At 53.7% G+C, this 57,671-nt stretch carries 43 protein-coding genes and 2 pseudogenes (1 of these 45 cut by a window edge); 5 read left to right on the top strand and 40 right to left on the bottom strand.

The window, feature by feature from the left end; translation table 11 throughout:
* Positions 1 to 527: 527 nt before the first annotated feature.
* The 5 genes and pseudogenes from Q3H59_RS07685 to Q3H59_RS24690 form a co-directional block, all read right to left on the bottom strand.
* Complete coding sequence (locus Q3H59_RS07685) at positions 528 to 1,472, bottom strand: ArdC family protein (RefSeq protein WP_048762570.1); 945 nt, start codon at positions 1,470 to 1,472, stop codon at positions 528 to 530.
* Between the two features lie 464 nt (positions 1,473 to 1,936).
* Positions 1,937 to 2,251 (bottom strand): annotated as a pseudogene (locus Q3H59_RS07680) (transposase); the annotation flags it as partial.
* A gap of 64 nt (positions 2,252 to 2,315) precedes the next feature.
* Complete coding sequence (locus Q3H59_RS07675) at positions 2,316 to 6,656, bottom strand: NACHT domain-containing NTPase (RefSeq protein WP_048762569.1); 4,341 nt, start codon at positions 6,654 to 6,656, stop codon at positions 2,316 to 2,318.
* Between the two features lie 1,186 nt (positions 6,657 to 7,842).
* Positions 7,843 to 12,171 carry a hypothetical protein gene (locus Q3H59_RS07670; protein WP_309834139.1) on the bottom strand — a complete coding sequence of 1,443 codons (4,329 nt, stop codon included), beginning with the start codon at positions 12,169 to 12,171 and terminating at the stop codon, positions 7,843 to 7,845.
* A 186-nt stretch (positions 12,172 to 12,357) separates the two neighbouring features.
* Positions 12,358 to 12,513: pseudogene (locus Q3H59_RS24690) on the bottom strand (IS30 family transposase); the annotation flags it as partial.
* Between the two features lie 715 nt (positions 12,514 to 13,228).
* Between Q3H59_RS24690 and Q3H59_RS07660 the strand changes: the two are divergent.
* Positions 13,229 to 16,855 (top strand): hypothetical protein, encoded by a 3,627-nt coding sequence (locus tag Q3H59_RS07660; protein WP_153263169.1) that lies wholly within the window; start codon positions 13,229 to 13,231, stop codon positions 16,853 to 16,855.
* A gap of 220 nt (positions 16,856 to 17,075) precedes the next feature.
* Here Q3H59_RS07660 and Q3H59_RS07655 read toward each other — a convergent pair whose 3' ends face one another.
* Positions 17,076 to 18,362, bottom strand: coding sequence for a hypothetical protein (locus tag Q3H59_RS07655; RefSeq protein ID WP_048762565.1), 1,287 nt, complete (start codon positions 18,360 to 18,362; stop codon positions 17,076 to 17,078).
* 274 nt (positions 18,363 to 18,636) lie between these two features.
* Between Q3H59_RS07655 and Q3H59_RS07650 the strand changes: the two genes are divergently transcribed.
* Positions 18,637 to 19,677, top strand: coding sequence for a hypothetical protein (locus tag Q3H59_RS07650; protein WP_048762564.1), 1,041 nt, complete (start codon positions 18,637 to 18,639; stop codon positions 19,675 to 19,677).
* A gap of 218 nt (positions 19,678 to 19,895) precedes the next feature.
* On the opposite strand, the gene Q3H59_RS07645 is transcribed toward Q3H59_RS07650, so the two are convergent.
* The 12 genes from Q3H59_RS07645 to Q3H59_RS07590 form a co-directional block, all read right to left on the bottom strand.
* Positions 19,896 to 20,399, bottom strand: a complete 504-nt coding sequence (locus Q3H59_RS07645; RefSeq protein ID WP_048762563.1) for a hypothetical protein — start codon at positions 20,397 to 20,399, stop codon at positions 19,896 to 19,898.
* 420 nt (positions 20,400 to 20,819) lie between these two features.
* Positions 20,820 to 21,407, bottom strand: coding sequence for a hypothetical protein (locus Q3H59_RS07640; RefSeq protein ID WP_048762562.1), 588 nt, complete (start codon positions 21,405 to 21,407; stop codon positions 20,820 to 20,822).
* Entirely contained in the window at positions 21,397 to 22,113 is a 717-nt protein-coding gene (locus Q3H59_RS07635; protein ID WP_048284353.1) for a hypothetical protein, read from the bottom strand. Before Q3H59_RS07635 ends, Q3H59_RS07640 begins: the two co-directional genes overlap by 11 nt.
* Before the next feature lie 668 nt (positions 22,114 to 22,781).
* On the bottom strand, positions 22,782 to 23,459 hold the full coding sequence (gene ybiX, locus Q3H59_RS07630; protein WP_222182793.1) for a PKHD-type hydroxylase YbiX: 678 nt from the start codon (positions 23,457 to 23,459) through the stop codon (positions 22,782 to 22,784).
* 50 nt (positions 23,460 to 23,509) lie between these two features.
* Positions 23,510 to 25,795, bottom strand: coding sequence for a catecholate siderophore receptor Fiu (locus Q3H59_RS07625; RefSeq protein ID WP_137386052.1), 2,286 nt, complete (start codon positions 25,793 to 25,795; stop codon positions 23,510 to 23,512).
* A 352-nt stretch (positions 25,796 to 26,147) separates the two neighbouring features.
* Entirely contained in the window at positions 26,148 to 26,315 is a 168-nt protein-coding gene (locus Q3H59_RS07620) for a hypothetical protein (RefSeq protein WP_167391193.1), read from the bottom strand.
* A gap of 132 nt (positions 26,316 to 26,447) precedes the next feature.
* Positions 26,448 to 27,860, bottom strand: a complete 1,413-nt coding sequence (locus Q3H59_RS07615; RefSeq protein ID WP_110868362.1) for an EmmdR/YeeO family multidrug/toxin efflux MATE transporter — start codon at positions 27,858 to 27,860, stop codon at positions 26,448 to 26,450.
* Positions 27,861 to 27,980: 120 nt separating this feature from the next.
* On the bottom strand, positions 27,981 to 28,730 hold the full coding sequence (locus tag Q3H59_RS07610) for an ABC transporter ATP-binding protein (RefSeq protein ID WP_277973756.1): 750 nt from the start codon (positions 28,728 to 28,730) through the stop codon (positions 27,981 to 27,983).
* Positions 28,723 to 29,598 carry an ABC transporter ATP-binding protein gene (locus tag Q3H59_RS07605; protein ID WP_137386054.1) on the bottom strand — a complete coding sequence of 292 codons (876 nt, stop codon included), beginning with the start codon at positions 29,596 to 29,598 and terminating at the stop codon, positions 28,723 to 28,725. The genes Q3H59_RS07610 and Q3H59_RS07605 overlap by 8 nt, the downstream gene beginning before the upstream one ends.
* Positions 29,591 to 30,871: a high-affinity branched-chain amino acid ABC transporter permease LivM gene (gene livM, locus Q3H59_RS07600; RefSeq protein ID WP_101762800.1), complete on the bottom strand. Its 1,281-nt coding sequence runs from the start codon at positions 30,869 to 30,871 to the stop codon at positions 29,591 to 29,593. The genes Q3H59_RS07605 and livM overlap by 8 nt, the downstream gene beginning before the upstream one ends.
* 10 nt (positions 30,872 to 30,881) lie before the next feature.
* On the bottom strand, positions 30,882 to 31,796 hold the full coding sequence (locus Q3H59_RS07595) for an ABC transporter permease subunit (RefSeq protein ID WP_008105462.1): 915 nt from the start codon (positions 31,794 to 31,796) through the stop codon (positions 30,882 to 30,884).
* 82 nt (positions 31,797 to 31,878) lie between these two features.
* On the bottom strand, positions 31,879 to 32,994 hold the full coding sequence (locus Q3H59_RS07590) for a branched-chain amino acid ABC transporter substrate-binding protein (protein WP_309834126.1): 1,116 nt from the start codon (positions 32,992 to 32,994) through the stop codon (positions 31,879 to 31,881).
* A gap of 400 nt (positions 32,995 to 33,394) precedes the next feature.
* Here Q3H59_RS07590 and Q3H59_RS07585 point away from each other — a divergent pair, with 400 nt between their 5' ends.
* The gene (locus Q3H59_RS07585; protein ID WP_110868358.1) at positions 33,395 to 34,843 is read left to right on the top strand and encodes an AMP nucleosidase; all 1,449 of its coding nucleotides are present in this window, start codon (positions 33,395 to 33,397) and stop codon (positions 34,841 to 34,843) included.
* 50 nt (positions 34,844 to 34,893) lie between these two features.
* Here the strand turns inward: Q3H59_RS07585 and Q3H59_RS07580 are convergent, their stop codons facing one another.
* The 3 genes from Q3H59_RS07580 to Q3H59_RS07570 all read right to left on the bottom strand — a co-directional run bounded on the left by Q3H59_RS07580 (position 34,894) and on the right by Q3H59_RS07570 (position 37,321).
* Positions 34,894 to 35,430, bottom strand: coding sequence for a DUF4164 family protein (locus Q3H59_RS07580; protein ID WP_255610241.1), 537 nt, complete (start codon positions 35,428 to 35,430; stop codon positions 34,894 to 34,896).
* Between the two features lie 261 nt (positions 35,431 to 35,691).
* Positions 35,692 to 36,990, bottom strand: coding sequence for an NCS2 family permease (locus Q3H59_RS07575; RefSeq protein WP_008105472.1), 1,299 nt, complete (start codon positions 36,988 to 36,990; stop codon positions 35,692 to 35,694).
* A 61-nt stretch (positions 36,991 to 37,051) separates the two neighbouring features.
* A complete protein-coding gene (locus Q3H59_RS07570; protein WP_309834124.1) occupies positions 37,052 to 37,321 on the bottom strand; it encodes a hypothetical protein in 270 nt (89 codons plus the stop codon).
* A gap of 80 nt (positions 37,322 to 37,401) precedes the next feature.
* Between Q3H59_RS07570 and Q3H59_RS07565 the strand changes: the two genes are divergently transcribed.
* Positions 37,402 to 38,148, top strand: coding sequence for a response regulator (locus tag Q3H59_RS07565; RefSeq protein WP_176972902.1), 747 nt, complete (start codon positions 37,402 to 37,404; stop codon positions 38,146 to 38,148).
* On the opposite strand, the gene Q3H59_RS07560 is transcribed toward Q3H59_RS07565, so the two are convergent.
* The 6 genes from Q3H59_RS07560 to Q3H59_RS07535 all read right to left on the bottom strand — a co-directional run bounded on the left by Q3H59_RS07560 (position 38,085) and on the right by Q3H59_RS07535 (position 44,435).
* Positions 38,085 to 39,134: a carbohydrate kinase family protein gene (locus Q3H59_RS07560; protein ID WP_309834121.1), complete on the bottom strand. Its 1,050-nt coding sequence runs from the start codon at positions 39,132 to 39,134 to the stop codon at positions 38,085 to 38,087. The genes Q3H59_RS07565 and Q3H59_RS07560 overlap by 64 nt on opposite strands.
* Before the next feature lie 4 nt (positions 39,135 to 39,138).
* On the bottom strand, positions 39,139 to 39,999 hold the full coding sequence (locus Q3H59_RS07555; RefSeq protein WP_101762806.1) for a ketose 1,6-bisphosphate aldolase: 861 nt from the start codon (positions 39,997 to 39,999) through the stop codon (positions 39,139 to 39,141).
* A gap of 11 nt (positions 40,000 to 40,010) precedes the next feature.
* On the bottom strand, positions 40,011 to 40,694 hold the full coding sequence (locus Q3H59_RS07550) for a D-lyxose/D-mannose family sugar isomerase (protein WP_309834120.1): 684 nt from the start codon (positions 40,692 to 40,694) through the stop codon (positions 40,011 to 40,013).
* Between the two features lie 116 nt (positions 40,695 to 40,810).
* Positions 40,811 to 41,749 (bottom strand): ABC transporter substrate-binding protein, encoded by a 939-nt coding sequence (locus Q3H59_RS07545; protein ID WP_101762808.1) that lies wholly within the window; start codon positions 41,747 to 41,749, stop codon positions 40,811 to 40,813.
* Between the two features lie 186 nt (positions 41,750 to 41,935).
* Entirely contained in the window at positions 41,936 to 42,919 is a 984-nt protein-coding gene (locus Q3H59_RS07540) for an ABC transporter permease subunit (protein WP_309834117.1), read from the bottom strand.
* A 10-nt stretch (positions 42,920 to 42,929) separates the two neighbouring features.
* Complete coding sequence (locus tag Q3H59_RS07535) at positions 42,930 to 44,435, bottom strand: sugar ABC transporter ATP-binding protein (RefSeq protein ID WP_101762810.1); 1,506 nt, start codon at positions 44,433 to 44,435, stop codon at positions 42,930 to 42,932.
* Between the two features lie 144 nt (positions 44,436 to 44,579).
* On the opposite strand from Q3H59_RS07535, the gene Q3H59_RS07530 reads away from it, so the two are divergent.
* Positions 44,580 to 47,168: an ATP-binding protein gene (locus Q3H59_RS07530; protein ID WP_101762811.1), complete on the top strand. Its 2,589-nt coding sequence runs from the start codon at positions 44,580 to 44,582 to the stop codon at positions 47,166 to 47,168.
* Here the strand turns inward: Q3H59_RS07530 and phnE (Q3H59_RS07525) are convergent.
* The 13 genes from phnE (Q3H59_RS07525) to phnF all read right to left on the bottom strand — a co-directional run.
* Positions 47,122 to 48,006, bottom strand: a complete 885-nt coding sequence (gene phnE, locus Q3H59_RS07525) for a phosphonate ABC transporter, permease protein PhnE (protein WP_309834114.1) — start codon at positions 48,004 to 48,006, stop codon at positions 47,122 to 47,124. The genes Q3H59_RS07530 and phnE (Q3H59_RS07525) overlap by 47 nt on opposite strands.
* The gene (gene phnE, locus Q3H59_RS07520; protein WP_309834112.1) at positions 48,003 to 48,866 is read right to left on the bottom strand and encodes a phosphonate ABC transporter, permease protein PhnE; all 864 of its coding nucleotides are present in this window, start codon (positions 48,864 to 48,866) and stop codon (positions 48,003 to 48,005) included. Before phnE (Q3H59_RS07520) ends, phnE (Q3H59_RS07525) begins: the two co-directional genes overlap by 4 nt.
* Before the next feature lie 225 nt (positions 48,867 to 49,091).
* On the bottom strand, positions 49,092 to 50,018 hold the full coding sequence (phnD, locus tag Q3H59_RS07515; RefSeq protein ID WP_309834110.1) for a phosphonate ABC transporter substrate-binding protein: 927 nt from the start codon (positions 50,016 to 50,018) through the stop codon (positions 49,092 to 49,094).
* A gap of 26 nt (positions 50,019 to 50,044) precedes the next feature.
* Positions 50,045 to 50,875 (bottom strand): phosphonate ABC transporter ATP-binding protein, encoded by an 831-nt coding sequence (phnC, locus tag Q3H59_RS07510; protein ID WP_309834108.1) that lies wholly within the window; start codon positions 50,873 to 50,875, stop codon positions 50,045 to 50,047.
* Positions 50,876 to 50,955: 80 nt separating this feature from the next.
* The gene (gene phnN, locus Q3H59_RS07505; RefSeq protein ID WP_101762816.1) at positions 50,956 to 51,504 is read right to left on the bottom strand and encodes a ribose 1,5-bisphosphokinase; all 549 of its coding nucleotides are present in this window, start codon (positions 51,502 to 51,504) and stop codon (positions 50,956 to 50,958) included.
* Positions 51,504 to 52,640: an alpha-D-ribose 1-methylphosphonate 5-triphosphate diphosphatase gene (gene phnM, locus Q3H59_RS07500; RefSeq protein WP_309834105.1), complete on the bottom strand. Its 1,137-nt coding sequence runs from the start codon at positions 52,638 to 52,640 to the stop codon at positions 51,504 to 51,506. The genes phnN and phnM overlap by 1 nt, the downstream gene beginning before the upstream one ends.
* The gene (gene phnL / locus Q3H59_RS07495; protein WP_405041646.1) at positions 52,637 to 53,341 is read right to left on the bottom strand and encodes a phosphonate C-P lyase system protein PhnL; all 705 of its coding nucleotides are present in this window, start codon (positions 53,339 to 53,341) and stop codon (positions 52,637 to 52,639) included. Before phnL ends, phnM begins: the two co-directional genes overlap by 4 nt.
* Before the next feature lie 14 nt (positions 53,342 to 53,355).
* On the bottom strand, positions 53,356 to 54,117 hold the full coding sequence (gene phnK / locus Q3H59_RS07490) for a phosphonate C-P lyase system protein PhnK (RefSeq protein ID WP_101762819.1): 762 nt from the start codon (positions 54,115 to 54,117) through the stop codon (positions 53,356 to 53,358).
* Positions 54,107 to 54,955, bottom strand: coding sequence for an alpha-D-ribose 1-methylphosphonate 5-phosphate C-P-lyase PhnJ (locus Q3H59_RS07485; RefSeq protein ID WP_154157365.1), 849 nt, complete (start codon positions 54,953 to 54,955; stop codon positions 54,107 to 54,109). Before Q3H59_RS07485 ends, phnK begins: the two co-directional genes overlap by 11 nt.
* Complete coding sequence (locus Q3H59_RS07480) at positions 54,948 to 56,024, bottom strand: carbon-phosphorus lyase complex subunit PhnI (protein ID WP_309834099.1); 1,077 nt, start codon at positions 56,022 to 56,024, stop codon at positions 54,948 to 54,950. The genes Q3H59_RS07485 and Q3H59_RS07480 overlap by 8 nt, the downstream gene beginning before the upstream one ends.
* Positions 56,024 to 56,599, bottom strand: a complete 576-nt coding sequence (gene phnH, locus Q3H59_RS07475) for a phosphonate C-P lyase system protein PhnH (protein WP_309834098.1) — start codon at positions 56,597 to 56,599, stop codon at positions 56,024 to 56,026. The genes Q3H59_RS07480 and phnH overlap by 1 nt, the downstream gene beginning before the upstream one ends.
* Complete coding sequence (gene phnG, locus Q3H59_RS07470; RefSeq protein ID WP_101762822.1) at positions 56,599 to 57,045, bottom strand: phosphonate C-P lyase system protein PhnG; 447 nt, start codon at positions 57,043 to 57,045, stop codon at positions 56,599 to 56,601. Before phnG ends, phnH begins: the two co-directional genes overlap by 1 nt.
* Positions 57,042 to 57,671, bottom strand: the 3' portion of a protein-coding gene (gene phnF / locus Q3H59_RS07465; protein ID WP_192233472.1) for a phosphonate metabolism transcriptional regulator PhnF. 87 nt of this gene lie beyond the right edge of the window; the window shows 630 of its 717 coding nt (coding positions 88-717); its start codon lies beyond the right edge, outside the window; the stop codon is at positions 57,042 to 57,044. Before phnF ends, phnG begins: the two co-directional genes overlap by 4 nt.

Genomic DNA, 57,671 nt, shown 5'->3' with positions numbered 1-57,671 from the left:
AAATCATTAAAGATCACTAATATAGTTCTCTAGGTGACAAAAGGAGAGCAATCGATATATGATTATCTATTGCTCTTCTGAAAACTCACATTTTTCTATAAATGCCATATGCATTACTTAGGTTTTATCGAATATCACAGCCTATTGGGGTAAGTATCCTGCGGAATCTAACCACTACTTCTGATGATATTATTCCTTGTCCATCATCAATGCTGTCTTACGTCCGCTCTTCGCTCATTGTAGACCTTCCTTGTTCTTAAACCTAGCCGCTCCGTGCCATTAGCGGATGTTACCAAGTCCGCACTGCATTAATTAGGGGGGAGCACGTCACCAGATCAAGTCTGAGGCAATACATATAAAGGGCTGAGCGGGCTCTTTGCCGCCCGCCCTGCAGCCTGAGAATTTTCCTGGCATCAAGTACCAGGAAAATTCTCAGGGGGAATTATACCCCCTGAAACAAGCTTTACTCTTCCCACTTACCTACAAGATTAAAGCCACATTCTTTTGTTGCTTCTTTCCCCCTTCCCTCAGGCTTTATCCATCAAATAACGATGCGCTTTGGATGCCGCGCTGGCGGCCTTGAAAATATAGCGTTTGTCGTTCTTCAGTGCTTTCAGCCAGGAAGCGATATAGCTTTCATGCTGAACCTCTCCGACAATCCCCAAGTCTGCCATCAGGAACGTGCTTCCCAGTTCGGCGATCAACTCCTCAAAAGCATAATCTTCACTGCCAAACTTCCCTTTCATTTCTCGGTTCAGCCGACTTTTCGCCCCGCTCCAGTGAACCAGCTCATGCAGGCCCGTAGCGTAGAAATTGGCCGCGTCTGCAAAAAGATACCGTTCCGGTAAGCGGATTTCGTCAGTTGATGGTGCAAAAAAGGCATTCTGTCCCTTCTCGATGATTGTTGCACCACTGGTACGGAAAAGCGCTTCCGCACGCGGTAAGGGCTCAAAGGTCTCTGCCGGGAAAACTACTTCGTTACTCAGAGGCAAACCATCAATTTGCTCAACATTAAACACGGTGAACGTCTTCAGCATCGGGATATAGTCAGTTTCTCCGTCGTCATTTTCCTTTTCCAGCGTGGTATAGAAAAAGGCGGTAGTGCCGTGATCCCCTTTACGCACCTGCCCGCCTTCCGCTTGCGCCTGTTTGTAGGTCATCCAACGTGAATCACTGAATCCCTGCTCGGACGCACTGCTCCACAACAACATGATATTCATCCCACTGTAAGCAGCACCAGTAGCGTAATTTGAGGGTAATCCTGACATGCCCGTTACACGCTGCCACGGGCAGGACCACGGTTTAACGCCTGCTTCTAGCGCAGAAATAATGCTGTCAGTGACGGTCTGATAAATATCAGTTTTGGTTTTGGAAAATTTCGTTTTTGAGGAGCCTGACGGGTCCAGCGGGGATACGCTGGTCGCCGCTGCGGTGTTAGGGGCGCTAACCTGGGTATGCAGGTAAATAGTCATGATTTTTTCTCCGTCTGTGGTGTGATTTTCGTCTTCGTATCGCCTGACGGTTCGCTTTCCCGGCGTCGTTCCAGCCTGCAAGGACGCAGAATGCGTGCTATTTATCCTTGCGGGATGGGTTGTGTTGGGAAACGATTAGCCGGAAGCTGACGCGGGAACGGAAACCACACGAGAGAAAAAACTTATCCTGCATAGACGGGGTATAGCGCCCCTTGCTTCGCAGTGGTGAAATGGGTTTGAGTTTTGTAGTGATGTGATAGATGCCCTTCCCAACATAGCCAGTGCCATACTTTCACTGACTGCGTTAACTCCAGAGTGACATCACATGAACAAGATCAGAGTTGTAGGTATCGATATTGCCAAAGCTATTTTTTCAGGTATGTGTCTAGATGATTGATGGTTCGGTTGTCTGGAACAGAAAATATCGCGTCAGAAATTGCTGGATTCGCTTCGCCAGCTTGAGCCGGGTAACGCGTCATAAGTGTCCAGATTAATGAGAACTTTTCAGGAGTCTGACATCAAGAGCTCGATAGCTTTTTTCATTTATTATTTCAAAAACTTGTAACTTTTTCTTCAGCTGGCGTATTCCAGTTTATTCCGAGGTCATAGGAGGTTTTTTTGCGTTTTGCCCTGTAGATCCTTCCGAAACTGTTTTACCCATCGCGCCATTATGAAAAGGCCCCCCATAGCTCTGCTGCATCTGCAACGGTAGAGTTTGGGTCAAGAACCAGTTGAGCAAATTCGCGTTTGAACTCTGCGCTGAAATTTCTGCTTTCCAATGGGTACCTGTAATGTACTGAGGTGAGCATATCACTTCTATTCAGGTGGCCAAACAGTGTGCCACTACACATCTAACAGCGCTAGGGAGACAGGCCACGGCCTACCGGATGCGATGTCCGGATGGCGCGGCTCATCTTCTGGAGTTCCGTATTCATCCCTGCTGCAGTCTATCTTACGCATCCAGTAGGCAGCTACGTCATCGGGGCCTCCGTCCGTCATCAATTCAAACAATTTCATCCGTAAACTGCCTGCCGGAACGGGTACAATTTCAAACGTACCTTGCCACGTTTCTGACGGAATATCTTGGGTGATCATTTTATTTATTGTTCGCCAATCCATAAATCTACGATTCAAGCTCCTCTCAAAATTGAGCAGTAATAGTACTCCCTCTTCGTCTGGGCTCTGCGCAATAATACGGGTGAGCGCCTCAAGGCCCGGTGAGATTGGTCCATCTATCAACAAACCGTATATGTACGCACGCAAACCAGAATGAATCTCAAGCAGGTTCCCAAGTATTTTCTCAAAATGCCAGTTATCACTGGATCGGCTTTCAAATACACCCTGAGCAGTTAAGTCGATGATACGGCGCACCGAAGATAGTGTTTCAAGACGTAAAGCGGTGGTTCTCCAGTGGTAGTTCGCATAGAGGCTTGTGTTTTCTTCGGCTAACTTGAAAAGGGCATCTTCTGCATATGGAGAAGGTGAATGGCAAAATCCTCTGACCATCTCTTCCAAAAAATAGGGATCCCGATATGAGGCAGGCAGACTACGAATGACGCTCAAGGCTTCTTCAGGCTCCTTCATAAACGGTAAAAGCCGTAACCACGCTTTTAATTGATACCCTTGCCCCTCGCTTAATATCCACGGTTCAGCGATTGCTGCCTCTATAAGCTCAACGGTACTTTCAACAACGACCTTTGTATCTATACCATCTCCCGATAGCACGATGCTGGTAAGCAAATCTGCTCGTATTTGCCTCGGTGCAACTGCAATGAGAGTTTTGATAACATCATCACGCCGCCCATGGGGCAACTGCGATGCAATAATACCCAGTTCGACAGCAAGCTGTTTTTGTTCGCTCGTCGCGTCTTGCGTAATCAGTTGGTCAATTGCGTTAAATATAGCTTCTGCTTCAAGAGATGTTTCATCAGGGGAGTGGGTTAGAGCCATATGTTTCGCCTTCACATTTGAGAAATCAACACCACTTAAAAATCGTTTTCCACTTGATGGAGCGTTTAACGTTCGCCATTGTTCGGCAAGGACTCGTGCCGCTAGCGCACCAAAATATTTGTCACACAGATACGTCTGCATAATTGCAGTTGTTTCTGGAGATTGAATTGCCTGAAAGGCGCTCTGATATTCGTTGAGCATCGGGGTTCTAGCCTCATTAACCGCTTCGCATGGTCTCCACCCGGCTGTCTCCGCTTCTTTTCGAAACTCTCTGTAACGCTGGAGGTTATCGTCCAGCAGTTGTTTCAAAAGAGGTAACTGTTTCACTGATGGGGCAAGACTCGCAAGCATTGCAACTCTTGCTTTTACCCTACGCTTTGCTTTTTTCGAAGCAAGCATACGATTAGCCCACTCTTCAAATAACCGTTGTATCACCAGAATAGTGTCTGCATCGAAAGATCTGCTATAAGATTCCTCACCGTTGGGATGGGATAAAAGCAGGTCAGTAAACAATTCAATTAGCCTGTCTTCGGCCGGTACAGCTCGCTTGAGAATAGCGTCAACAAGGCTTGAACCTTGGGCAGAGCCAATACGAGTTCTCAGCCCTTGATAGCGTTTCCATTTGGCCTCTTCGTATTTACCTTCCGCCTGATTACATAACTCAAGATCGGCCAATACATCAATAAGATGACCAACAGCCCCTGGCCCAAGTACTGAGGCCGCGGCGTTAGCACGAGCGTCATAGTCTTCAGGGTTAACCAGCACCAGATTCACCAGCATTTCATCTTCTAAAGTAAATCTGGCTGATGCCAGAATAGCGCCCACACTAGTACAAAGTGATCGTCCAGCCCTTACACGCTCTAATAATCCCTCTGCAACAGTTTGAGGATAACTGCGGTGTAGCTTATCGATCAGCTGTTCTTCATTTGATTCAATCTCCATTGTGCTGATGATGCCAACTAATTCAGCGTAATCGTCCTCAGTATTCTCTGTAGCGATCAGCGCGCGAAGCCGATTAGAGGGTGATACGGCCTGCATTTCTTGCCGCTTATGTGCTGTCGCGAGTATTTCTCTAACGTTTTCATCCTGTATCTCATCGGCAACGCCTTTGCTCACAATCAGATCTAAGATTGTGCTATTCACCTCTCGCAACATTTCAGCCACATGGAGATCTGCTCGCCGAAATACCAAAGCATCAATGACAGAGACTTGGACCTGCGAATCAGGGTCATTCTTCGCAATGGAGACAGCAAGATCGAGGCCATCGATACCACTGCGAGATGCTATCTCGGATAAAAGTAATGAACGCATTCTGGGAGACAGGGTATTGATTATTTCTCCTGCCACCTCCCCGAAAATCGAAGTCCTGAATATTCTGCAATTGCGTAAAGCATGAAGGCTGATCTGCTCATCTTCATCAGAGATCAACGGCCAGACATAATCAAGGAATTCAGGACGGCCAGATGTAATCATGAAACGGACAGCGCGATCCACTGTTCCTGGCACATGCCAATGAGCCACGAGATTCTGAATAACAGTCGATATTTGCGACCATACATCGTCTGTTGATCGAAAAATCATCTCTGCAGCGAGAATTGGGTCGACCTCAAATGCAGCAATTATCGCCTTGCTACAAATAACCTGCTGTTTCGCATCACTGTATGCCATACGCTCTATGGCAAAAAGTATGGCTTCTTCCCATCTGGGATAGTTAAATACCTCTGCTTTAAGTGCTTCTCGTGTTTCCCGGGCATTGATGTCCGCAATCAACCGGCGTTCAACCAAGTGAGAGGCATACCATTCCTGAAATTGCTGATGCTGAAACGAATAACCAGGAGTATTCCCTGTACGCATCAGTACATGATTGCTGACGAGCACATCTAGTACAATTTCTGGTTGGGGTTTGATTGCTATCTGCCCGCTGTCCACCAGCAAAGTTGCCGTGTCGGATATCGATTTCCGTGCACTAAAGTCAACAATAGTTGAGTTAACTAACCGCGTGGCGACTTCAGCTAGCCCTTTCATGTAGTCTTGCTGAAATCCATAAGTACCGGAATACAACGCTTCGGCATGACTTGCTTCCTTTTCATGCGCCTCAACAAAATGCCGAAGTATTTGTTCTTTTGTTGTCGGAACCGGGGCGTTTTCTGGAAGTGAGGTCAACGCCATCAGATAGAGAGGTATTGTTACAAGTTCACGTAGGCCAGCGGTACGCCAGGCTTGATCCAAGATCCTTTTGCCATAATTCCCGCGTAAGGCAACTGCGATCTGGATTTGCTGATCCTGATTAAGCGGTAAAAGTGTTACATGTGTTCCTTCAAAAGGAATGTCCCGAGATTGCTTACGCGTCGAGATGATAAAGCTAAGTTCAGGCAGCTCTGCTTTGAGTCTGGTGATTTGAGTTCGAGCACGGGTACGTGCGCTAGCATCCAATTCGTTCCAACCATCGAGTAGTAACACAACACCAGGGTGATTAGCGACCTTACGCAAGTCATCCTCTGAAACATCTCGGAAAGCGGGTCGTTTAAGAATAGAGTCGAGGATCGTCGTATTTTCGGTAGCCCAATCCCCCAGCGACACGACAAGAGGCGTACCAAGGTTTGTAGCCAACATACTTTCCGCTATCTGGAAAAGCGTTGTGGTTTTACCCATTCCTGGCCCGGCGACAAGAATTAAATCATCCAGCCTTATAGCCATCCCTGCGATCGCACTGGTTATTACTGGCTCATCTAAACCTTGAATATCTAACATGAGAGCCACAGACGAACCAGGCCATTTATGGGTTCGACGGAATACCTCGAGATCATTTACGGCAGCAACCCGAGCCCGCATCACTACCTCTGTATCTGCACACCCTCCAGTACCACGAACCACATCGCTATGCAGTACCCTCTTCCAAGCTTCTATTTCTGCCTCTCGTTTCCACTTGAGCAGTTTCTCTACGGTAAACTCTGGATCGCTTGAATCTATTGCTTTACCGTGATCGCGGCACATCCACATACCGTTCTTGGCAGAAGATCGCTCCTCCGGTGACATATTCCCGTCATAGCGAGGCCCACCCGGAGCAGCAGCACATATATGTGCTGCTGTACCGATGTTGATTTCACTTTCCCCATCTGACGTTGCGCCTACTGTCCACTTACGGCACATAGGGAATGAGCATAACCATCCAACACGCTTCGCGATCTGGAGTTTGGTTCTCTCAGAGAAATCATCTCGATTATTCTTGGCCATGCACCCTCAGCAAACACTATGAATATTTACCAAGAAATATATCTGAATCCAAAGCTCATTGGGAAATTATTCAGTGCATTGATGTGATAAATAACCAATTAATTTTAATTAATTTCAATTATATAGCTGACGAGAGGTATGATTTCCAAGGAAGCAATCAGAAGCTGGTAGCGATTCGTTCAAGGAGTTAATGTCAGACATTGGCAATACACACATTCATCTCCTCATATCATTGATAATTTTGGGTTGAACGGTATGTTCGACATCAATAACCACATCTAATCAATGGCTATATAATTAGCATCATCTATAGCGGAGATACTCAATGAACGTAATCAGGTTTCTGGAACAGCGTACTAAATTTATCCACTAACTGTACCCTGTTTCAGTAGTTCCCTTCATTGAGCGTATAGGGCTGATCGAGGCTGAAGAGACACCGTTTGAACCTCCCTATAGCGAAAATAGCGAGCCTGCGTTCCTGGAGGATTGGCAGGAGGCATAAAAATTTCCTTCTGTTTCTCGGTCAAACGTGTGTGTCAAGGTTAGCTGGTGCTTCGCACCTCTATAGTTACGTGGAAGCAGAAGGTTTAGATCAAACGCGAGCCAAGTGAAAAGAAAAAGATGTTTAAAAATCGGGGGTGGCTCCTGGGTTATCAGACAGTGTTTGCGGAAAACTTGGGGTACGTTTTGTAGACAGTGGTGTGAACATCGCTATGCTGAACAACTCGTTTTGGCGCAAAATCAGATGCAGCACTCTAAGACTTTATTGCGTATCACACCAATATACGCACCGAGTGCTCTGGTTAAACATCTAAATCCTTTTTTCCTTAGCGACCATGAACGCGTACTACTCATTGATATTGAGATCAAAGGCAGTAATGTAGATAACATGTGGTTGCTGAGAAACACGCTGTATGTTAATAGCCAGAAGCTCGAAACAGTATTTTCAAAGGTCAGAAAATTCTCCACCTGGTTCGATAGAGCGTACCCTTTGCGGTTGTCCCCCCGCAAAGGGCAAAAATAACAACCTGCTATAAATGCTTAAGATTAACAAAATCCCCCTGTCAATTATCACCAATGGTGAGAATTTGATCCGTAAGCAAAACATTTTCAATGTGTCGATCCCGATAAATCACATAAAAATCCATGCATTAGGCATGGATAGGCTGCACTGCTTTGCTACATATCAGAGCCACGGCCATTGAGTTTGCTTCATGGTTTTAGTCCAAAAAAGTGAATCTTTTAGCTTTGTTCGTCGCTTCTTGCTCGCTGAGTTAAGCAGATCCATATTCAGATCCCAGTATTTGCGTAAAGATAATTTAAGTACTTTCAAGCGGCATCGCTTTAGCCACAATCTCGCTCTTTTATCCATAGTTGCCCCCAATAGCAAGTGTGCAGCGATTGCCTCACTATCGATAGTCGCCTGGATATAACAGTTGAACCAGTGTCGGGCCCAGCGATTTCGCTCGAAATTTTGGCGGCTGGTTATGTATACGTCTTCCAGCCAACCACCACATGGTATTCGCTTTTCGACCTCCCCCCAAGCAAGCTCCACTCTTTGACTTTCGTTGGCAAAACCCAGTAGTGTAGCGGACATTGCCAGTGACTCTGTATCTCCAGAACTCACAAGCTCAAGTACCTTGTCTACCAACCATGCCGTTTGCCCATGATCTTCAATCTGATTCAAAAGATCGGCAATATCCTGATCGTTAACAACATCCATAAGGGCTTTATTGCGAGCCACATCAGCTATATCGTTCAAAGCTATAAACGGCAGGCAAGCCATGCCCGTTATTTTGAAAGAGTCATCTTTCATTGCCTTTTTGAAGTTGTCCCAAAGTATCAATCCCAATTCGGGGCGTCGGCTCATCAATGCTTCCGCCATCACAAGCAATGGAAACGCAGCCATTAAGTCGACGCTGGATACTCTAATCTCATTCTTAATCTTCTGCTCCAACCAACACCAGAAGTCCTCATCTACACGGTCAAGCAACGTGGCAACTGCAGGCTTATGATTAATCAGAGGGTCAATATTTATACTTCTTCCGGGTGAGTGAAGCCCGTCAATTGCACCTCGGATATAATTCTCATAGCTTCGAATAGCATCTGGATTATCTGGCTCACGTTGCAACCAAAACGCCATAATTTCCTTATCGGCCCGCTCCAACAGCTCAGGGCGCTTAAGAGCCATGCTTGCATTCAACAAGGAAACAGATCGATTGTAGCGTTGCTTTCTGTCGGTAACGTTGTTAGCCGTCCAATTGCTGTTTGCAATAATATTGTAGACAACGGGATTAGTGGAGTAAGCGGAAAGCCCAATAGCCAACTCTGCAATTTCCTCATCTACATGACAAAGCAATGCAGGGAGCTCCGACCACCCATCGATCGAGCTACTATCGGCAAACTCTTCGAACAACATGAGCCAACTCAGTACCGTCTCGCGGTTACTTTCAATCTCAAATCGCCCAAGGATCGACCTAATGTCATCTTGAGTAAAATTTAACAGATCAATATTGATGCTACCCATTAGCCTCCGATCGCACGCTTCCTTTAGTAAAAACTCCAGTTGCGCCAATCCATTACGGCTAGCAAGTTGCAGATCCAGACGTCTGGCGTGCCACCAGTTGAGCTCCTTATGTATTTCAGGAGAATTTTCCTTTAGGACAAAATCGATCCCTGCTTCAAGTACATTGCGTTCATCATCGTTCAATATTGTCAGGAAACCGCGCATTTGCCTCAAAAGCTGTCGAAGAGGTACAGCTGTCATTCTTTCAGCGCCAGTAACCCTCTCACCAACAACCTCGCGTAGCCGGTTCGGATTGGTTCTCGCCAGAATCAGCAATTTGCGACTTGAGGTAACATCAACATCAAAATCAGCAGGACGAATGTGCTCGGTGTCTTTGATCTTATCGGGATCAACATCAACCCTAGGGTTAAGAATGTCATCTTCTGGCATTATAGGGCGTCGACCCGACGTATTGCTAATGGGCCCTACTGATGTATTTAGTTGCCGGCGCTTGTTTTCAGATTGTGGATCGGCGAGAGCTTCAAGAAGCCAGCGCGCAGCGTCAAGCGCTAGCTGATGCCCGGTCTCGTGCAGTCTGTCGACAAGGTCTAACATCTTATTACGTGTTTCCACCGAATCCATACGATTAAGCCGCAACATCCAGGCCAGCTCATCAAAATGACTGTTACTGCCCATCACCGCCCGCGAAATACCCCAGGCAGCGATTGCTTCGATGAAGCGAGCCCGCGGCAATAATGAGATGATGCCGAAGACACGATGACTGAGCCAACTCGGGTTACCGGGACCGCAAAGTTCTATCGCCGGAAAAGCTTCGCGCCCCTCAAATTGCTGCCACGCATCTAGGTTTGCGGCTGTCTTTTCTTGCCGTCGCAGCGAATTTGGCGACGTCTGATCAATACGTCCCAAGACGGTACCTTGTAGCGGGTCACTCCAGAGCAAACCAAGCCAATATGTGATTTTAGCCTCGATCAACGGTGCGACAGCCTCGAACTGATAAGCGTTAGCCAGTCCCTTGATCATAATTTCATCTTTTACGATTGAACCAGAGCTCTCCCCGAGCCAAATCTCCTCTACGATTTGCAGGACTAGTTCAACATCAAGCCCGATGATTCGCCAAAAAGCTTCAAAATCGAGACTCGAGAAATTCTGCTCGGATATCCATCGGCTAAGCAGTGCCCGTCGAACCTGACGTGAGACAGTATTGTCGAGCAAGGCTGTAGTGACAGCTGCTCTGAGTATTTTCACGCCAAGGCTCTGCCCACTAAAGGGGTCGATATGTTCAGCGATAATATCGTTGGCTGTGGCATTCCCATCAGTTGGTTTCAGATGGTGGACCAAAGCCATCCCCAACGCGAATGGTATCAGTGTGGGATTGACTTGGAACCGGTTGGCTTGTCCAGTGGGAACAAGCCATTGTCCAGAAATCAGTTCAGCAACCGTTGATAGCAGATCTGCTCGATCTTTACCGCTGTCTCGCCCCAACTGTTCAATAACACTATGCCGGGTAAGGCTTGTATTATCGATTGAGCTACGCAACTGCATGCCGAGTTCCGTAATAAACATTTGAAACTCGGCATCGCTTATCGCCAACTGTGCGCCACGCAACTCAATACGATGTTTCCAGTCTTCGAATGCAAGCCGTTCCGGCGTGATGTCACCACTCGCAATCAATTCCTGCTGTAGCTCAATCGCCAAAGCTGACAAGCGCGGAACCTTCATCAACGAAAGCATGGCGGTGCTAAAGTTCTCTCTGCTTAAATCATGTTCCTTGAGCAACGCATCAAGTTCACTGTCGTCAAAACGGTCTACCCGAATTTCGCTTGGTCTTGGGATCAAGGACCCGAGTTTTTGCAAATCATTCCAGTGGTCGGGCCAACAACTCATCAGAATAGAGATGCGATGGTTCCACTTGTCATCGAAAGCAGGCTGAATGAGGTCTGCCCAATCTTTTTTTTGCCAGTACTGATTTAATCCATCAATCATCAGCAAGATCTGTGGCCCGTCCGTTCTAAGCTTTACCCATTGCGCTATTCGACGTTGCCAGAACTGAACGCTGCCATGGCTAAGACGCTTTTCAAGAAACTGTGCAATTAATTCACTGAGCGAACCCTGCCCAACCTCCTTTGCAGGTACAAAAAGAGTCAAGGGAAGATCAGCCGCGGCGTTGATCCGTGCGTGCCACCATGACAAAAATAGCCAAGTCTTGCCCAGCCCTTCATCCCCAAGCAGCACTGAGGGCCTACCTGATGTAACCCATTGATCAAGTTGCATTTCATATCTAGGACGAGGAATTCTAGCGCGACCTGGATCGAGTACATCATTGAACTTCCCCCCGAGTCTGCTGGCGGCATTACGGTCATTGCTCAGACCAGTAAGCATCCATTGCTTCATTGCCTCAGTCGCAGCTGCATAGCCGATATCAGGAGCAGTTAGCCGGCACTGGAGGCGATCTGCTGCAGCAAGAAATTCTGGGTGGGATCGGATAGCCGCGGTTATTTCATTGATGTTATCAATACCGTTAAGGTGTCGGTTGAGCGCAGTTTTGGCCTGGATACACAGGACAGCAAGGTCGGGAAGTTGCCCCGGTTCGGCGGGCCAGTCGAGTATCAGTACGGTGATACCAAGCCCCTTCCCTACTAGCGTTAGCTCTTCGTTATCGGTAGCACTGATTGCTCTTGTTGCTGCAAGTATCCAAAGATCCGTTCCATTCTCGCTACGACTTGTTTCAAAAAGCTTGGCCTTTAGAGCATCCACTTTTAGGGTTGTGTTTTCTCCGTAACGTTTTGCTTCAAGAGCAACTTCGAAGAGGTTTAAACCAAGCGAGCGAACATCCGATCCGCCTTGCGGCCCAGACTTAGCAAGTCCAAAATTAAGTTTAGTCACTTCGACCAATATGTCGCGAAGCAATCCTTCAAAACCAAGCGAACCAGCAGGGTCTAATGAACGCAAGGCCTTAGCCAATTGTGACTTGGCATCATTAAATTCCATTCTTTGCCTCATGAAACGTTTTGAGTATCGCAGAACAATCAAGAATACAGCTATAGAGATGAACGCCCGGCGTTGATAGCATCGATTTCCCATCATGAATGATGTTGCAGCACCAATCAGGATCCGTTCTCGATGTTCGCTTTAGCTTTGAGTTCAAATGATCAATGCAACACACTGGTTAAATCGCTATACGGGTGATTCATATTCTAGCGTTTTTCTCGGTCTCTCGGTGAGCTATGGGTCAACACTATAGAATCTTTGTTGGCAATGAATTGATAAGTCAGTTCCTTTTGGAAAATACTGTCTTAGTAACCTGTTCGTGTTTTCATTTGATCCACGTTGCTAAGGAGATTGAGATCACAAAAATGGACCTGAATGTCTGTGGTTACAGTAAATAGGGTGTAGTTGGTCATTTAAGAGCCCCGGTCCTAGGTTAATATTTTATACGATTCAGCAGGTAATTCTTGGAATTGTTTGATGAGCGCAGATAGACGGTCGCAGTCTTGTAATCAATGATTTTGGCCAGCATAAAAAAGAGACAATGGCATTCTATTAGATTGATAAGTATTAGTTTTTATAACCCTATATCAGGTCGACTTCCAGTGACCGGGTATGGCTATGCTTGCAACATAGAGTGGTCTTTCGCAGATGGATATCGGATCCGGGATTGGCTCTAATCCTTTCCCTTTAAGCGATGTTGCTCAGGGAGCAAATCTGATGCACTTTTCTGCAATGATTTTCACAATGCGGGCGTTCCAACACTTGCAGGGCTAAAACCTAAGGGTATTATCCCATAGTGAGTTGTCAGAATTTGCTACACGATATAACTTTCAACCTCCGTGCCAGTGAGTCTCGCGGCTGATTGTCGAAGGGCTCTTGAGAATTTATTAGCGATCTACCTAATGCTGAGTTTTGCCACCAGCCCTCCGGATATATCTTCTCTTTCGTCAAGGTTAAGAGATAACTGGTGCAGTTTTCGAGTGGGAGGACGATACCCACCATTTTGCTGGATAACTTGACGCGTGAGAATGTGAGCCTTGTACTCAAGGAAAAAATTGTGGAAGGATTTGAAGAAGTCCCCCCGTTAGACGGAATGTTTGCACCGTTAGATGTTCGCAGCGAGCTTAAACAGGCGTTCGTACGATGGCTGCCCAGACCCTACTACACCCGCGTCGCTCTTGGATCAGGAGAAAAGGTGAATGAGCTGGATCTGCTTAGCCTGTGCGAACATTGGCGCCTGGAGTATCCCGGAGAAGCGAAAGACCTGGCAAAAAGCTGGGACGAATCAGAAGAACGGAAGGCTGATGATGGTCCGTTTTTCAACGAACTCGTCCGCTTGGGCTGGGTTTTCTTTGATGGTGGCCGCTGGATCATGCAGGGAACCCCGCTGGGAACACTTTCTCTCATCAACTATCCGAGCCCGAGTACAAAAATCTTTCTTGAGGGTCTCAGCAAGCCCCGACTTATTGCAAAGACTGACCAGCAACCGACGGCAGTTCTTGCTCTCGCAAAGAAAATTCTGGCTGAGTTTTGGCTTGAGCAGTACGTTCCGATTGAAAATCCGGAGTGGTTCCTGAGTCGATTATGGGAGCGACTTTGCCCTGCCGAGCCTATTAATACTGAAAATAATGTGACTTCATTGCAGGCGCCCGTGTCTGAAAATAGGGCTTCATTTAAAGCTGCCAATACTGACGCTGTAGACTGTGCTTTCCTCGAGTGGGCAGCTTGGTGCCATGTCATTAGAGGTTATGGTAAATGGGAACGTCAATGGTCGCTCTCACAGCAGCGATTCTGTCGTGAGGCGGCGCACCGCGCCCTGGCTCGTCAAACGCTGTGGAACGGGTGGGACTGTGATCTTGCTCGTTATGTAAAGGTACTGCAGGAAACATATGCGATCCCTCTGAACCAACTGCGATTCGCAAGCAGTGCGGGAAAGGCGCTACCGCGTACCATAGTTGCAAGGGCCGGCTGGCTTGCAAGTCGCGAAGTCGAACACCTCATGATGGAGCGGCTCATGATGCAACGGCACGGTCCGAATACGGTCAACTTTGCGTTTGGTCTGCTATGTTCCGAACTTGAAAAGACCGATATTGGGCCAGGCATCATGGCTGCAGCTGAGGCAATTCTGTCTTACGCGGTGAATCATCCTATGGCTTTGTTGCAGCTCCGATTCCGTGTCGATTCCAATCCTGGGCTGCTGGTCGATATGCTTTTATACCGGCCAACTGCATGCCTAGCGGCCAAATGGACTATTGAGTGGCAGCCAAAATCGGGTCGCAACAATGATCTTAACAGAGGCCGTGAAGCTCAAACCAAAACATTTGCGGTGCAGGATTCCCTGTCGGTCATTGCTTACCATTTAAACGCAAGTTCGATAAGTCTTGAGGAGTGCGCGTCTTTGATTACCTGGTGCTATACCAGTAGCACTGGCATGGGACGGGCCATTGCAGATCCCCGTCGGCCCGTTGGGCGCCAGCTTCTGGGGATATTCGCCAAGCAAAATGAACAAGTTCAATCTGAAGTGTTACGACACCTCGTGGACCAAGCTGCCTATGAGAACAATATACCCCGCGCGTGTTTTTCCGGTGTACTGGATGGGATGAATAGCCTCCCACTGGTGACGGAGGCTGCAATAAGGCCAGTTATTGCACTCTACTCAGTGTTTGCGCGCAAGCAGCGCCTAGATTGGACAGACGTTGCAGGGTTATCGTCAGACATGGCCGGGCGCCTCGTTGCAGCCGCGTTTGCGCAAGCCACTTCTGACCGTGATACATTTCTGATTCCATTTGACGGCATGGAGCTTATTCATGAGGCTTCGCGCGATGAGGAACCCACTGTCCGCTCCTCTGTTGCCCGGACGATGAGAATACACATACGACTGCTCGCACGTGCTGTATCGGGCTGGCCTTACGAAACCTTACCTTCGGTGCTCTGCGAAGTCCTTAAAAAGCTTATTTCACGCAGTGTTATTGAGCATGATGAAAAAGGGAGAATTGGCGCCCTTACGGACAGGTATAGCCCCACACACTCTCAGAGTCGGGAAACGGGGTCACCTGCACAGGATCTTGCATCCGCGTGGAGTAAACTGGACAAAAGCAATCAGGGAGACTTGTTGCAGGTATTCGGACAATCTGACGATCCCGTTTTTCTCGCCGAGCTTTGTCAGTTCCTGCCCACTACAGCAAAGCCCGGTATCAAAGCAAGATTGCGGCAACTCAAACCAGCTGAAGCATCGGTATTCTGGACCTGGCCCGAGCTACACCATCGTATTGAAACCTTATTGATTGCTGGGGAATATGAGCTTGCCCGGGAACATCTGGAGGATGTCAGGCAGGACGTAGGTAAGGCACCCCAGCAGTACTGGCTTGCACTTTTTGCTCTGGAGTTACAACTGTTTTTAAAAGAGGAGAAATGGACTGCACTGGATAGCACGACGATCCCCTCGAAGCTGGATGCGGCGACAGCACGGCAAGCCAATGATCAGCTTGACTTCTACAGAGCGACCTCGCAGCTTTTGCGCCCTGGTGGCGATCTTGCAAGTGCCCGGACTGAGCTGCAGCGTCTTTCATCACAACCGGGTGCAAGTTCGACATATAGAGATAACTATTTTGCTGTCGCTATTCAACAGATTATTGGACCCACTTCTCACCCGCTGAGTGGGGCGGACAAGTTGACCGGAGAACGTCTGCTTGGAGAAATTAACAACGCTGTTGCTGCTGATAACAAGCTTGCAAGTAATTCATTACTTGCCAATCGTGCATATCTCTTATTCGCCCTACAAAGGCCTGCAGCAGCCCTAGAAAGCGTAGCTAAACGTCGCAGTGAAGTGCGAAGCTCAGAGTTAGAAATGGTCGTCGTACTTGCAAAATACGAGATGGGGCATCAGGACGAGGCGATGGCAATTCTTGATACGGCCATTAAAGAATTCGAGACGGACAAGCGTCTTGTCTTGTTGAAGGAGGACCTACAGGCGGGTACTCCTGCATCCAGTGTCACTTCTGCAACGGTTGCTGTCGACTCTGTTTCATCTATACGTGCCGCCTTGCAGCAGTTGTCTCAGCTCCCAATTTCCCTGGTCGGAGACGTTCTCGGTCCACCTGGGCTTGGTTTCCGTGGATATCTTATACGAGAAGTCTCCAAAGCCGTGGCATCACTTCAACGTATAGCAGGGATGCTCCGCGACAGGAAAAACTCAGCGGATGAAGCAAGGATCGAGAATGACCTTAACAGTGCAGTGCGAGAGATTCTAAGTGCCTCCCTCGCATTAGCTAAATGGGATGTTGCTGACCAGTCTCTCGGTGGAATAACGGCAAACGGAAATCCCGGCGAGAGAGACGCGGTCATTCGGGTGTCGGGACAAGAAATATCTGTTTATGAAGCACTCGTTTGTAAAGGGTTAGACAGGACAAACATCAAGAAGCATTTCGACAAGCTGCTGGCATACGGAACTTGCGATATCTATTTTCACGTTATTTACTCGTATGCACAGGATGTAAAACCCCTCCTTGATTATGTCAGGAGAATGCTTGAGCATGAAATTTTACCATCGCTCTCATACCGTGGTTGCGAGGCATTGACGCCTCCTGATTTTGAGACAAGCGGCTATTTAGCGACCTATAACGTCGACCATCGGGAAATAGCTGTAGTGTTCCTGATTGCTGACCTTAAAACCCGAACCGCCTGAGCTGGTGCTGAGGATTCAGACGGTCACTTAAACGCCCTATTGATATGCGACTGATGGAGGAGTGGAATGGTAAGTGTGGTGAAATTATTGATCATAGATATACCTCTAAAGGCGGTAGCATTAAAATACTCACTGCTTCAACCTAACCGTCAGCCAAGTAATATTTCGCGCAGAATAACACCCCTCATTTTTGTGCTGGGTAAACCGCTGAATAATAGGTTCATTCTTTGTTTAAGCGCTCTTGCGGCGTTTTCCACTTCAGCAACCTTTCAATCGCCGAATCCTCTGACAAGAACTGGCGAGCCAGTTGCAGCCGTTCCATAACCTGCAACTTCTGCTGTACATCAAGCGTTGCCGTATCTGATTCTGCTTCGTGAAAAAACTGCTCCAGCCGTTTGTCTTCAGCCCACTGAACCATAATAGATTTCAGCTCGGTACGGCTGGCACGGTAAGCTTCCTCTTCCCGACCTATCCGCTCCTTTTCAAGATATATGGCGAATTCCCGATCACGCTGGACACACCACTCCTCAGCCTTGATTCTGGCCTCTTCTAGCAGCTTTGAAATTAGCGGAACAGCCTTCTGCATCGCAGAAATCATATTAGGGATCTGGCTAATCAACCCACACTGTTTTGTCTGCCGGAACTGAACCAGCCATTTTGCGGAAGAATAAGGCGAATAAAGTTGCAACAAAAATCGCCCGGTAGGTAGGGTATGTTTCGATACGTGTATCAAATACTCAATATTTTTCCCCCGTATCCACCGTCCCATCTGTTCGTCACGAACATAGCGATTTTTGACTTTTTTCGCCGGAACATACTCCGTCATTTCAGCAAGATTAAACCCAAAGTACATATCACCGACACAAATAATACTTGGCGTATAAGGCCGCCATAAATTGTCCCAGCGATATCCTCCCACTTTTAGATCTTCCTTAATATCAATATCCGTACGATGTAGCCTTTCTCCCGGAGCACCCAGCGTTACCCGATAACCCTTTTTTCCCAGAGCTTCAATGAACCGACTCAGGAACTCAATTGCTTTATCAAATCCCGAATCAGAGACGTTGAGATCCAGTAATTTCTTTTTCGCAGGTTTATAATAGCCATCTTCAGTAACCGAGGAGACTGGCAGATACATTTTAAGATCATTTATCAATCCATAGCCATTACTCGTAACAGAAGCTTGGTTTTGGACTACTGAAGATGCTGCTTTTGATGCCGTAATGGCAGAAGATTGCATTGATGGATTGTCATTCTCACCTACCTTTACCACCTTACCCTTTTTCAGAGCGGGAATTGCAGGCGCAGTCCCTTTCGCCAGCGCTTTCCAATAACCAGCAAGCGGCCTGGGTATGCGCATTTCGCTGCATCGTTTTGCCAGTAACTCAGCACTGATGCCATACAGCACAGTTATACGTTCCGCGGGCTCGCTCCAGACCAAGTGGTACAGCGTTTCCCGATCCTGGGGTAAAGTCGGTGCGGCATCGTGTGGATTAATCTCTGACATTGCGTCTCCCCTCCTTTGGCCTACATTATCAGAAATCTTTGCCTGTGTTGGTGATTGAAAGAAATCTGACCTGCTTTCCCTTGATTGGCGCACCATGGTGTTAGAAATGTCCATTTCATGCTGACAGTAGGAAATCCCTTTGAAGCAGCTTTGAGCGATCAGCGGACGTTTACGCTTAGTTCTGTGCTGATAAAAACATCATTAAATAGTATAATTAATCAAAGGGTCATGTGATATCTTTCATAAAGATTAATTCTTAACTTGTAGGATTATTATGTCAGATTTAGAAAAATTCCTGCCAACCTTGAAACGTTTATCTAAATTAGATAAGCTCTCTGAGAATGAAATTTCAAATCAATTCATGAGGAATCATGGCGTAGAACCAGTGATTTCAAAAAGTGAACTTTGTTATGCTTCTTTCGCAGTTAAAATTGATGATTTAAACTTCTTGCTTACCGAAAGGCCAATATCGTACTTAAATAGACATTGGGGACGATGTTCGAATATTCAGTCGCATGCAAATTCACTTGGTATAGCATTACCCCTATATATTGGAGAAGGTACTCTTTCTTCTGCAATCCATGAAATTAAAAGATGTGAAAATCCACTTGATAATTCAAATAAATGGTTGTTCGAAAACTTCTCATTAGAAATTGCAATTGCTTATTTCAACAAATATTTTATAAAGAGCGAATCACTAAAAAACTATAAAACAATTATTTTTGAAGCTATAGAGGCTTTTTATTTGGGATATGATCATATATCTATAATGTCGCTCTTCCCTGTCTTTGAAGGTGGGTTGAGGAACTTACTTGTAAAATTTTGTGATGGTGATAACACAAATACAAGTGCAGACAGATTTGAAAAGGAAATAAGAAAACTCATTATTACATGGGGAAGACGGCAGCTCCCAAATTTTGACTGGCATCCCGGCAAAGGTTATGACATTGAAACTGAGGTGGATTTTTTCACACATTTAAACCCCCAGTGTGATGTGATTAATTCAACCAGATCTTTTTTTAAAAACGTCATATATAAACCAACTGGAGGTGTTAATGAAGGTAGTTTCAATAGACATTTGACACTACATTTGCTGAATCAGGATTTCAATGAGCCATCTAATTTCGTTAGGATTTTCTTGGCGTTAACACATTTAACCTTTGCAGAAAGTCTGATGAACAATAATGTCCCTTTCTTCTGGGAAGGTGTAGATGACAATGACCGACGCATTGCTTCATTCATTTCTAGAAGTGGTGATGTTATTTTTGGAATGCGTAGAAAAGAAATTAGTAAGCTTGGGTTAAATTTATACTGATGTAAGCGTAATCTAAAATACAAATCAAGTATAGGTCGTATCCCTCTTTTTTCGATTGCCCTAAAGGAAATTTATAACATCCGCTTTTGGCACGACGCGGATGCATTAACTGAGCGAAGGGGCCACTGTGAGTTAGAAGCGGATGTTAGGAATGGGTATCTGTCCTATAAGCGTAAGAAGTGGTGGGAGACTGTATTGAAATCCTCCCTCTTATGCATTCAAAAAAATGGATCTAGTATTATAAAATCGTTACCCCGCTTCATTACATTTTTGGGGCAAACCAAATCAATATGTAGATTGTTATTCCTGGCATATACAAACAGTATGTCTATGTCATTAACCAAACCAAAAGGATCAGTTGCAGGTTTTTTCCCTTGTCTTATTTCATTTAAAGCTGTTAAAGCCCATGTTTGATAATTTTCACTTTCTTGCTGAGACATTGCAGTTAGTAGTTCGGTTTCTGTGATTGAATACTCTCCGTTAAAGTTTAAATCATTAACAATTCCTAATGGCTCACTATGAAGAAATATTTTAACTACATTTTTTAGGCCAGAGCTAGCAGATAGAATAAGCCTGGCGAAGTGCGGATAACCAGGATCATCTCCAATACGAACAACGGTCGAACCTTTAACTAAAACATCTGTGTATATTCCCGATAAATTATTAGAAATTGCTGTATAACCTTTAGCTTTGTAAGAGTTAATAGATTGTTGTTTTGTCATTTACTTTACCTTACGCCAGAAAGATATCTGCTCAGCACTCTATATTATCCGATATTTGGCTGAGTGGCTTTGACTTTATCAGTAGGTTATCCTGTAAGTATCCCTGCAAAACGAACCATCAATTTTTAGAGAGTCTTTGGCCCCCCAGCTTCCGCTCCTGGCACGAAACGGACAGGCAGGAAAGCCGTCAGGTCTGAATCGGACGATATGCCTAAAGCCAAGTGGACTGACACCCCTAAAGCTAGATTGTTCCTGATATGTAAATGAGATTTATGCATATACACTTCTGGTACAAAGTCGCCACCAAGAAAGAATCTAGGTTTGCTGCGTACCCGCTGTTGGTCCTGCTCCGGGTATGGTTTTTCTGAGGAGAGCAGTGAACCTAACTATAGGCTGTTTCGAAAAGTATTTTGAGTGCGGTTACTCTTTCCAGGGAACCCGCCAGGTACTGCCATCTTTCTTGCCTCTGTACGGCTCACCGCCATTCTCACGTTCATCTGTCCGGAAACATTTTTTACCTTCCTCGCAGAAGACCCATTTTAGACGGGAATTATGGATCTGCTCATTCAGAGATGACAGTTCCGCCCGACGTTGCTGAACCTCGTCCAGTGAAGGGATCAGATATAAAATGGATGCGATAAAAACCAGCATCAATATAAACTGTGTGCCGAGAATATAACACCAGCTCCTAAAATTGAGGTTTTTTGCCGCTTTCTGATACTGCTCTGTTGCTGTTTTGGCTGCATCATTTGCCTGTTGAAATTTGACACTCAGCAGCTCCGCCGCCCTGTTGGCGGTTGTTTCCGCTGAACTATTTATGTTGTGGCGAACACCATCTTCCAGCTTCTGTAGATTGACATTCATCTTGTTAACAAAAGAAGCCAAAGCCACTGTTGCTTCTCTAGCTTTCTCACCATCATGCTCTGCTGCCTCGCGCAGTTTTTCGGCTGCGTCAAAGAACAACTGAACATCACGGTCAGTTAGGCTTTTGTCCACGTTATCTCCCATAGTTCCATCCTCGCTCCATTCGCAGCTCCTTTTTCTCAAGCTCCAGCTCCAGTGCTCTTTCCATTTTCAATTCCCTTTCTTGTCTGTACGTCATCCATTTTTGATGGGACATGTTCAGCGCCATCAGATCCTCCAGCGCAACAAATTCCATGCCGCCCCCAGAATCCACAACCACGATCAGTGCGCCAGAACCTGTTTCTCCCGTACCCTGGCACCAGCGCACAAGCTTCAGATAATCCTTCTCCTGTGTATCCCGTTCATCGTTTCTCGACGAAATAACGTCATCCGCCACGGATTCAATGAACCTCTCCAAAGCAAATGGCTTTTTCGCAGGTTTTTGTGTGTCGAATGCATCAAGATAAGGAGAAAAGAATGCTTCAACCCCTTTCAAAGGAAATGGCGCCGTTTCCACGTACCAGTGGACTCTGCGAGAAATACTCAGCATTTCCTGCTGCTCTTGTATAGTCGGTAATAGTTTTCTGTACCGAGTGAGTTCCTTTTTAGAACGGTTCGCCTGTGCCTTGAACTCGATAAGACGCAATGTACCTGGAAAATCGAGCAGGACATCACCTAGCGCCTTATCTTCCGGAGTCTGCTGCAACAAACTGACAGCCCCCGGAAGATATCCGGATTTGAGCCGTCCTCCTATGGAAACGCCCAATCCATAAAGGAAATTACCAATCACCACGTTTTCATACAGTTTCACGATCGTCCTTCCGCTGCTCAATAACTACGTGATATTTTTTCTTTCACACATCTTTTCTGAGAACACCTTCAAGTATGAAGTTCTCTGCCTCATGGTGCCATACATTATTTATTCTTATAAAAACATTATCGTATAGCTACATACTGGTCTGGTACCACCGGGCCAAGCCGGCACTGATGCCTGCGCTGAGTCATCTAATCTGTCGCTAGCGTTCTCGGCGTACTGCTGCCTAATCCAGTGTTGCGGGGTATGACAGTGAATCCGACTGTGGGGAGTTCTAAAAAAATATTTGTAAGCTATGCTGAATCCATACTTAATCTGACACATTCATTATGACCTGTTCCTCATCTTTGAACGTATTGTTAAGTCTGAAACTTCCGCTTCGGAATAAACAGACTGTCAGCTGTTGCACTACAGGGAAAGCCCCTCGTTACTCGCTCCGACTGCGCTTCCTACAAGGAACCCCATTATAATGATCACCCCATGCAGTGGAACTTCTCATACCAGATTTATGTAACCCAAAACTATTGGTGGTCATTCTGGTGGTCTTGACAACAAGTGAATTCAGGTTTAGCTTACTTATTAGCCACTTGCTGGCAAAGGCGATCCCAGTCAGAGGAGCCATATTTAGAGAAGCCCGCTTAGGAAACTAAGCGGGCTTTTTGCTTTTACACTTCCGTCCAGCCGCGCAGCAGGTTGTGATACATGTTCAGCAGCGACAACAGCTCTGGGCTATCACCGTGACGCGCTTTGAGGCTTTGAATATTGCGATCCAGCTCGAACAGCATGGCGCGCTGTTTATCGTCGCGCACCATCGACTGAATCCACAGGAATGAAGCGACGCGCGCACCCTGGGTAACCGGCGTGACGCAATGCAGGCTGCTCGACGGATACAGCACCAGATGGCCCGCTGGCAGTTTCACCTTGTGCTGACCATACGTGTCTTCAATCACCAACTCGCCACCTTGGTAGCTTTCAGGTTCGCTGAGGAACAGCGTGGCGGAGAGATCGGTTCGCATCCAGCCCGCCGCGCCGTTATGGCGTACCGCGCCATCGACATGAAAACCGTAGGTTTCGCCCTGCTCATAACGGTTAAACAGCGGTGTGGAAATCGATCGTGGTAATGCAGCGGAAAAGAACAGCGGGTTGTTGTTCAGCGCCTGCATCACCGCGGTTTGCAGCTGATCGTACAGTGGCGTGCGGGTATCGATCTGCTGATTGTTTTTCACCGTCGCGCCCTGGCTGCCGACCGTCGCCCTTCCGTCGATCCATTCGGCCTGTTGCAGCAGCGTGCTAAAACTCGCTACCTCTTCCGGCGTCAGTACAGCAGGAATGTGATACATCATCGCGTTGTTCTCTCAAAAATTGTGGGGCGCGCACGCCCCACGACGTTAACTTAGAAATGCACGTTTGCCGTCAGCAGGAAAGTCCGTGGCTCGCCTGGATGGTAGCGATAACCGCTCTTATTGATTGACGCAACATAGTTGGTATCAAACAGGTTGTACACGTTGAGCTGCAGATCGAGGTTGTTGTTCACCTTGTAGCCCAATTTGGCATCGGCGACCCAATAACCTTCGGTGTGATCCGGCGTACCGACTGCACCATCGCTGCCGCGACGCAGGCTGCCCACATAACGCGCACCGGCACCGACTGAAATCGCATCGGTTGCCTGATAGTTGGTCCACAGCGTAAAGGCGTGCTTCGGCGTGTAAGCCAGCGCAGAAGATCCATCCTGCGATACGCTATCCCCTTCGGTCACGGACGCATGTTGCAGGGTATAGCCGGCGATCACTTCCCAATCTGGCGTGATGTTGCCGGTGGCTGAGAGCTCATAACCTTCCACACGTTTTTTACCGGCTTGCGAATAGGTGCCGTCGTCATTAGCGGTGACTTCATTTTCAATATCGGTACGGAACAGCGCTGCATTCAGCAACAGACGTTTATCCAGCACCTGCCATTTGGTGCCCACTTCGCTGGACTTGGCTTTCTGCGGTTTAAAGTCGGTGCGGTTGGCACTGTTGCCGGTGCCGCCCGCGGCCAGTGCAAAGCTGCTGCCACCTGGCGGTTGCTGAGAAATGGCATAGTTAACATAGACGTTGCCCTGCTCGGTCAGACGATAAAGCGCACCGGCTTTCCAGTTCACCAGATTGCCCGATTTTGCGGTATCCACGGTGGTAACCGGCGTATTGCGCGGCACGCCAGCTGGGCACGTCAACGCACCGCGTCCGGTGCCGCCACAGGCGGTCGCGCTGTCATACTCGGTGTGATAGTTATCGAGACGAATGCCGCCGTTCAGCTCAAAACTTTTGGTTATCGCGAGCGTATCAAAGGCGTAAATGCCTGCGGTATCGGTTTGCCCGTTAGCATTGGCACCATTCCTGTCCAATCCACCCACCGAAATGCTGCTGATAGGATGGTAGATATTGACCGAAGGCGGCGTGATCGCATTGACGCCGTAGTTGGTTTGATTTTCACGCGTAAACTCCACGCCCGCGCTGACATCGTGCCCAACCGAACCGGTGTAAAACTTCGAGGTGATGTTGGTTTGGTTGGAGAGAATGCGGTTGCTGATGTCTTTGGTGTTCGCCAGGCGCGACCAGCTCCAGCTATTCACATCGTTCCGGTTTGGCGCAGTGATATTGGTGGCGCCGCCCATCACCGCCGTCAGCAGATATTCCTGCTTCACGCGTGACCAACGCGTGGTGTTGCGGATGGTGGTGCTGTCGTTAATATCGTGCTCGAAGCGTATGGTGGCGCTGTCGGTGGTCGATTTATCAAAGTCAGAATCGGTGCCGTAATAGTTACTGGTCGCGACTTTGCCAGAATTGTTCAGTGCCGATGTCGCCGCATTCGGCGCCGAATAGCCCGGCAGGCCAATGGTTGGAATGCCGCCATCGGGCGTATTGTTTTGATGCACATGCAGATAGTTGAGGTACAAGCGCGTTGCAGTATCCAGACCCAACGCCAGCGATGGCGCCACGCCATAACGCTCGTTCTGCACGTTATCACGCGCCGCATCGTGAGTTTTCTCACCCATCAGATTGAGGCGGAACGCGGCGTTGTCATTGATCGCCTGGTTGTAATCCAGCGTGCCGCGACGCATCCACGCGCTGCCAACGCTGACTGAGGCGTCGAGCCCGGTATCGAGGCGCGGCTGTTTGCTGATCATATTAATCGAACCTGACGGCGCGCTGCGTCCGTAATCGGTGCCCGATGGCCCTTTAATCACTTCAACCTGCTGAGTGTTGAAGGTATCGCGCGTCACGCTACCAATATCGCGAATACCATCAACGTAAATGCTGTTGGAGGTATCAATGCCGCGCATATACACCGCATCACCGGTAGTAGAACTGCCGTTTTCCCCCGCATAGAACGCGCCCACGCCCGGCACGTTTTTCAGCGCGTCGGTAAGATTGGTTACGCCCTGATCTTTAATCACCTGATCCGGAATCACCGTCATGGTGCGGGTGGTATCCACCAGCGGACGATTGAATTTCGGATCGGCAGATGCGTTGGGGGCATACAGCGATGGCGTATGCGCTTCAACCACTAAGGTATCGTCAGATTTTTTGTTGGCATTTTCTGCCGCTAATGCGGCAGCAGGAGAAATACCAATGCAAAGCCCGGTGAACAAGGTCAGGGAATTGAAGCTGCCAAACGGCAGGTTGCGATTTTTATCCATTTTTAAGGGAGTGAGTTTCTTGTAATGATTGACGCGCACATCACATCAGCGGAGGGCCTGGCGCAGAAGCATTCCGGCGGCAAGGCGTTGAGCTGGCGTGACACCTAAATGATAACGCCAATGGTTATCATTTACTTTTCTATCTTACACGCAAGCCGCGAGTTAGGAATACATTTCTTTACGAAAAAATTACGGTATCAAGACAATTGATAGAGAGTGTAAAAATCTGATGAATTTTTTTGAACGAAGGGTCAAATTTCAGGCATAAAAAACCCGCTGGCTAGAGCGGGTTCTTTATTCAACAGCGCACAGCTCATTCCAGTAGCTGTAGCGGATGACATGGTGCAGGCGCTCATCTCTCATAGTAACGATACACCGAAGGATGGAACTCAACACCGTACAGCTGGCTGATGGGAATCAGCAGGTCGATATGATTACTGAGATCGAATTCGCGCTCTTCTGCGGGTCCAGTCTCGCCATTGATCAGTTGGTTAAACCACTGCTGCAAGAGGTGTTTCATTGTCAGCTTCTCCACAAATGTTTGACGCTGACAGTAAACCGTATTCTCTCCTATAACCAAACCGATTAGTTGTGCGCTTCATTGCCAATTAATGCATATACGTAGAGCCCACAATGGGCACCAGCCAATGCCCTATCCCCTGCTCTTCGCCATCATCTTGCGGTAATTGTTCAGCCATTTGCCGCTGTTGAGTCGCCACCAGAAAAATACGCCGCGCACCGTCCAGTCGAGGAACATGCCGAGCCACACGCCTATCACGCCCATTCCCAATACAATCCCAAGGAAATAACCTGCTACGACGCGGGCGCCCCACATGCTAAACATTGACACATACATGGTGTAACGCGCATCGCGCGCGCCTTTCAGGCTGGCGGGCAGCACCCATGAAGCGGTCCAGATCGGCATAAAGGCGGCATTCAGCCAAATCAAATGCTTGGTAACTGAAATGACTTCCGGATCGCGGCTGTAAAACTGCGCGAGTGTTCCGGCAAGCGGCACGGTGATCAACGCCAGCGAACACAATCCAATCATCGCCAGCCAGAACACGTGTTTGATTTGGCGTTCAGCCTGCATCACCTGATTCAGTCCCAACCTGCGGCCGGTAATAATGGTCGACGCCGATCCCAGCGCGTTACCTGGCAGGTTAATCAGCGAAGCAATCGAGAAGGCGATAAAGTTACCGGCGATCTCATTGGTACCCATGCCAGCGACAAAAATCTGCGTGAGCAGCTTACCGCCGTTAAACAGTACCGATTCAATACTGGCGGGCACGCCAATGCCCAACACTTCCATCAGAATATTGCGATCCCAGCGCCGGAAATAGCTGGCGATGGAGATTTTCAGGGCTGGCGTAATGCCGCGATACAGCACGTAAATCGCCGCCGCCGCACCAATATAGCGCGAAATGGTTAAGCCCAATCCGGCACCAACAAAACCCATACCTTCCCAACCGAGGCAGCCGTAAATCAGCACGCTACTGATCACGATGTTGAGAATGTTCATGCCGCCGTTGATCAGCATCGGGATTTTAGTATTGCCCGCGCCACGCAGCGCGCCGCTGCCAATCAGCGCAATTGCCGCTGCAGGATAGCTCCACGCCGAGGTTTGCAGATAGCTCAGCGCCAGCTCTTTCACTTTGGGATCGGCGCTGCCGGCAATCACATCAATGATCAGATGCCCCCAAAACTCGATGGCGATCACCAGCACAAACGCCAGCGCGGTCATCAATCCCAGCGACTGTCTGGTGGCGGCTCGCGCACGTTTGCCGTTGCGTTTCGCCAGGCTGAACGCCACCACCACCGTGGTGCCGAGATCGATGGCGGCAAAGAAGGAGATGATCACCATGTTGAAGCTGTCGGCCAAACCGACGCCCGCCATCGCTTCTTTACCCAGCCAGCTCACCAAAAAGGTACTGAGGACGCCCATCAGCATCACGCAGAGGTTTTCGATAAAGATGGGCACGGCTAATGGGGTGATTTCTCGCCAGAACAACGTACGGTAAGCGCGGCGCTTGGGATACCACGCCGTGTTTCTGACCGCCCGCATCACTGCTACGCCAGGATTTTGCAAGGGATTACCAAATCACTTTGGAGAGGAAGAAGAGTAATAATGATGATAGGCCACTGAGAATTATGCAAAGTGTTTCCCCTCACCATTTAATCATTATTACAAACTTTTTGTCGCCACCACCGCAGGATCGGCTGCGCCGCCCAAATAGGCGCTGCGCACGTCGTCATTATTGAGCAGCTCTGCGCCGCTGCCGCTCAGGCGAATCTCACCGTTCACCATCACATAGCCGCGATCGGCTAGCTGCAATGCATGGCGGGCATTCTGCTCCACCAGAAACAGCGTCATGCCTTGCTGGGTCAATTCGCGCAGAATGCCAAAGATCTGCTTCACCACAATCGGCGCGAGGCCAAGACTGGGTTCGTCGAGCAGCAACAGCTTAGGTCGACTCATCAGCGCACGCGCAATCGCCAACATCTGCTGCTCGCCGCCGGAGAGCGTCATGGCGCGCTGCTTACGCCGCTCCAGCAGGCGCGGAAACAGCTGATACATGCGCTCTTTGTCCTCTTTAACAAAACGTTCGCCGATAGCGATGGTGCCCATCAGCAGGTTCTCTTCCACCGTCATATCAGGAAAGATGCGTCGTCCTTCCGGGGCCTGCGCAATGCCGCTGGCGGCGATGAAGTGCGTCGAACGCTGGCTGATCGCTTCGCCGCGCAAGCGAATCTCGCCGCTGGCAATGCGCGGCTGACCAAAGATCGACATCAGCAGCGTGGATTTTCCCGCGCCGTTAGCGCCAATCAGCGCCACGGTTTCGCCCTGATTCACCGTCAACGACACCTGTTTCAACGCCTGCAAAGGACCGTAAAACACATCGACCTGCTCAAAAGCCAGCATCGGTTCAGCCATGATCGCTCTCCTCTTCTGCGCCGAGATAGGCGGCAATTACTTTGGGATCGTGACGAATTTGCTGTGGCGTGCCCTGGGCAATCACATCGCCATGATCGAGCACCACGATGTGATCGGAAATGCGCATCACCATTGGCATGTCGTGTTCAATCAGCAACACGCTGATGCGATGGTCGGCGCGCAGACGATGCAAAATCGCGCTCAACGCCTCGGTTTCCACCGGATTCAACCCAGCCGCCGGTTCATCCAGACAAATCAGTTCCGGTCGCGTACACATGGCGCGCGCGATCTCCAGCCGCCGTTGCTGACCGTAAGAGAGCGTGCCCGCCAGGCGGTTAGCGCTGGCGACCAAATCGACGTTTTCCAGCCAGTAAAAAGCGCGATCCAGCGCGCGATTTTCTGCTTCGCGGTAGCCGCGCGTGTTCAGCACGCCCGCCAGCAGCTGACGATTGACCTGCATATGCTGTGCCACCAGCAGATTCTCAATCACCGACATTTCGCGGAACAGCCGGATATTTTGAAAGGTACGCGCCAGCCCGGCGCGGTTCACCAGATGCGCGCCGCCAAACATCTTGTACCAGAGCCGCGAGCCGAGCCGTGTAGGATTGATCCAGTCACCTGCGTGAATTTTTTGCCCCAACACCTGAATCACATCGGTGCTGCGCTGATTGGCGTTAAGCACAATGCGTCCGCCGCTGGCGCGATAAAAACCGGTCAGGCAGTTGAACACCGTGGTTTTACCGGCACCGTTAGGACCAATTAATGAGGTCACCGAACCGCGTTCCACCGCCAGGCTGACGTCATTCAGCGCCTTGATGCCGCCAAAGCGCATCATCAGGTTGTCCACTTGCAGGATGGCATCACTCATGGCGCACTCCTTTTCGCAGCGGCACGCCAACGCGTGCGGTGCGCACCAGCCCACGTGGCCGCCAGATCATCATCAGCACCATTAGCATGCCGAACAGCAGCACGCGGTATTCGGCAAAGCTGCGCAGCAGTTCCGGTGCCACCGTCAGCACAAACGCCGCCAGCACCACGCCGAGCGTCGATCCCATCCCACCGAGCACCACAATGGCGAGAATCAGCGCCGACTCAAAAAAGGTAAACGAGGTGGGATTAACGAAGCCCTGATAGCTGGCAAAAAACACCCCGGCGATGCCCGCGGTTGACGCGCCCAACATAAAGGCTGAAAGCTTCACCAACACATGATTAAGGCCCATCGCGCGGCAGGCAATCTCATCTTCACGCAGCGCTTCCCAGGCGCGGCCAATCGGCATACGCGTCAGGCGATGCTTGATCCACAGCACCAGCAACACCACCAGAACCAGCACAACATAGATAAAGATAAATTTCATATTCGGGTTGTAAGTGACGTGCAGAAACTCGTGATACGGCACGCCGCCATCGCGCGCGCGGCGGGCAAACTCGAGGCCAAAGAAGGTAGGCGACGGCACGGAAACCCCGTTCGGGCCGCCGGTAAAGGCGACCCAATTGGTCAGCACCAGACGAATGATTTCACCAAAGCCGAGCGTAACGATCGCCAGATAATCGCCGTGCATGCGCAGCACCGGGAACCCGAGCAGCGCGCCAGCAAAAGCGGCCAGCAGCGCCGCCAGCGGCAGCATGCTCCAGAAACCCAATCCGAGATATTGATAGCCAAGCGCCAGGCCGTACGCTCCGATGGCATAAAAAGCCACGTAGCCGAGATCGAGTAATCCGGCGAGCCCAACCACAATATTCAAGCCCAACCCGAGCAGCACATAAATCAGGCCGAGAATCGCCACCGTCAGCAGATATTTACTGGAGAGAAACGGAAAGGCCAGCGCCACGATCAGCAGCAGCGGCAATATCCAGCGCAAACGCGAACGATAGCCGGGCTCGCGCACGTAAACCCCGTCATCGCTGCTGGCAAACTTGCGCATGATGCGCTGACCAACAGGCGCGTGCAGAAACAAACTGAACAGCAAACGCCCCGCCATCACCACCGCCACCAGCAGCGCCACGCGCTGTGGCGACAGTTTGAAGCTGTAACCGTCGAGCACCACGCCAACAATCGGACCAAATACCACCAGCGCCACTAACCCCGCCAGCAGCGTATCGAGCAGCGCCTGGCGCACAGGATTTTGCGTCATTGCATTCATCGGGGCTTCCTCACACTTTAGCGACCAGCGGACGTCCCAGCAGTCCTTGCGGGCGGAAGATCAAAATCACCACCAGCAGCGAAAACGAGAACACATCTTTGTAGTCAGAATTCACCATCCCGGCGAACTGCGCTTCCGCGACGCCCAGCAATAATCCGCCAAGCATCGCGCCCGGCAGTGAACCGATGCCGCCGAGCACTGCGGCGGTGAACGCTTTGATGCCAATGATAAATCCGGCGTAAAAATCAAAGGTGCCGTAATTCATGGTCACCAGCACGCCAGCTAATCCCGCCATCGCCGCACCAATCACAAACACCAGCGAGATAACGCGATCGGTATTGATGCCGAGAATGGAAGCCATGCGCCGATCCTGCTGCACTGCACGGCAAATACGCCCGAGTTTGGTGTACTGGATAATCCAGGTCAGCAGCGCCATGCCGCAAAACGCCGCGATCAGGATGAAGATTTTGGTCCAGGTGATTTGCACCACGCCACCATCAAATTCCATGCGCAACACGCCGGTCAGCAACGTCGGAATGCCCTGCTGATTTGGCCCCTGACTGAGTTGCACATAGTTCTGCAAAATCAGTGACATGCCAATTGCTGAAATCAGCGGCGCAAGGCGCGTCGAGTTGCGCAGCGGTCGATAGGCGATGCGCTCAATCGCCCAGCCGTAAGCCGAGGTGACGATAATGGTGAAGATTAAGGTGCCGAATATCAGTAGCGGGAAAGAGTGAATGCCAAAAAAGCTGAGTAGTGATAAGCCAATGGCACATAGATAGGCGGAGATCATATACACCTCGCCGTGGGCGAAGTTGATCATGCCGATAATGCCGTAAACCATGGTGTAGCCGATGGCGATCAGGCCATACACGGCACCGAGCGTTAAACCGTTGATCAGCTGCTGTAAGAAAAAGGCGTCCATAATGTCGTCTCGTACTCAATGGGAGCGCACACCTCGCGCGCAATCGCGAATGGCCCCGCACTGTACGGGGCCGCGTGGCACATTACAGCTGGTGATACTTGCCTTTGTCGTCCCATTGATACACGACGTAATCCGACACCTTGAGATCGCCTTTACTGTCCCAGGCTTTTTTGCCCATGACGGTATCGACGCTGTTGGCTTTCAGCCAGTCGCTGGCCTTGGCGTTGTCTTTACCGGCTGCTTTGTAAGCGGCGGCCAGCGTCTGCACGGAGGCGTAGGCATACAGGGTGTAACCTTCTGGCTCAAATCCGCCGGCGCGGAATTTGTCGATAACCGCTTTGCCATCGGCGATGGTGCGCGGATCGTTGCCGAAGGTCATGTAGACGCCTTTGGTATATTGCGGGCCGCCTGCTGCCGTCACCATCTCTTCCGTCACGATGCAGTCACCCGAGAAGAAGGCGGCATTAACGCCCTGCTCACGCATCTGGCGCACCAGCGGACCGGCTTCCGGATGACAGCCGCCGAAATAGACCACGTCCGGTTTCAGCGCGCCGATCTTGGTTACCAGCGCATTGAAATCTTTCTCACCGCGCGACAAGCCTTCATACAGCACTTCTTTCACGCCACGCTTCTCAAGTGAGGCTTTGGTGGCATCCGCTAAACCCTGGCCGTAAGTGTCTTTGTCATGAATGATGACCACTTTCTTCGCTTTGAGCTTGTCGATGATGTAATCCGCGGCGATGGCGCCCTGCTGGTCATCACGACCACACATGCGGAATAGGGTTTTCATGCCGCGTTCGGTAATTTTCGGGTTGGTTGATCCGGGCGTGATCGCCAAAACGCCAGCCTCATCATAGACTTCCGAGGCGGGCATGGTGGAAGAGGAGCAGAAGTGGCCGACCACCGCCATTACTTTGTCCTGATCGACCAATCGGTTAGCGACGGATACCGCCTGCTTCGGTTCACACGCGTCGTCGCCCTGCACCAGCACGATTTTCTCGCCGTTGATGCCGCCTGCCGCATTGATATCCTCCGCGGCCTGGCTTGCGCCTTTCCAGTATTGCGCGCCGTACGTCGCATTAGGCCCAGAGAACGGACCCGCCACACCAATTTTAATATCTGCCTGAGCGTAAAAGGCCACGCTTAAACAACCTGCAATCGCCACCTTCATTGGGTGTTTTATGAATTTCAAAGACATGCTTTCAATCCTCAACGGGTCAGGAACGGAGCCATACCACGGCCTGGGAGAAATCAATTTCTGAAACTTCGGCAGAACAGAGTGCGGCCTCCAACACCCGAAGAGTCGCCATTTATGGCAACCTGCTTTGAGAACCGGATAGATTCATTAAGGCCACGGTTGAAAACTAAGCAATAAGCTCGCCAATACCGTGAAGGTGGACGATTTATTACTCGGGCATCGCTCCAGAACAGGAGACACGCGATGTAACATCCCTGCTGATCATAAACATAGCCGCGGTTACGCCACGCACCAGCACCGTGATGGTGCAGAATGCGATCGATCACAGATTCTTCATCGTAGCGCAGGGTTTATCCGCTATGCTCTGGTGAAAACGGTCCATGTTTCTGAAGGAGAACCCATGAATACACAACGGAACGGATTGAGCAGCCAGCAAGCGCTGGACGAACTAGAACGCCTGTACGACGCAGCCGTTGACGCGCTGCGCAACGCCATTCGCGATTTTACCGCCACCGGACAGTTGCCGGATGAGGCCGCGCGTCAGCAAGGGCTGTTTGTTTATCCGCAGCTGCGCATCACCTGGCTGGGTGAAGGTCCGCAGCAAAATCGCACCCGCGCGTGGGGACGTTTTACCCATACCGGCAGCTACAGCACCACCATCACGCGCCCGGCGCTGCTGCGCCACTATCTCAGCGAGCAGCTGCAGATGCTGGAGAAGGAGTACGACGTACTGATTGAGGTCGCGCCTTCGCAGCAGGAAATTCCTTATCCTTATGTGATTGACGGCTTGTCACTGGACCGCTCAATGAGCGCCAGCATCGCACGCCATTTCCCCACCACCGAACTGTCGCAAATCGGTGATGAAACCGCCGACGGCCTGTTCCACGCCAATGCGATTTTCCCGCTGTCGCACTTTGACGCCCTGCGCACCGATTTCTCACTGGCACGCCTGCGCCACTACACCGGCACGAGCGTAGAACACTTTCAGCCGTTCGTGCTGTTCACCAACTACACGCGCTACGTCGATGAGTTCGTGCGCTGGGCGATTGAGCAGGTGCAGGATCCCACCACGCCTTACGACAGCCTGGCCTGCGCCGGTGAAGTGGTGATCACCGCCGATACGCAAGACCCGACGGCGATGATGTCCGATCTGGCGTGGAAGAAGCACCAAATGCCGGCATGGCACCTGACATCACCGAATCGTCGCGGCATTACGCTGGTGAACATCGGCGTGGGGCCATCCAATGCCAAAACCATCTGTGACCACCTGGCGGTGATTCGTCCGCACGCCTGGCTGATGATTGGCCACTGCGGTGGACTGCGCGAAAGCCAGACCATCGGCGACTATGTGCTGGCGCATGCCTACCTGCGCGACGACCACGTACTGGATAGCGTACTGCCGCCAGATATCCCAATCCCGAGCATCGCCGAAGTGCAGCGCGCACTGTATGACGCCACCAAAGCGGTCAGCGGCATGCCCGGCGAAGAAGTTAAACAGCGCCTGCGCACCGGCACCGTGGTCACCACCGATGACCGTAACTGGGAGCTGCGCTACTCCGCTTCGGCGCTGCGCTTCAACCTGAGCCGCGCCGTAGCGGTTGATATGGAGAGCGCCACCATCGCCGCGCAGGGTTATCGCTTCCGCGTGCCTTACGGCACCTTGCTGTGCGTATCCGATAAACCGCTGCATGGCGAGATCAAGCTACCGGGCCAGGCAAACCGCTTCTATGAAGGCGCAATCTCAGAGCACCTGCAGATTGGCATCTGCGCGGTAGAACTGCTACGAGCTGAAGGCGACAAGCTGCATTCGAGGAAGCTGAGAACCTTTAACGAGCCGCCGTTTAGGTAATCATGATGAGTTCCGGCCCATGAAGGGCCGGAACCGTGCAGTAAAGCGCGTCATGACATTTTCAAAACGATATTCTGCACAAACCACGCCAGCACCAGAAGGCCGGTCGGTATCATGATTTTCCAGGTGATGCTGTTGTTGAAGGCAGATATTTTATCTTCCAGCTGATTGAATCTCTGATCAACTCTGTCGAACTTCTCATCAATCCTTTCAAACTTCTCATCAATCCTTTCGAACTTCTCATCTATCTTTCCAAACTTCTCATCTATCTTTTCGAACTTTTTATCGAATTTGTCTTCCATCCGCTCAAACTTTTTATCGAGACGTTGTTCAAGCGCCCCCAGCTCGCCCATAATCTCCACACGCATCACGCCCTGCTCGGCTCTGACCTTTTCGATATCCGCTTTAGTCGCAAAATGCTCTGAACGCGCAGTTAGCACAGCAACATCCATCTGAATCTGCTGCGTGGTTTTTTCCAGCTCTTCAACGCGTTTGGTGAGTTGTTCCATTTGATGATCTCCTTTGTTACCAACGTCAAAAATAAGCGGTGGGAACACACGAGTTGTATTGCTAATGGGGTAATCCATCACCGAATCCTCTTCCATCGCGCAGCTCAATCTTTCCACCACACTGTTAGTGAAACAGATTTGCGCAGCGTTAACATTCCACGATCCCGCCATTCACAGCACATTTTTTGCGGGCAGGCTCAAATAACACGCACAGCCTGGGCTGTTTTGAGAGGTAAGGAAAGTGAGCATCAAAAAGGATTGCGAAGTGTCACGCAGAAAATAAACGAAGGGATGCAACAGTAGACACGGAAGCCCGAGCGGGCTTCCGTTAAGCAACATTTACGCGCTCAGCCAGCCCAGTTTGATAACAAACAGAATCGACAAAATGATCAGCGCCGGGTTGACCTCTTTGGTGCGGCCGCTTAGCAGTTTCACCACCGTCCAGGTGATGAAGCCGAACGCAATACCGTTGGCGATCGAGTAAGTCAGCGGCATGGTCAGCGCGGTCACGGTTACCGGCGCGGCGGTGGTGATATCTTTCCAGTCAATATCCGCCAGCCCAGACGCCATCAGCACCGCCACAAACAGCAGCGCTGGCGCAGTGGCATAAACCGGTACGCTGCCCGCCAGCGGCGAGAAGAACAGGCTGAGCAGAAACAGAATCGCCACCACAATCGCCGTCAGGCCGGTGCGGCCACCGGCGCTGACGCCGGCAGCAGATTCCACATAGCTGGTGGTGGTTGAAGTACCAAGCAGCGAGCCGAACAGCGCGGCGGCGCTATCTGCGATCAACGCACGGCCCATTTTCGGCACGTTGCCCTGCTCATCCGCCAGACCGGCGCGCTTGGTCACACCCAGCAAGGTGCCGGTGTTATCGAACACGTCCACGAACAGGAAGGCGAAGATTACGCTCACCAAACCGACGTTAAAGGCACCGGCGATATCCAGCTGCATAAAGGTTGGCGCGATAGAGGGCGGAGCGGAGAACACGCCACCAAACGGCGTCAGGCCAATGCCCATAGAAATGAAGGTCACCACCAGAATGCCGATCAGCACCGCACCGGTAACGCGACGCGCTTCCAGCACCACAATGATGAAGAAGCCGAGCAGCGCCAGCAGCGGACCCGGTTTGGTCAGATCGCCCAGGCCAACCAGCGTTGCTGGGTTATCCACCACGATACCCGCGCCTTCCAGCGCGATAATCGCCAGGAACAGACCGATACCGGCACCAATACCGGCACGCAGCGGCAGCGGAATGCTGTTAATAATCCACTCACGAATTTTGAAAAGCGACATGGCAAAGAAGATCACCGCCGACAAGAACACCGCGCCCAGCGCGACTTGCCAGGTGTAACCCATATGCAGCACCACGGTGTAGGTGAAGAAGGCGTTGAGGCCCATGCCCGGTGCGAGTGCAATCGGATAGTTAGCGATCAGGCCCATTAACACACAGCCAATCGCCGCCGCCAGACAGGTCGCCACGAAGACCGCACCTTTATCCATGCCGGTTGCGCCGAGAATGCTCGGGTTAACAAACAGGATGTACGCCATTGCCAGGAAGGTGGTGATACCCGCAATGATTTCGGTGCGAACCGTGGTGTTGTGCGCTTTTAGTTTGAAGAGTTTTTCTAACATCATCATCTCTCATGAGCGGAGTCGGCACGAATGCGCGCGCTCCTTGCCAATGTGGTTTACATGCTTATTGTTGTTTTGAAAGCGAAGCAAACTGGACAACAGGTTGTGAAACCTTGCGCTTTCCCCTGTCCATATAGCAATAGCTATGCCACTCCCCTACGCAATCGATTACGTTTTCATTTGCGGCTGCGGCTAAGATTATTCTGAACCAGAATGAGGCGCGATTATGGTGCATTGCACCAGCGCCGCGCAATCGTTTTCCTACCTGACAATGGTTTGGCAAAAAGAGTGCGGCACTGCACGCTTCCGCACTCTGCCAGGCGATGGCGCTCACGTTTCTGTTGCCTTAATCAGCAGGTAAAAAACATCGGGTTACACTGCTTTTAACCCTTTCGTAACAAAAGAGGCGCATCCATGAAGCCCGCGATTCTGGTGGTCGATGATGATCGTGCAGTGTGCGAATTGCTGCACGATGTGTTGAATGAACATGTATTTACCGTTTATTGCTGCCATCAGGGGAAAGATGCGCTGGCTCTGCTGGCGCTGCACCCGGAAATTTCACTGGTGATGCTGGATATGATGCTGCCAGACACCAACGGCTTGCTGGTGCTGCAACAGATGCAGCGGCAGCGTCCCGATCTGCTGGTGATCATGTTGACCGGCATGGGTTCGGAAGCGGATATGGTGGTGGGGCTGGAGATGGGCGCGGATGATTACATCGCCAAGCCGTTCAACCCGCGCGTGGTAGTGGCTCGGGCACGCGCGGCGCTGCGACGCTGCGGACGGCTGGCGCAGCCGGAAGCGTTAGCAGATGAAGGTTGGCAATTTAACGGCTGGCGCCTCGACGATGCGCGCTGCCAACTGTTCAATCCGCAGCGTGAAAGCGTGCCGCTAACGCAAGGTGAATACACGCTGCTGCGCGCGCTGGTGGCGCATGCGCGCAAAGTATTAACCCGCGATCAACTGCTCGAACTGACGCACAGCGAAAGCCTTGAGGTGTTTGATCGCACTATTGATGTACTGATTATGCGGCTGCGACGCAAGATAGAAATCAATCCGCATCAACCGAGCCTGATCCGCACCATTCGCGGTCTCGGCTATGTTTTCTCCGCCGACGTGATGCGTCCGGCTTCTTCGGCACGTGAAACGCAAATCGCCTGATCCATCCAGCGCTGCATCTCGGCTAATGGCCGCGTGCCGTCCAGCGCGTTGGCGGCATGCAGATTAAAACAGGCGCAGGTGTGCGCCAGCTTCAGCGTTTCCGTCAGCGACCAGCCTTCATGGCTGGCATAGAGCACACCGGCGCAAAACGCATCGCCCGCCCCCACGCTGCCAACGATCTCTTCTGGCGCTAAGCACCACGCCGGTTGCCAGCGCTCTTCGCCGTCCGCTTGCTGGCCCCACGCGCCTTCGGGTGCGTGGATCACCACCCGCTGACGTACGCCTTGCTGCATTAGCCAGGTAGCCGCCTCGGCAAAAGCTTCGGGGGCGGCAAGCCCGTGCGGCGTGCGCAAACTGATGCCGGTGAGTGATTGCGCCTCCAGTTCGTTGATCACCAGATAATCGAGCCAGCGCAGCGCAGGCATCACCAGCGGTCGATATTCGCCCACGCGCGACACCAAATCGAGGGAGGTGAGATAGCCGCGCTGCTGCATCTGCGCCAGCAGCCGTGCGCTGCGCGTGCCGTATTGATCGTCCGGCACATCAAGGCTATCCAGCAGCAGCAAATACCCGAGATGGAAGATGCGGTGTGCAGTGAAGACGTCGGCGAAGTGCGCCAGATCGAGCTTGCCATTGGCGCCGCGCGCATGGAAGAAGGTGCGCTGGCCATCCGGCGTGGTCATCACCTGCGTCATTGCCGTATTGATGCTTGCGATGCGCTGCACAAACTGGCGGTCGATGTGATGATCGTCCAGCAGTTGCAGAATGTAATCGCCGTCGCTGTCCTCGCCCACCATGCCGACGCCCGCCAGCGGCAGATTCAGCTGCATGCGCGCCAGCGTAAACAGCACGTTGAGCGCCGCGCCGCCGCTGCACTTCTCGCTGTGCTGAATCTCGGTTAGCCAGCCTTGTTCCGGCCAATGGCTGATGCGCTGCACGTGATCCACCAGCATGCTGCCGGCACCGATGATTCCGTTACGCACCATGCGGTTATGCCCTCCCGGCGCTGCCGAATACCTGCATCTGCTGCGCCACCACGTTGGCGATGTCGCGCTCTACCGCCATCAACAACTCAGCAAAGGCGTCGTAGCGCGCATCGCGTTGGGCGATCTGCGCTTCAATCGCCCCGAGCGCCGCCTGCGACATGCCGGTATAGAAATTGATTTTGTTGATGCCAAGGCTGACGGCGCGGCGGAAATCCGCGTCGCTAATGCCGGAACCGCCATGCAACACCAGCGGAATGCCAGCCGTCGCGCGAATCGCTGCCAGCCGGTCGAAGTCGAGTTTGGGTTCGCCTTTGTATTTGCCGTGCGCATTGCCAATCGCCACCGCCAGGCAATCAATGCCGGTGGAGTGCACAAAATCAGCGGCCTGTGCCGGATCGGTAAATTTATCGCTGTCGGCCTCGCCAAACAGCGCACCGCCCTCATCGCCGCCCACCGCACCGAGTTCGGCCTCCACCGACACGCCGAGCGCGTGACACATCTTCACTACCTCGCGCGTCTGGCGCACGTTCTCCTCGTAGCTGAGCGTCGATCCATCGAACATGACCGAGGTAAAGCCAAGGCGAATCGCCTGCATCACCGCCTCAAAATGCAGGCCATGATCGAGATGCAGCACCACCGGAATAGCGTGCAGCGCCGCTTCGGTGCGCACGGCGGCGACCAAATGCTCGAGGCTGACATACTTAAAATGCACTTCAGCGATGCTGATAATAAACGGTGAGCGCTGCCGCTCAGCAGCCTGATAGAGCGCGCGCAGGAAATGGGTGTCGAGGACGTTAAACGCGCCAAGCGCGTAGCCGTTCTGTTGCGCATGGGCCAAACCCTGCGCCAGTGAAATCAGTGCCATATCAGGCTCCTTTAGGCCAGCCAGCGGTGATATTCGTTACACAGCAGCCAGCGCGGTGCTTCATCTTCATCAAGCGGATTGAAGCGCGCCAGCGGCGTGAGAAACACGTTGTCGTGTTCGTCGTCGTTGGGCATCGACACTTCACCCACCAACACATCGCCGTAGCCCTCTTCGCCCCAAAAGCTGTGCCAGATGCCCGGCAGCAAGGTGACGCTTTCGCCGGGCGATAAACGCAGCTGCGAACCGGCGGCGTGGGTTTGGCGGATGCCATCGAGCGTGACGTTCACCGCCGTATCAGCCAGCTGATTGCCCGCACGGTTATGCAGCGTGACGATCAGATTACCGCCGCCGCGATTGATAATGTCTTCCATCTTTTGCGGGTGATAATGCATCGGCGTGACCTGCCCTTCGCGCACATGCATGATTTTTTCGGCGTAAGGTTTAACCCACGGCTGACCACCCCGCGAACCGTTGCGCAGTGTGAACAGGGTTAAACCGGTTTGATTGAAATCGTCAGCGCCGAAGCTGGTGACATCCCAGCCAAGATGCAGCGCCAGCAGTTCATCGGCATCATGTTTATCGAGCGCGCGCCACTGGCTGAGGCCGTAATCGGCCCACGGTGGCAGATGCACATCCTGACGCATAAAGAATTCGCGGGTGCGTTGTAGGATCGCATTCACTTCTGAGCGTTGCATCTTCTCCTCCTTTCCACGCTGGCCCTCACCCCAGCCCTCTCCCGCAAGCGGGAGAGGGCGCTATTTGTCCCCTCTCCCATTTATGGGAGAGGGTTAGGGTGAGGGACAGCGGCTGCTTACTTCACCGTCCAGCCCTTGTAGCTGCTGACGCTGTTACGATCGATCATCGTCACCGGAATCAGCACCGGCTTATCTGGCGCGGGCTTGCCCTGCAGGATGTCATAGCCGATCTCCACCGCTTTCGCCGCCATCACCTGCGGGTCCTGCGCTGGCGTGGCCACGAACAGCGAGCCTTTGCGTTTCAGCGCCTCTTCACCGTCTGGCGATCCATCGACGCCGACAATAAAGAACTCATTGCGCTGAGCCTGTTTCGCCGCCAGATCGGCACCAATTGCCGTTGGGTCGTTAATCGCGAACACTGCATCGATCTTCGGATTGGCCGACAGCAGGCCGGTCATCACTTCGAGACCACCTTCGCGGCTGCCTTTGGCGTTCTGGTTGTAGGAGAGCAGCTTGATGTCCGGATGGGTTTTCAGCTCGGTCATGCAGCCTTCGACACGGTTCTGCACCGCAGAAACCGGTGGTCCATTGATGATCACCACGTTGCCTTTGGCCTTCAGGCGGTCGGAGATGTATTTACACGCCATCGCGCCGGCGGCGGTGTTATCGGAGGTGATAGTGGCGTTAGCGCCGTCTGCTGCCACGTCGACCGCCACCACCACAATCCCGGCATCACGCGCACGTTTTACCGCGGGCGCGATACCTTTGGAATCGGCGGCGTTAAGGATGATCATGTCCACTTTAGCGGCGATGAAGTTGTCAATCTGCCCCACCTGCTGGCCGAGATCGTAGCCGCTGGAGACCAGCGTTACGTTGACCTTGTCGCCCGCCAGTTCACGCGCCTTCAGCTCCGCACCTTTGGTGATCTGCACGAAGAACGGGTTGGCGAGATCGCCGACGGTCACACCAATGGATTTCAGCTCTTTGGCCTGCACCAATGGCGCGCTCAGAAGCGTAGCCGCCAGCAGTCCGGTTAGAATCGGATTAAAACGCATAGTCGATGTTCTCCTGCTTTTTGGTTTTTATGGTGGGGTGTGCTCGGTGTCCCCCTCCTCGGTCCTCCCCCACAAGTGGGGGAGGAAGATGCTGCAAAATGTGTGTGTGGAAGCTGCATGTGGCAGCATCTCCTTCCCCCATTTATGGGGGAAGGCCGGGATGGGGGACAGCAAGCACGATATAACTCAACCCACGTGATGCCGCGTCCGGTACTTATCGATCAACACCGCGATAATGATCACCGCGCCCTTGATCACTAACTGCCAGAAATAGGAGACGCCCATCAGCGTCATCCCGTTATTCAGCGTGGCGATAATCAACGCACCAATCAGCGTGCCGGTGATGGTGCCGATGCCGCCGACAAAGCTGGTGCCACCGAGGATCACCGCCGCTATCGCATCCAGCTCGTAACCGACGCCAAGGTTGCCGTTGGCGCTGTAGAGCCGCGAGGCGCTCATCAATCCGGCCAGCCCCGACAGCAAGCCGCTCATGGCGTAGACAAACAGCAGCACCACGCTGACTTTGATGCCGGTCAGGCGCGCCGCCTGCACGTTGCCGCCAACGGCATAAATGTGTACGCCTAAGGTAGTGCGGCGCAGAATGAACCAGCACAGCGCGATCACCGCAAAGGCGATGATGATCAGCCACGGCACCGGCCCGAGATAGCCGTTGCCTATCCATTCAAAGTTGATGTCGGAGTTGATCACCGTGGTGCCGTTGGCCAGCAGATAAGCCGCGCCGCGCATCGCGGTGTAGGTACCAAGCGTGACAATAAAGGGCGGCAGCCCCGCCCACGCCACCAGAACGCCGTTGAACAACCCCATAATCAGCCCGGCACCTAACGCCGCCGGGATCGTCAGTGACGCAAATGCCGGATCGAGCGACACCGCCATCGCTACCACCGCCGTGGTGCCGAGCATCGATCCCACCGACAAATCAATGCCGCCAGTGAGAATGACAAAGGTCATGCCCGCCGCCAGCACGATGTTGATCGAGGCCTGACGCGTAATGTTGAGCAGATTGCCCTCGGTGAAGAAGTTCGGCGTGACAAAGCCAAATACCGCCACGATCAGGATCAGAATCGGCAGGATGCCGACGGTTTGCAGCAGGTCACTAATTAACGCGCGCTTGAGGGTGGGACTTTTTACGCGTGCGGATTCACTGGTCATTGCGCTCTCCTCAGGCCTGAACCGGCTGCGCGCCGGTGGCCAGTGTCATAATGTTTTCCTGGCTAATCTCTGCCCCACTCAACTCACCGGCGATGGCGCCTTCACGCATCACATAAACGCGGTCGCTCATGCCCACCACTTCCGGTAACTCGCTGGAGATCATTAAAATCGCCACGCCCTGCTGCGCCATCTGCTGCATCATGCGGTAGATTTCGCTCTTGGCGCCGACATCAACGCCGCGCGTCGGCTCATCGAGAATCAGGATGCGCGGCGCAATCGCCACCCAGCGCGAAATCAGCAGCTTCTGCTGATTACCGCCGGACAAGCCGCCCGCGCGTACCTGCGCATGCGGCACGCGGATGTTCAGCGCATCAATCGCCTCGCTGGCAATCTTCTGCCCTTTGCGCCGATTGAGCAGGCCGTAGCTGGCATCGCGCTCCAGCGTCGCCATCACAATGTTGTCCTGCGCCGCCAGTTCGAGGAACAAACCCTGCTCTTTGCGGTTTTCGGTGAGAAAACCGATGCCGCGTGCGATGGCGTCGCGCGGCGAGTGAATCTGCACTTTCACGCCGTCGATCCAGATCTCACCGCCGCTCGGTTGATGCACGCCAAAAATCAGCTGCGCCAGTTCGCTGCGCCCGGCACCGACCAGCCCCGCCAGCCCGACAATCTCGCCGGCACGTACCGACAGGCTGCTGGGACGCACTTTGTGTTTGTCGCACAGGTGATTGACGGCGAGACGGATGTCGCCGAGCGGAATATCGCGGTCTTTGTTGAACAGATCGCTGAGCGGCCGCCCGACCATCATGCGCACCAGCTCGCTGGCGTTAAGCTGCTCGCGCGTCAGGCTACCGACGTACTGCCCGTCACGCAGCACGCTCACGCGATCGGATAGCTCATACACTTCCGCCATGCGATGGCTGATGTAGATGATCGCCATACCTTCACTGCGCAGCCGTTTAATCAGCGCAAACAGCTGCTCGGTTTCACGGTTGGAGAGTGCGGCAGTCGGCTCATCCATCACCAGAATGCGGCTGTTGCGGTGCAGCGCGCGGGCGATTTCCACCTGCTGCTGCTCGGCAATACTCAGGCGGCTCACCAGATCGGTGGCGCTGAACTGCGCACCCAGGCGATCAATCACCCGCTGCGCCTCTTCCGCCATCTGGCGACGCTTCACCAGGCCTCCACGCGTGATTTCACTGCCGAGAAAGATGTTCTCCGCCACCGTCAAATTGGGTGCCAGATTGATCTCCTGATAAATCAGGGTGATGCCCGCCGCCAATGCCTCTTTTGGGCCTTTTATGACATACGGCTGGCCGTCGATAAGAATTTCCCCGCTGCTGGCGGTATAGGCGCCGGCCAGAATTTTCATCAAAGTACTTTTGCCCGCGCCGTTTTCGCCCATCAGCGCATGCACTTCACCGGGCCAGACCGTGAGATCCACGCCCTTGAGCGCATAGAAGTTGCCGAAGCGTCGGGTGATTCCCCGCATGGAGAGTATCGGTGTGGCATCCATTTACAGACTCCTGCTGGCAAAGGTTGCAGCGAGTAAAACCTGCTTAGATAAATGGAAAATGTCAGCGGCCATTCATATTTGTCATATTTCGCCCCGATCGCGCTTCTATACTCGCCAGCAGTTGAGCGGTAAGGAGTGGCAGCTATGAGTCACAGTCTGCACTGGCACGCGGGCGCGCGCAGTCGCCTGCTGCTGTTTAATCTGCTGGTGATGTCAGTGACGCTGGCGGTGAGCCTGGTCGCGATTTTTGGATTTCGCCACGCAGGTCACATTCAGGAACAGGCGCAGGCACAAACGCTGGCCGATATGAATGGCAGCCTGGCGCTGGCGCGCGACACCGCCAATGTGGCCATTGCGGCGGTGCGGTTATCGCAGGTGGTCGGCGCGCTGGAGTATCAGAGCGAATCGGCGCGCCTGCAGCAAACGCAGCGGGAACTGCAACAGTCGCTGAGCTTGCTGGCAAGTGCGCCGCTGGCGGCACAGCAGCCGCAGCTGCTAGCGCGTATTCGTGAGCGCAGCCAGACGCTGGAACAAACCATTAATCAATTGCTGCGCGCCGGGCATCAGCGCCATCTGCAGCGCAACGTGATGCTGAGCGGCTTGTGGCAATCGCAGCTGTTACTCAATCGCATTGACCTGCTAACGCGCACCGATTCCCCTTCTGCCGCGCTGCGCCAGCAAACCCACAGCTTATTCAGCGTGGCGATTCAATCCAGCGCGCCGCAGGCCGCAGTGCAGCAATTACCTTCGGTGCTGCGCCAGTGGCAAGCGTTAAGGCTTAACGGCGCGCTGAATACTCAGGTGCAGCGGCTGATCGCCACCAGCACGGATTTGCAGCCGGTGGCGCAGCAGCTGGAGCAGAGTGATATCGCCATCGCCTACGCGACTTATCGCATCAAAGCGCTGGTGGCGATGCTCAACGATGACATCACCCATTACGTGCAGCTGGTGGCGCAACAGAGTGACGCACGCAGCGCGGTGACGCATGAAGAGCTGGATTCGATCATCGGCTTTATCGGCCTGTTTATGTTGCTGGCGCTGCTGATCACCGGTTACGCCGGTTACTACATTTACCGCAATCTCGGTTCGAGTCTGACCGCCATCGCCCACGCCATGACGCGGCTGGCGCAGGGTGAAAAGAGCGTCAACGTGCCGGGCCTGGCGCGGCGCGATGAGCTGGGCGATCTGGCGCGCGCCTTTAACGTGTTTGCCCGCAATACGGCGTCGCTGGCGCACACTTCGCGCCTGCTAAAAGAGAAAAGCAACCAGCTGGAATCGACCTTTCTCGCCATGCGCGACGGCTTTGCGCTGTTCGATAATAGCGGTCAGCTGGTGGTGTGGAATGCGCAATATGCCGAGCTGCTCGGCATCGCGCCGCGCGAACTGCACCGCGGTTTGCACTATCAGCAGCTATTAAAACGCGTTGATGTCGAGCTCAACGGATTAGCCGATGCGCAGGAAGTGCGGCTGGCGGATGGACGCACGCTGGAGTTGCGCTTCAGTCCGGTGCCACGGCGCGGCATGGTGAATACCGTGCTGGAACGCACCACGCGCAAGGCGCTGGAGGAAGCGCTGCTGCACAGCCAGAAGATGAAAGCGGTGGGACAGCTGACCGGCGGACTGGCGCACGACTTCAATAATCTGCTGGCGGTGATCATTGGCAGCCTGGCGTTAACCGTCGATCAGCTGCCGCCCGGCACGCTCGCCAGCCGCATCGAACGCGCGCGTCAGGCCGCCGACCGTGCGGCGCAGCTGACGCAGCGCTTGCTGGCCTTCTCACGTAAGCAGGCGCTCTATCCGCGCGCGGTGTCGGTGGTGGAGCTGGTGGATAATCTGCATTCGCTGCTGCAGCACGCGCTGCTGCCCGGCCAGCAACTGGTGATCGATGCGCAGCGACCCGGCTGGCCAGCGTGGATCGATGCCGGACAGCTGGAGAACGCGCTGATCAATCTGGTGGTCAACGCGCGCGATGCCATGGCTCAGCAGAGCGGCGAAATCCGCCTGCGTATCTGGAATCAGCGTAAACAGGAAGCCGACGGCAAGCGCGATCGCGTCACCATTGAAGTGATCGATCACGGCTGCGGCATGTCGGCCGAGGTGCGTGAACAGGTGTTTGAGCCGTTCTTCACCACCAAAGCCATCGGCAGCGGCAGCGGTTTGGGCTTATCAATGGTATATGGCTTTGTGCGGCAATCCGGCGGCCAGATTGAGCTGGAAACCGCGCCGGGACAAGGCACCACCGTGCGGCTGTTATTACCGCGCGCGCCCGAAGCGGCGCAACCGCTCAGCGTGCCGCCGCCGCTGGTGCCGCAGGCCAGCAACGATCGGCTGGTGTTGGTGCTGGATGATGAACCGACGGTGCGGCAAACGCTGTGCGAACATCTGCATCAACTGGGTTATCTGACGCTGGAGTGTGGCGACGGCGAAAGCGCGCTGAGGCTGCTGCGCCAGACGCCGGATATCGATCTGTTAATCAGTGATTTGATGCTGCCGGGCGGCATTAACGGCGCGGATGTGATTCGCCAGGCGCAGGCGCAGTGGCCGCATCTGGCAACGGTGTTGATCAGCGGCCAGGATCTGCGCCAGACGCAGGTGACGCTGCCGCTGTGTGAGCGGCTGGCGAAACCCTGGCATCAGGCGCAGCTGGTGCAGGCGCTGGAACGCGCCTGGCAGCGCAGTGAACGGCTCAGTCGCGCGCGGCAGGCTGCCACAACGGCACCCCTTTCCCCGTGATGTAACGTTTACGCAGCTTGCTGGAGACCACATCCATGATCATCACCACCGCCACCAGAATCAGGGTCAGGAACATCACCACATCCCAGTTCCATAAACGCATGTTCTCGGCATACACCAGGCCGACGCCGCCCGCGCCAACAAAGCCCAGCACCGCTGCGGAGCGGGTGTTGGACTCAATCTGATACAGGCTGAGCGCGAGGAAGGTCGGGAACGATTGGGTGAAAATGCCGTAGCGATGTTTTTGCAGGCTGTTCGCGCCCACTGCGCTAAGGCCGCGACTCGGCGAACGCTCCACCGCTTCGTGCCCTTCGGCGTAGAGTTTGCCGAGCAGGCCGACATCCTGCATCACGATCGCCAGCACGCCGGCCAGCGGTCCCATGCCGACGGCGCGCACGAAGATCAGCCCCCAAATCGCCATGTCGATGCCGCGCAGCACATCCAGTACGCGACGCACCACCAGCGCAATCGGACGCGTCAGCGGATCGTGCATCACGTTACGTGCCGCCAGGAACGAGACCGGCAAGGCGATCAGTGACGCGGTCAGCGTGCCGGAAAACACAATCGCCAGCGTAATCCCGACCTGCGTGAAGTAGTAAGCAAACGGCCAGTTGAGGAAGTCCTGCCAGACAAACATACGCAGGAAATAGCGGCTGAGCTGCTGGCAGCCGATGAGAAAACGGCTCCACTCAATGCCAAAGAACTCGAAAAAAAGCAGGTAATAGAGCGCGATGGCCAGCGCCACCAGCGCAACGCGGCGCAGATAGCGGTTTTGCGCAGCGAACAGGGCGGCATGCTCCTGCTTGAGTTTGGCGACATCCGGCGCTAAGGCGATCATGATACGTCTCCTTCCACTACGCGGCGACGCAGCCAGCCGGACAGCGTATCCAGCAGCGACACCACCACAATGATCAGCAACAGCGTGATGCTGACCTGATCGTAACGATCGAGTTTGATGTTGGTCATCAGCTCTTGCCCGATACCGCCCGCACCGACCAACCCGAGGATGGTGGAGGAACGGAAGTTGATCTCCAGACGCATAAAGCTGTAGGAGAGAAACGTTGGTTTGACCTGCGGCCAGAAGGCAAAGCGCATGCGCTGCAGTTTGCTGGCGCCGCACGCCGCGAGGCCGCGCACCGGTTTATCCGAGGCGCTCTCAATCGCTTCGTAGAACAGTTTGGTCAGGCTGCCGACGGTGTGCAGCGCCAGCGCGAGGAAGCCAGGAATGGCCCCAATGCCAAACGCCATCACGAACATCACCGCCCACGCCAGTTCCGGCATGGTGCGCAGGAAGGCGACAAACGCGCGGATCGCCATGCGCAGGCTGCGCGGCGTTTGGGTGTTGTCGGCGGCGAAGAACGCCAGCACGCCAGCAACCGCCACCGCCACGATGGTGGACGACAGCGCCAGTTGTAAGGTTTCCCAGATCAGCGGCAGCTGGTAGTGCAGGCGATAGCCCCAGTAAGCCAGCGATCCCTCGGTTTTGCCGTCAGCGAACAGCAGCGGGAGATGCAGCACCGGCAGGGTTTCGCCAATGTAATCGAAAAAGTGTGGCAGCGACTGCCAGACGGTGAGCAGATTAAATTCCGCCATCTTGCCCGCGGCCAGATAGAGCGCCAGTAACAGCAGCGACCACAGCAGCGAGTCGCGCTTTTGCTGGCGGCGGATGCGTTGGTAGTAGTGTTCGAAATCGGTCAAGGGGGGATTCCTGTTGGTTGGGAGGATTCGTTCTGGATGGTGCTCGCGGGATGGTGCTCGCTGTCCCCCTCCTCGGTCCTCCCCCACAAGTGGGGGAGGAAGATGGTGCAAAATGCAGCTCCGAAGTCGCATGTGGCAGCATCTCCTTCCCCCACTTGTGGGGGAAGGCCGGGATGGGGGACAGCGAGCACGGACCGAGGAGGGGGACAGCCAGCACCAACTAAATTAACCGCGCGTACCCTTCATCAAATCACGCTTCATATCGATGATATTCTGGTAATCCGCCACGGTAGCCGGGCCGATGTGCTGGGCACCGCCAACCGCTTTAACAAAACAGCCGTGATCTTCTTTATCCAGTTTCTTGATGGTGGCCACCACTTTCGCTTTGAAGTCAGCGGGCAGATTGTTGCTCACCAGAATCGGACCGTTCGGGATCAGCGGCGATTGCCAGATAATGCGGATCTGCTTCATCAGATCCGGATGATCCATACGAATTAAACGACCAAAGGCACCCGAGGTATAACCGGTTTCGCGGTCACCAATCAGCGACGTCCAGGTTACTGCGCCTTCGAACTGGCCGTTCAGTACGCCGAGGATGTCCTGCTCGTGACCGCCGGAGAAGGTGACGCTGGAGAAGGTGTTGTTGTACTTATCGTCCACCGTGCCGCCAAACTCTTTCTTGAACGCCTGGTTCGGCATCAGGAAGCCTGAAGTGGAATCCGGATCGGCCATGCCGAACGATTTGCCTTTCAGGTCTTCCAGCTTTTGGTACGAGCTGTCGGCTTTCACGATCACCACTGAGTGATAACCCTGCGAACCGTCTTTGTCATCCACCACGATGCCCACCACATCCACCGCTTTCGGGTTCTGCAGGTAAACCGAGGCAAACGAGGCGGGCGACATGCTCAGCACCAGGTCAATTTTGTTGCCCAGCAAGCCCTGAATCACGCCTGAATAGTCAGACGAGTTGCGCAGTTTGGTCTCCACCTGCAGCTCTTTATCGAAGAAATCTTTCACGCATTGGTTATCACCAATCTGCTGCGTGGCGTTCTGGCCGCCAAGAATCCCGAGGTTCAACTCTTTTGGTGCATCCGCTGCGTTTGCGCCAAATGCCATCGCAATAGTCAGTAAAGCTAAAGAAGTCAGTTTCATTCTTAGGTTTTCTCTTGCCGTGGGAGTTAGTGGAGCTGGTTAATTTCGTCGCCGTACAGCTCATGCATCAGGCCGTCGGTCAACCGGGAAGGATGTCCATCAAATAGCACTTTGCCGCGCTGAATACCGATGACGCGGGTGCAGTAGCTTTTTACCAATTCAATTGAGTGCAGGTTCACCATTACGCTGATGCCCTGCTCGCTCACCTGACGCAGCACGTCCATGATGCGCTTGGTGTTTTTCGGATCGAGTGATGCCACCGGTTCGTCCGCCAGCAGGATGCGCGGGTTCTGCATCAGCGCCCGGCAAATCGCCACGCGCTGCATCTGGCCGCCAGAGAGATTTTCCGCACGCTGCAGCGCCTGCGGCAGCATGTTCATCCACTGCAGCAGTTCGATAGCGCGGGCGCGGTCGGTATCGGAGAAGACTTTGAAGAACGATTTCAGCGTCGAGGTTTGGCTTAAACGACCGAGCAGCACGTTGGTCAGTACGTCGAGGCGCGGCACCAGACAGAAGTCCTGGAAGATCATGCCGCATTCGCTGCGCCATTCGCGCATCTGGCGGCTGTTCAGCGTCACCACATCGCGATCCACTTCGCCGTGGCGATTGCTGAGGATCGCACCCTGCGAAGCGCTGATGGTGCCGTTGAGCATGTGTAACAGTGTCGATTTGCCTGCGCCCGAGCGGCCAATCACCGCCACCAGCTCGCCCGCATGCAGATCGAAGCTGACGTTATCCAGCACCTTGTTGGCACCGTACGCTTTGCACAATCCCTGCACCGACAGCACCTTGTTGCCCTGCCCGCTAACGTGCGGGAAAGGATTGTCGACGACGGTTTTCAGTAATGCCTGTGCCATGTTGCACTCCATCTCTTCTGAGCTGTTGATTGCACGCTATTACGGGCAAAACGGATGAAAGCTTGATGACAGTAAAATGATTAAACGGTGACAGCGGCTGGATCGGTCAGCAACTGGCGCAGCGTTAGCAGTGTTTCGCTCAACGCTCCATCATTATTCAACGCATAACAGTGCGCGGGCAGCGGTTCGGCGGCGCGAGCCAGCCGCTGCGCGATCTCCGCTTCTGACTCGCGCCCACGCTGCCGCAAACGCGCTTCCAGCACCGCTGGCGAAACCTGCAATACCAGCGGCAGCAGCTGCGTGCCGTAATGCTGCTGCACCATCGGCAGATGCAGGCGCGAACCGTTCACCAGCACGTTCATTCCGCGCGCCAGCCACAGATCGATCTCCTCGCCCAGCCCGTAATACATGCCGTGCGCCTGCCAGCTGACGGCGAACAACCCCAGCGCCTCACGCCGTCGAAACTCGGCTTCGCTTAGCGCCACATGGTTCTCGCCGCCCGCATCGGCGGCGCGCGTAATGTAGCGATGGGCGATCAGCAAATTCTCCGGCGGCGCTTCACGCAGCGCGTTCAACAGGCTGTCTTTTCCCGCGCCCGAAGGCCCGGTAAGCCAGATCAGGCGCGCCATCAGAACACCCGCTTGCCTTGCGACCAGACGTGACGAATGTGCGAATGACCATGATCGGTATGCACCAGCACTAAATCGGCACGCAGTCCTTCGGCGATGCGCCCGCGATCGTGCAGGCCAATTGCCCGCGCCGGGTTGCGGGTAACCAGCGCGGCCGCCTGCGGCAGCGTCAGCGTGTTGCGCTCATCGGCCACCAGCCGGAACACCGCATCGAGCAAGCTGGCGGGATAGTAGTCGGAGGAGAGAATATCCAGCAGGCCGTGACTCGCCAGTTCCGCTGCCGCCACGTTGCCGGAGTGCGAACCGCCGCGCACGATGTTGGGCGCGCCCATCAGCACCTGCATGCCGCAGTTGCGTGATGCGCGTGCCGCCTCCAGCGTGGTGGGAAATTCGGCGATGGCGCTGCCGACCGCATGCGATTCGGCAACGTGCGCCGCCGTGGCATCATCGTGGCTGGCCAGCGGAATGCCGCGTGAACGGCACAAGCTGGCGATGGCGTTGCGGTTAGGCGTGGAGAACTCGGCGGCCAGCGCCAGCTGCTCACGCTCAAACTGATCCATCTGCTCGTCGTTGAGCTGATATTTGCCCTGATAATAGGTGCGATACATCTCCAGCGAGGCGTACTGGCGCTGGCCCGGCGAGTGATCCATCAGCGACACCAGCGACAGCTCCGGCGTGTTGATCAGCGCTTCGAACAGCGGCAGCGTGGTGTTGTGCGGCAGCTCGCAGCGCAGATGCAAATGGTGATCGGCGCGGTTAATGCCTTTGCGATTGCTGTCCTGAATCGCGTCGATCATTTTGGTGAGATTATCCAGACGATGGCCGCCATCGCGTACGTCGCCGACGCCAATCGCATCCAGCACCGTGGTGATGCCGCTGGCGGCCATCAGCGCATCGTGGCTGCTCATCGCCGAGTAGGCGGGCCAATCCACCTTCGGACGTGGCGTAAAGAACTTGTCGAGGTTATCGGTGTGCAGCTCCACCAAACCCGGCAGCAGAAAGGCGTTTTCACCATCCAGCGCGCCCGGCTGTTGGCTGACGCTGTCGCTAAAGCTGGCGATGCGCCCGTCACGGATTTCCAGCGATCCCGTTACCACTTCGTTTTCCAGCACCAGCTGGACGTTGTTGACGATCATGCTTCTGCTCCTGCTTGCATTGGCTGCATGACGTGCAGGCGATCGGCCACGCGTGCGCGCACTGCTTCGTCATGGAAAATACCGACAATGGCGGCACCGCGGGCGCGCGCCTGTTCAATCAGTTCCACCACCGCAGCACTGTTGGCGCTGTCGAGCGAGGCGGTTGGCTCATCCAGCAGCAGCACCGGATAGTCGGCGATAAAGCCGCGTGCGATGTTGACGCGCTGCTGCTCGCCGCCGGAGAAGGTGGACGGCGCCAGTGACCATAAACGCTCCGGCACATTGAGGCGCGTCAGCAGCTCTTTGGCGCGCTTTTCGCAGAAAGCGCGCTCGGTGCCGCGCTCCAGCAGCGGCTGCATGACGATCTCCAGCGTGGGCACGCGTGGGATGACGCGCAAAAACTGGCTGACCCAGCCGACGGTGTGGCGGCGAATCGCCAGAATCTGGCGGGCGGGCGCGTTGGCCATGTCGATCCATTCGCCCTGATGTTGCAGCCAGATGTGACCGCTGTTGGCCTGATAGTTGCCGTACAGCGCGCGCAGCAGCGTGGATTTGCCGCTGCCGGAGCGGCCATGCAGCACCACGCATTCGCCGCCGCTGACGTCAAGATTGGCGTCCTGCAATACCGGCAGCGCGGCGCCGCTTTGGTTGTGCAGCACAAAGGTTTTGCTCAGATGCTCTACGCGCAATAAAGATTGCATAGTGATGTCCGCCATTAGTTAAGCACCGATGAAACCAGCAGCTGCGTATACGGATGATGCGGATCGTCCAGCACCCGGTCGGTCAATCCGCTCTCCACCACGCGCCCCTGCTTCATCACCAGCAGGCGATGCGCCAGCAAACGCGCCACGCCGAGATCGTGCGTTACAATTACCACCGCCAGATTCAGCTCACGTACCAGCGTGCGCAGCAGATCCAGCAGGCGCGCCTGCACCGACACATCCAGCCCGCCGGTGGGCTCATCCATAAACACCAGCGTCGGCTGCGTCACCAGGTTGCGCGCAATCTGTAAACGCTGCTGCATGCCGCCCGAAAAGGTGGTGGGCAGATCGTCGATGCGATTGGCGGGGATCTCCACATCCTGCAGCCAGCGCATCGCCTCTTGACGAATATCACCGTAATGCCGCTGGCCTACCGCCATCAGCCGCTCGCCGATGTTGCCGCCCGCCGTGACTTGCGGACGCAAACCATCCAGCGGATGCTGATGCACCACGCCCCATTCGGTGCGCAGCAAGCGGCGGCGATCGCTCTCGCTCAGCTGATAGAGATCCTGCGCGCGATAAAGAATGTTGCCCTGCTGCGGCGCTAAGCGTGCTGACAGGCTGCGCAGCAAGGTGGTTTTGCCCGATCCGGATTCCCCAACAATGCCTAACACTTCGCCAGGATAGAGTTCAAAACTCACCTCTTCAAACCCTTTGCCGGGCGCGTAAAGGTGGGTGAGATGGTTGACCGCAAGCAGCGGCTGTTCACTGTGCATGCTGTTGTTCCTGCTGCTGGTGGCAAAAATCGGTATCGGAGCAGACAAACATGCGCGTACCGGCGTCATCCATCACCACCTCGTCGAGGTAGCTGTGGCGCGAACCGCACAGCGCGCAGGGTTCTTCCCACTGCTGCACGCTGAACGGGTGATCGTCGAAGTCGAGGCTTTCCACTTTGGTGTACGGCGGCAGCGCATAGATGCGTTTCTCACGTCCGGCACCAAACAGCTGCAGCGCCGGCATCATGTGCATTTTGGGGTTGTCGAATTTGGGGATCGGCGACGGATCCATCACGTAGCGATCGTTGACCTTCACCGGATAGGCATAGGTGGTGGCGATATGGCCGTAGCGGGCGATATCTTCATACAGTTTCACCTGCATGATGCCGTACTCCTCCAGCGCGTGCATGGTGCGGGTTTCGGTCTCGCGCGGCTCGATAAAGCGCAGCGGCTCAGGGATCGGCACCTGGAAAATCAGGATTTGATCTTCTTCCAGCGGCGTTTCCGGAATGCGATGACGCGTCTGGATCAGCGTGGCGTCGATAGTACGTTCAGTGGTGGCCGCGCCGCTGACGCGCTGGAAGAAGCGACGAATGGATACCGCGTTGGTGGTGTCATCCGCGCCCTGATCGATCACCTTCAGCACATCGGCATCGCCAATAATACTGGCGGTGATCTGAATGCCGCCGGTGCCCCAACCGTAGGGCATCGGCATTTCGCGTCCGGCGAACGGCACCTGATAACCGGGAATCGCCACCGCCTTCAGAATGGCGCGGCGGATGGTGCGTTTGGTCTGCTCATCCAGATAACCGTTGTTGTAGCCGGTTAACTCACTCATGGTTCTGCTCCTGATGCGGTTGGCGCAGTTGTTTCAGCAGCTCAAGCTCCGCCTGGAAATCGACGTAGTGCGGCAGTTTCAGATGCGAGACAAAGCCCGCCGCTTCGACGTTGTCGGCATGCGACAGCACAAACTCTTCGTCCTGCGCCGGGCCGGCAATGCGTTCGTGGTACTCCGGCGCCTGCAGCGCGCGATCCACCAGCGCCATCGCCATCGCTTTGCGCTCGGAACGGCCAAACACCAAACCGTAACCGCGCGTAAAGTGCGGCGCGCTGTCAGTTTCGGTGGTGAAGCCGTTCACCATCTCGCATTCGGTCAGCAGGATTTCGCCAATCTCAATCTCAAAGCCCAACTCTTCCGGGCAGATTGACACGCTGAGATAACCGGTACGAATTTCACCGGCGAACGGATGGTTGCGGCCGTAGCCGCGCTGCGTCGAGTAGCCGAGCGCCAGCAGAAAACCTTCGTCGCCGCGCACCAGCTGTTGCAGCCGTGCGGCGCGCGTAGCCGGATAGCCTGGCGGTTCGCGGGTGATGTCGCACGGCTCGCTGCCGTCATCCTCTTCGCGTGCCGCCAATCCTTCCGCCGTCATCATGCTGAACACGTGCGGACAGCGTTGTGGCAGCGCCTGATCGTCACGCGGCGCGGCAGGCGTTTCGCCATTCGCCAGCAGGGTGAAATCGAGCAGACGATGGCTGTAATCGTAGGTTGGGCCGAGCACCTGGCCGCCCGGCAAATCCTTGTAAACTGCTGAGATACGGCGTTCGAGGCGCATCTCATCGGTTGCCAGCGCCAGGCTATCGGCGAGACGTGGCAGCGTGGTGCGATAGGCGCGTAGCAGGAAAATCGCTTCCACCAGATCGCCGCTCGCCTGTTTAATTGCTAAAGCCGCCAGCTGCGGATCGTAGATGCCGCCTTCGGTCATCACGCGATCGACCGCTAAACCCAACTGTTGCGCCACCTGATCGCAGCCCAATTCGGCGACCTCGCGATCGCCACGACGCAGATCGGCCTGCAGCTGATGGGCGCTGGCTATCGCCTTTTCGCCCCCTTTGACCGCAACGTACATCAGCACACCTCCACGTCGGTGGTGCGTGGCAGCGCCATCATCGCTTCACCGCAGGTGAAAATCAGATCCACACCTTGTGGGAACGGATGTGGGCGCTCACGCAGATAGTGCAGAATCGCCTCCGGCAGCTGCGGCGCAACGGCGCGCGGCTCACGTAAGCCGGGACCGGAAAGACGCAGCGTTAAGCCACCGCTCAGTGACGGCACTTCCACAATCAGCGTGGTGCTTTTTTCCGGGGACATGTTGTCGCCAGAAGCAAACAGCGCCGGATCCGGATTGGCCGCCGCGTGCGTCAGCGCAAAAGGGGCATCGCGCTCATCGACAATCGGCACGCCGGTGTGGAAACGCAGGTTGCTGCGTACCACGTCACTATCGATGCGGCCATCCAGCCACAGCGCACTCTCCTGATCGACCAGCGTCAGCAGCACCGCCGTGGCCGCCGGCGAGAGATCGCCCCAGCCCTGTTGCAGCGGCAGCGATACCATCACACCCGGCTCGCTCATCGCTTTGAGGATGCGGCGGAACGCACGTTGGGCATCGGCCACCGGATGGGTAAAACTTGCCAGTAAAGTCATCAGTTATCTCCGCGAACCAGCGTAAAGAAATCCACTTTGGAGCTGGCGATCTCACGCGCACGCAGCTGTCGCTGCTCTTCACGCAGAGCCGCCAGCGGGGCAATCAATTTTTCCTGCAACAGCGCCTGGGTTTCCGGCTGTTGCAGCAGCGCATCAATTAGCGCGCAGCGTTCGGCGTGCGCTTTGTCGCGCCCCAGCACGTAGCTAAAGCCGAGCGTACCGTCGTGCAGCTTCACCACCGCACGCGTCACCGTGGCATCGCCCATCACAAAGCGCTTGCCGCTGCCGCCCATGCGCGCCTGCAGGCGGGTTAAGCCGGTTTCTGCCGGACGGATGCGTTCAAAATCAGTATTGATACGTAACGGCTGCCAGTGCGCCTCAAGCTGGCGGGCTTCACTGTGCGCCAGCACCGAGAGCCAATGCTGGCGGGCGGTTTGCTGTGTCATTCGTGCTCCAGAGTCAGTTCAATCATGTCGCCACGCGTCAGGCTGACGGAGTATTCCGCTACCTGACCGTCGCTGTGTTTATTCAGGGTGCGCACACACAGCAGCGGCGACTGCAGCGCAATCTCCAGCTGCTTGCACTCTTTGGCTTGTGCACGACGCGTGCTGATGCGGGTTTGGCTGCGCGTCAGGCTCAGGCCAAGCTGCTGCTGCATAAAGTCGTGCAGTGAACCGCTGTGGAACTGTTGCAGCGCCGGCCACCAGCTGAGTTGCGCCAGGAAGTGGTTAATGACGCACACCGCCACGCCATTGACGCGGCGCAGCGTGCGCAAGTGGATAACGTTGTCACCTTCGTTGACGCCCAGCGCGCTCGCCACATCACTGCTCGCCGGACGCAGCACCGCCAGCAGACGCTCGCTGGTGGGATGGCTGCCCTGCTCCATCAGGTTCTGGCTGAAGCGCGCCTGCGCATGCAGCGGATAATCGTACGGCCGCATCAGTACCAAAATGCCCACGCCGTGACGCCGTTGCAGCAGGCCTTTATTGACCAGCTCATCCACCGCGCGCCGCAAGGTGTGACGATTCACTGCGTAGTGATCGGCCAGCTGCTGTTCAGAAGGCAGATAATC

Origin of the sequence: Pantoea sp. SORGH_AS_0659, from assembly GCF_031453915.1 — a bacterium.
Classification (GTDB): Bacteria; Pseudomonadota; Gammaproteobacteria; order Enterobacterales; family Enterobacteriaceae; genus Pantoea; species Pantoea leporis.
This window is presented reverse-complemented; position numbering and strand designations above follow the sequence as displayed.

Bases quoted from the DNA above. Each gene is read 5' to 3' on its own strand.
- Q3H59_RS07580 (WP_255610241.1), bottom strand. From the start codon at position 35,430: ATGGATTACCCCATTAGCAATACAACTCGTGTGTTCCCACCGCTTATT.
- Q3H59_RS07675 (WP_048762569.1), bottom strand. From the start codon at position 6,656: ATGGCCAAGAATAATCGAGATGATTTCTCTGAGAGAACCAAACTCCAG.
- Q3H59_RS07610 (WP_277973756.1), bottom strand. From the start codon at position 28,730: ATGGCTGAACCGATGCTGGCTTTTGAGCAGGTCGATGTGTTTTACGGT.
- ybiX (WP_222182793.1), bottom strand. From the start codon at position 23,459: ATGATGTATCACATTCCTGCTGTACTGACGCCGGAAGAGGTAGCGAGT.
- phnH (WP_309834098.1), bottom strand. From the start codon at position 56,599: ATGACTTTACTGGCAAGTTTTACCCATCCGGTGGCCGATGCCCAACGT.
- Q3H59_RS07540 (WP_309834117.1), bottom strand. From the start codon at position 42,919: ATGACCAGTGAATCCGCACGCGTAAAAAGTCCCACCCTCAAGCGCGCG.
- livM (WP_101762800.1), bottom strand. From the start codon at position 30,871: ATGAATGCAATGACGCAAAATCCTGTGCGCCAGGCGCTGCTCGATACG.
- Q3H59_RS07625 (WP_137386052.1), bottom strand. From the start codon at position 25,795: ATGGATAAAAATCGCAACCTGCCGTTTGGCAGCTTCAATTCCCTGACC.
- Q3H59_RS07620 (WP_167391193.1), bottom strand. From the start codon at position 26,315: ATGAAACACCTCTTGCAGCAGTGGTTTAACCAACTGATCAATGGCGAG.
- Q3H59_RS07670 (WP_309834139.1), bottom strand. From the start codon at position 12,171: ATGGAATTTAATGATGCCAAGTCACAATTGGCTAAGGCCTTGCGTTCA.
- Q3H59_RS07595 (WP_008105462.1), bottom strand. From the start codon at position 31,796: ATGGACGCCTTTTTCTTACAGCAGCTGATCAACGGTTTAACGCTCGGT.
- phnC (WP_309834108.1), bottom strand. From the start codon at position 50,875: ATGGCACAGGCATTACTGAAAACCGTCGTCGACAATCCTTTCCCGCAC.
- phnE (WP_309834114.1), bottom strand. From the start codon at position 48,006: ATGATCGCCTTAGCGCCGGATGTCGCCAAACTCAAGCAGGAGCATGCC.
- Q3H59_RS07560 (WP_309834121.1), bottom strand. From the start codon at position 39,134: ATGGTGCGTAACGGAATCATCGGTGCCGGCAGCATGCTGGTGGATCAC.
- Q3H59_RS07545 (WP_101762808.1), bottom strand. From the start codon at position 41,749: ATGCGTTTTAATCCGATTCTAACCGGACTGCTGGCGGCTACGCTTCTG.
- Q3H59_RS07640 (WP_048762562.1), bottom strand. From the start codon at position 21,407: ATGGGAGATAACGTGGACAAAAGCCTAACTGACCGTGATGTTCAGTTG.
- Q3H59_RS07575 (WP_008105472.1), bottom strand. From the start codon at position 36,990: ATGATGTTAGAAAAACTCTTCAAACTAAAAGCGCACAACACCACGGTT.
- Q3H59_RS07530 (WP_101762811.1), top strand. From the start codon at position 44,580: ATGAGTCACAGTCTGCACTGGCACGCGGGCGCGCGCAGTCGCCTGCTG.
- Q3H59_RS07550 (WP_309834120.1), bottom strand. From the start codon at position 40,694: ATGCAACGCTCAGAAGTGAATGCGATCCTACAACGCACCCGCGAATTC.
- Q3H59_RS07650 (WP_048762564.1), top strand. From the start codon at position 18,637: ATGTCAGATTTAGAAAAATTCCTGCCAACCTTGAAACGTTTATCTAAA.
- phnL (WP_405041646.1), bottom strand. From the start codon at position 53,341: ATGCAATCTTTATTGCGCGTAGAGCATCTGAGCAAAACCTTTGTGCTG.
- Q3H59_RS07555 (WP_101762806.1), bottom strand. From the start codon at position 39,999: ATGGCACTGATTTCACTGGCGCAGGGTTTGGCCCATGCGCAACAGAAC.
- phnD (WP_309834110.1), bottom strand. From the start codon at position 50,018: ATGAAACTGACTTCTTTAGCTTTACTGACTATTGCGATGGCATTTGGC.
- Q3H59_RS07685 (WP_048762570.1), bottom strand. From the start codon at position 1,472: ATGACTATTTACCTGCATACCCAGGTTAGCGCCCCTAACACCGCAGCG.
- Q3H59_RS07565 (WP_176972902.1), top strand. From the start codon at position 37,402: ATGAAGCCCGCGATTCTGGTGGTCGATGATGATCGTGCAGTGTGCGAA.
- Q3H59_RS07645 (WP_048762563.1), bottom strand. From the start codon at position 20,399: ATGACAAAACAACAATCTATTAACTCTTACAAAGCTAAAGGTTATACA.
- phnG (WP_101762822.1), bottom strand. From the start codon at position 57,045: ATGACACAGCAAACCGCCCGCCAGCATTGGCTCTCGGTGCTGGCGCAC.
- Q3H59_RS07585 (WP_110868358.1), top strand. From the start codon at position 33,395: ATGAATACACAACGGAACGGATTGAGCAGCCAGCAAGCGCTGGACGAA.
- Q3H59_RS07615 (WP_110868362.1), bottom strand. From the start codon at position 27,860: ATGCGGGCGGTCAGAAACACGGCGTGGTATCCCAAGCGCCGCGCTTAC.
- Q3H59_RS07605 (WP_137386054.1), bottom strand. From the start codon at position 29,598: ATGAGTGATGCCATCCTGCAAGTGGACAACCTGATGATGCGCTTTGGC.
- Q3H59_RS07480 (WP_309834099.1), bottom strand. From the start codon at position 56,024: ATGTACGTTGCGGTCAAAGGGGGCGAAAAGGCGATAGCCAGCGCCCAT.
- Q3H59_RS07485 (WP_154157365.1), bottom strand. From the start codon at position 54,955: ATGAGTGAGTTAACCGGCTACAACAACGGTTATCTGGATGAGCAGACC.
- Q3H59_RS07655 (WP_048762565.1), bottom strand. From the start codon at position 18,362: ATGTCAGAGATTAATCCACACGATGCCGCACCGACTTTACCCCAGGAT.
- phnK (WP_101762819.1), bottom strand. From the start codon at position 54,117: ATGCACAGTGAACAGCCGCTGCTTGCGGTCAACCATCTCACCCACCTT.
- Q3H59_RS07590 (WP_309834126.1), bottom strand. From the start codon at position 32,994: ATGTCTTTGAAATTCATAAAACACCCAATGAAGGTGGCGATTGCAGGT.
- phnN (WP_101762816.1), bottom strand. From the start codon at position 51,504: ATGGCGCGCCTGATCTGGCTTACCGGGCCTTCGGGCGCGGGAAAAGAC.
- Q3H59_RS07535 (WP_101762810.1), bottom strand. From the start codon at position 44,435: ATGGATGCCACACCGATACTCTCCATGCGGGGAATCACCCGACGCTTC.
- phnM (WP_309834105.1), bottom strand. From the start codon at position 52,640: ATGATCGTCAACAACGTCCAGCTGGTGCTGGAAAACGAAGTGGTAACG.